Source organism: Streptomyces sp. NRRL S-31 (genome assembly GCF_000718775.1).
Taxonomy (GTDB): domain Bacteria; phylum Actinomycetota; class Actinomycetes; order Streptomycetales; family Streptomycetaceae; genus Streptomyces.
On record NZ_JOCB01000039.1, the window covers coordinates 1 to 56,663 of the forward strand.

General features: G+C 71.5%; 48 protein-coding genes, 1 tRNA gene and 4 pseudogenes (1 of these 53 running past the window's edge). 21 read left to right on the plus strand and 32 right to left on the minus strand.

Translation table 11 applies throughout. The annotated features are described in order from the left end of the window. Positions 1 to 316 precede the first annotated feature (316 nt). From IF37_RS0117170 to IF37_RS0117180, 3 genes are all read left to right on the plus strand, one after another. Positions 317 to 754 carry a hypothetical protein gene (locus IF37_RS0117170; protein ID WP_158727351.1) on the plus strand — a complete coding sequence of 146 codons (438 nt, stop codon included), beginning with the start codon at positions 317 to 319 and terminating at the stop codon, positions 752 to 754. Positions 755 to 1,011: 257 nt separating this feature from the next. Next, the gene (locus IF37_RS0117175) at positions 1,012 to 2,292 is read left to right on the plus strand and encodes an aminotransferase class I/II-fold pyridoxal phosphate-dependent enzyme (protein WP_030743013.1); all 1,281 of its coding nucleotides are present in this window, start codon (positions 1,012 to 1,014) and stop codon (positions 2,290 to 2,292) included. After that, positions 2,289 to 3,347: an MBL fold metallo-hydrolase gene (locus tag IF37_RS0117180; RefSeq protein WP_030743015.1), complete on the plus strand. Its 1,059-nt coding sequence runs from the start codon at positions 2,289 to 2,291 to the stop codon at positions 3,345 to 3,347. Before IF37_RS0117175 ends, IF37_RS0117180 begins: the two co-directional genes overlap by 4 nt. A gap of 60 nt (positions 3,348 to 3,407) precedes the next feature. Here IF37_RS0117180 and IF37_RS0117185 read toward each other — a convergent pair whose 3' ends face one another. Both IF37_RS0117185 and IF37_RS0117190 read right to left on the minus strand, forming a co-directional pair. Next, positions 3,408 to 4,028 (minus strand): DedA family protein, encoded by a 621-nt coding sequence (locus IF37_RS0117185; protein WP_030743017.1) that lies wholly within the window; start codon positions 4,026 to 4,028, stop codon positions 3,408 to 3,410. Beyond that, positions 4,025 to 4,798: an MBL fold metallo-hydrolase gene (locus tag IF37_RS0117190; RefSeq protein WP_030743019.1), complete on the minus strand. Its 774-nt coding sequence runs from the start codon at positions 4,796 to 4,798 to the stop codon at positions 4,025 to 4,027. The genes IF37_RS0117185 and IF37_RS0117190 overlap by 4 nt, the downstream gene beginning before the upstream one ends. An 84-nt stretch (positions 4,799 to 4,882) precedes the next feature. On the opposite strand from IF37_RS0117190, the gene IF37_RS0117195 reads away from it, so the two are divergent. The 3 genes from IF37_RS0117195 to IF37_RS0117205 all read left to right on the plus strand — a co-directional run bounded on the left by IF37_RS0117195 (position 4,883) and on the right by IF37_RS0117205 (position 8,147). Continuing rightward, complete coding sequence (locus IF37_RS0117195) at positions 4,883 to 5,314, plus strand: hypothetical protein (protein WP_052845224.1); 432 nt, start codon at positions 4,883 to 4,885, stop codon at positions 5,312 to 5,314. A gap of 138 nt (positions 5,315 to 5,452) precedes the next feature. Next, positions 5,453 to 7,600: a phage holin family protein gene (locus IF37_RS0117200; protein ID WP_030743031.1), complete on the plus strand. Its 2,148-nt coding sequence runs from the start codon at positions 5,453 to 5,455 to the stop codon at positions 7,598 to 7,600. A 121-nt stretch (positions 7,601 to 7,721) separates the two neighbouring features. After that, the gene (locus tag IF37_RS0117205; protein ID WP_030743033.1) at positions 7,722 to 8,147 is read left to right on the plus strand and encodes an OsmC family protein; all 426 of its coding nucleotides are present in this window, start codon (positions 7,722 to 7,724) and stop codon (positions 8,145 to 8,147) included. Positions 8,148 to 8,210: 63 nt separating this feature from the next. On the opposite strand, the gene narI is transcribed toward IF37_RS0117205, so the two are convergent. The 9 genes and pseudogenes from narI to IF37_RS0117250 all read right to left on the minus strand — a co-directional run bounded on the left by narI (position 8,211) and on the right by IF37_RS0117250 (position 15,175). Continuing rightward, positions 8,211 to 8,933 carry a respiratory nitrate reductase subunit gamma gene (gene narI / locus IF37_RS0117210; RefSeq protein ID WP_030743036.1) on the minus strand — a complete coding sequence of 241 codons (723 nt, stop codon included), beginning with the start codon at positions 8,931 to 8,933 and terminating at the stop codon, positions 8,211 to 8,213. Beyond that, positions 8,930 to 9,415 carry a nitrate reductase molybdenum cofactor assembly chaperone gene (narJ, locus tag IF37_RS0117215; protein ID WP_030743038.1) on the minus strand — a complete coding sequence of 162 codons (486 nt, stop codon included), beginning with the start codon at positions 9,413 to 9,415 and terminating at the stop codon, positions 8,930 to 8,932. Before narJ ends, narI begins: the two co-directional genes overlap by 4 nt. Continuing rightward, positions 9,415 to 9,825 (minus strand): annotated as a pseudogene (gene narY, locus IF37_RS0117220) (nitrate reductase subunit beta); the annotation flags it as partial. The gene narJ and the pseudogene narY, both read right to left, overlap by 1 nt. A 257-nt stretch (positions 9,826 to 10,082) precedes the next feature. Beyond that, positions 10,083 to 10,946, minus strand: a complete 864-nt coding sequence (locus IF37_RS0117225; protein ID WP_030743043.1) for a helix-turn-helix transcriptional regulator — start codon at positions 10,944 to 10,946, stop codon at positions 10,083 to 10,085. Between the two features lie 97 nt (positions 10,947 to 11,043). After that, complete coding sequence (locus tag IF37_RS0117230) at positions 11,044 to 11,862, minus strand: helix-turn-helix domain-containing protein (protein WP_030743045.1); 819 nt, start codon at positions 11,860 to 11,862, stop codon at positions 11,044 to 11,046. 128 nt (positions 11,863 to 11,990) lie between these two features. Next, the gene (locus tag IF37_RS0117235; protein WP_030743046.1) at positions 11,991 to 12,743 is read right to left on the minus strand and encodes an ATP-binding cassette domain-containing protein; all 753 of its coding nucleotides are present in this window, start codon (positions 12,741 to 12,743) and stop codon (positions 11,991 to 11,993) included. Continuing rightward, positions 12,740 to 13,321, minus strand: coding sequence for a hypothetical protein (locus IF37_RS0117240; RefSeq protein ID WP_253915788.1), 582 nt, complete (start codon positions 13,319 to 13,321; stop codon positions 12,740 to 12,742). Before IF37_RS0117240 ends, IF37_RS0117235 begins: the two co-directional genes overlap by 4 nt. After that, a complete protein-coding gene (locus IF37_RS0117245; RefSeq protein WP_216725845.1) occupies positions 13,321 to 14,586 on the minus strand; it encodes a hypothetical protein in 1,266 nt (421 codons plus the stop codon). Before IF37_RS0117245 ends, IF37_RS0117240 begins: the two co-directional genes overlap by 1 nt. A 76-nt stretch (positions 14,587 to 14,662) precedes the next feature. After that, the gene (locus tag IF37_RS0117250; RefSeq protein WP_158727352.1) at positions 14,663 to 15,175 is read right to left on the minus strand and encodes a hypothetical protein; all 513 of its coding nucleotides are present in this window, start codon (positions 15,173 to 15,175) and stop codon (positions 14,663 to 14,665) included. A gap of 397 nt (positions 15,176 to 15,572) precedes the next feature. Here IF37_RS0117250 and IF37_RS0117255 point away from each other — a divergent pair, with 397 nt between their 5' ends. From IF37_RS0117255 to IF37_RS0117265, 3 genes are all read left to right on the plus strand, one after another. Further along, positions 15,573 to 15,878, plus strand: coding sequence for a 4a-hydroxytetrahydrobiopterin dehydratase (locus tag IF37_RS0117255; protein WP_030743050.1), 306 nt, complete (start codon positions 15,573 to 15,575; stop codon positions 15,876 to 15,878). 5 nt (positions 15,879 to 15,883) lie between these two features. Next, positions 15,884 to 16,669, plus strand: a complete 786-nt coding sequence (locus IF37_RS0117260) for a class I SAM-dependent methyltransferase (RefSeq protein ID WP_052845226.1) — start codon at positions 15,884 to 15,886, stop codon at positions 16,667 to 16,669. A gap of 160 nt (positions 16,670 to 16,829) precedes the next feature. Beyond that, on the plus strand, positions 16,830 to 17,519 hold the full coding sequence (locus tag IF37_RS0117265; RefSeq protein ID WP_030743053.1) for a hypothetical protein: 690 nt from the start codon (positions 16,830 to 16,832) through the stop codon (positions 17,517 to 17,519). 103 nt (positions 17,520 to 17,622) lie between these two features. Here the strand turns inward: IF37_RS0117265 and IF37_RS0117270 are convergent, their stop codons facing one another. Further along, on the minus strand, positions 17,623 to 20,535 hold the full coding sequence (locus tag IF37_RS0117270) for a glycoside hydrolase family 48 protein (RefSeq protein WP_030743054.1): 2,913 nt from the start codon (positions 20,533 to 20,535) through the stop codon (positions 17,623 to 17,625). Between the two features lie 260 nt (positions 20,536 to 20,795). Between IF37_RS0117270 and IF37_RS39480 the strand changes: the two are divergent. From IF37_RS39480 to IF37_RS0117285, 3 genes and pseudogenes are all read left to right on the plus strand, one after another. Beyond that, positions 20,796 to 21,937: pseudogene (locus tag IF37_RS39480) on the plus strand (cellulose binding domain-containing protein). A 43-nt stretch (positions 21,938 to 21,980) separates the two neighbouring features. After that, positions 21,981 to 23,717 carry a glycoside hydrolase family 6 protein gene (locus IF37_RS0117280; protein ID WP_030743055.1) on the plus strand — a complete coding sequence of 579 codons (1,737 nt, stop codon included), beginning with the start codon at positions 21,981 to 21,983 and terminating at the stop codon, positions 23,715 to 23,717. Between the two features lie 146 nt (positions 23,718 to 23,863). After that, the gene (locus tag IF37_RS0117285; protein WP_030743058.1) at positions 23,864 to 24,793 is read left to right on the plus strand and encodes a trans-aconitate 2-methyltransferase; all 930 of its coding nucleotides are present in this window, start codon (positions 23,864 to 23,866) and stop codon (positions 24,791 to 24,793) included. Between the two features lie 94 nt (positions 24,794 to 24,887). Here the strand turns inward: IF37_RS0117285 and IF37_RS0117290 are convergent, their stop codons facing one another. Then, positions 24,888 to 25,583: a glycoside hydrolase family 75 protein gene (locus IF37_RS0117290; protein WP_030743062.1), complete on the minus strand. Its 696-nt coding sequence runs from the start codon at positions 25,581 to 25,583 to the stop codon at positions 24,888 to 24,890. Between the two features lie 204 nt (positions 25,584 to 25,787). On the opposite strand from IF37_RS0117290, the gene IF37_RS0117295 reads away from it, so the two are divergent. Beyond that, positions 25,788 to 26,399 carry a hypothetical protein gene (locus tag IF37_RS0117295; protein ID WP_030743064.1) on the plus strand — a complete coding sequence of 204 codons (612 nt, stop codon included), beginning with the start codon at positions 25,788 to 25,790 and terminating at the stop codon, positions 26,397 to 26,399. Between the two features lie 20 nt (positions 26,400 to 26,419). Here the strand turns inward: IF37_RS0117295 and IF37_RS0117300 are convergent, their stop codons facing one another. The 3 genes from IF37_RS0117300 to IF37_RS0117310 all read right to left on the minus strand — a co-directional run bounded on the left by IF37_RS0117300 (position 26,420) and on the right by IF37_RS0117310 (position 30,331). After that, complete coding sequence (locus IF37_RS0117300) at positions 26,420 to 27,256, minus strand: aldo/keto reductase (protein WP_030743065.1); 837 nt, start codon at positions 27,254 to 27,256, stop codon at positions 26,420 to 26,422. Between the two features lie 94 nt (positions 27,257 to 27,350). Further along, the gene (locus IF37_RS0117305; RefSeq protein WP_030743068.1) at positions 27,351 to 29,177 is read right to left on the minus strand and encodes a long-chain fatty acid--CoA ligase; all 1,827 of its coding nucleotides are present in this window, start codon (positions 29,175 to 29,177) and stop codon (positions 27,351 to 27,353) included. Between the two features lie 284 nt (positions 29,178 to 29,461). After that, positions 29,462 to 30,331, minus strand: coding sequence for a LysR substrate-binding domain-containing protein (locus tag IF37_RS0117310; protein WP_030743070.1), 870 nt, complete (start codon positions 30,329 to 30,331; stop codon positions 29,462 to 29,464). Positions 30,332 to 30,471: 140 nt separating this feature from the next. Between IF37_RS0117310 and IF37_RS0117315 the strand changes: the two genes are divergently transcribed. Next, a complete protein-coding gene (locus IF37_RS0117315; RefSeq protein WP_052845229.1) occupies positions 30,472 to 31,572 on the plus strand; it encodes a bile acid:sodium symporter family protein in 1,101 nt (366 codons plus the stop codon). On the opposite strand, the gene IF37_RS0117320 is transcribed toward IF37_RS0117315, so the two are convergent. Then, the gene (locus IF37_RS0117320) at positions 31,522 to 33,396 is read right to left on the minus strand and encodes an exo-alpha-sialidase (protein ID WP_030743074.1); all 1,875 of its coding nucleotides are present in this window, start codon (positions 33,394 to 33,396) and stop codon (positions 31,522 to 31,524) included. The two genes, IF37_RS0117315 and IF37_RS0117320, sit on opposite strands and share 51 nt — an antisense overlap. 386 nt (positions 33,397 to 33,782) lie before the next feature. Between IF37_RS0117320 and IF37_RS0117325 the strand changes: the two genes are divergently transcribed. After that, on the plus strand, positions 33,783 to 34,304 hold the full coding sequence (locus IF37_RS0117325; protein WP_030743076.1) for an isochorismatase family protein: 522 nt from the start codon (positions 33,783 to 33,785) through the stop codon (positions 34,302 to 34,304). 5 nt (positions 34,305 to 34,309) lie between these two features. Here the strand turns inward: IF37_RS0117325 and fdhD are convergent, their stop codons facing one another. After that, a complete protein-coding gene (gene fdhD / locus IF37_RS0117330) occupies positions 34,310 to 35,158 on the minus strand; it encodes a formate dehydrogenase accessory sulfurtransferase FdhD (RefSeq protein WP_030743078.1) in 849 nt (282 codons plus the stop codon). Positions 35,159 to 35,518: 360 nt separating this feature from the next. On the opposite strand from fdhD, the gene IF37_RS0117335 reads away from it, so the two are divergent. The 3 genes from IF37_RS0117335 to IF37_RS0117350 all read left to right on the plus strand — a co-directional run bounded on the left by IF37_RS0117335 (position 35,519) and on the right by IF37_RS0117350 (position 38,669). After that, positions 35,519 to 36,466 (plus strand): beta-ketoacyl-ACP synthase III, encoded by a 948-nt coding sequence (locus tag IF37_RS0117335; RefSeq protein ID WP_030743079.1) that lies wholly within the window; start codon positions 35,519 to 35,521, stop codon positions 36,464 to 36,466. Positions 36,467 to 36,759: 293 nt separating this feature from the next. Beyond that, positions 36,760 to 36,847: transfer RNA gene (locus IF37_RS0117340), tRNA-Leu, on the plus strand. 988 nt (positions 36,848 to 37,835) lie between these two features. After that, the gene (locus tag IF37_RS0117350; protein WP_037856680.1) at positions 37,836 to 38,669 is read left to right on the plus strand and encodes a recombinase family protein; all 834 of its coding nucleotides are present in this window, start codon (positions 37,836 to 37,838) and stop codon (positions 38,667 to 38,669) included. Positions 38,670 to 38,690: 21 nt separating this feature from the next. Here IF37_RS0117350 and IF37_RS0117355 read toward each other — a convergent pair whose 3' ends face one another. The 8 genes from IF37_RS0117355 to IF37_RS42195 all read right to left on the minus strand — a co-directional run bounded on the left by IF37_RS0117355 (position 38,691) and on the right by IF37_RS42195 (position 43,802). After that, positions 38,691 to 39,545 carry a phosphotransferase gene (locus IF37_RS0117355; protein ID WP_030743085.1) on the minus strand — a complete coding sequence of 285 codons (855 nt, stop codon included), beginning with the start codon at positions 39,543 to 39,545 and terminating at the stop codon, positions 38,691 to 38,693. After that, positions 39,526 to 40,431 (minus strand): aldo/keto reductase, encoded by a 906-nt coding sequence (locus IF37_RS0117360; RefSeq protein ID WP_030743087.1) that lies wholly within the window; start codon positions 40,429 to 40,431, stop codon positions 39,526 to 39,528. The genes IF37_RS0117355 and IF37_RS0117360 overlap by 20 nt, the downstream gene beginning before the upstream one ends. After that, the gene (locus tag IF37_RS0117365; RefSeq protein WP_030743089.1) at positions 40,428 to 41,615 is read right to left on the minus strand and encodes a cupin domain-containing protein; all 1,188 of its coding nucleotides are present in this window, start codon (positions 41,613 to 41,615) and stop codon (positions 40,428 to 40,430) included. Before IF37_RS0117365 ends, IF37_RS0117360 begins: the two co-directional genes overlap by 4 nt. A gap of 14 nt (positions 41,616 to 41,629) precedes the next feature. Continuing rightward, entirely contained in the window at positions 41,630 to 41,767 is a 138-nt protein-coding gene (locus tag IF37_RS44940) for a hypothetical protein (protein WP_173456875.1), read from the minus strand. 78 nt (positions 41,768 to 41,845) lie between these two features. After that, positions 41,846 to 41,968, minus strand: a complete 123-nt coding sequence (locus IF37_RS46380) for a hypothetical protein (protein WP_268257584.1) — start codon at positions 41,966 to 41,968, stop codon at positions 41,846 to 41,848. Positions 41,969 to 42,266: 298 nt separating this feature from the next. After that, complete coding sequence (locus tag IF37_RS0117380; protein WP_030743091.1) at positions 42,267 to 43,100, minus strand: helix-turn-helix transcriptional regulator; 834 nt, start codon at positions 43,098 to 43,100, stop codon at positions 42,267 to 42,269. Beyond that, positions 43,097 to 43,609 carry a DUF6879 family protein gene (locus IF37_RS0117385; RefSeq protein ID WP_030743093.1) on the minus strand — a complete coding sequence of 171 codons (513 nt, stop codon included), beginning with the start codon at positions 43,607 to 43,609 and terminating at the stop codon, positions 43,097 to 43,099. Before IF37_RS0117385 ends, IF37_RS0117380 begins: the two co-directional genes overlap by 4 nt. Then, on the minus strand, positions 43,593 to 43,802 hold the full coding sequence (locus IF37_RS42195) for a hypothetical protein (protein ID WP_030743095.1): 210 nt from the start codon (positions 43,800 to 43,802) through the stop codon (positions 43,593 to 43,595). Before IF37_RS42195 ends, IF37_RS0117385 begins: the two co-directional genes overlap by 17 nt. A 705-nt stretch (positions 43,803 to 44,507) precedes the next feature. On the opposite strand from IF37_RS42195, the pseudogene IF37_RS39485 reads away from it, so the two are divergent. Beyond that, positions 44,508 to 44,930 (plus strand): annotated as a pseudogene (locus tag IF37_RS39485) (transposase); the annotation flags it as partial. On the opposite strand, the pseudogene IF37_RS42200 reads toward IF37_RS39485, so the two are convergent. The 5 genes and pseudogenes from IF37_RS42200 to IF37_RS0117415 form a co-directional block, all read right to left on the minus strand. Beyond that, positions 44,908 to 45,156, minus strand: a pseudogene (locus tag IF37_RS42200) (GNAT family N-acetyltransferase); the annotation flags it as partial. The pseudogenes IF37_RS39485 and IF37_RS42200 sit on opposite strands and share 23 nt — an antisense overlap. A gap of 66 nt (positions 45,157 to 45,222) precedes the next feature. Continuing rightward, the gene (locus IF37_RS0117400) at positions 45,223 to 47,787 is read right to left on the minus strand and encodes a DUF262 domain-containing protein (protein WP_253915789.1); all 2,565 of its coding nucleotides are present in this window, start codon (positions 47,785 to 47,787) and stop codon (positions 45,223 to 45,225) included. A 171-nt stretch (positions 47,788 to 47,958) separates the two neighbouring features. Continuing rightward, positions 47,959 to 50,139, minus strand: coding sequence for a UvrD-helicase domain-containing protein (locus IF37_RS0117405; RefSeq protein ID WP_052845227.1), 2,181 nt, complete (start codon positions 50,137 to 50,139; stop codon positions 47,959 to 47,961). A 49-nt stretch (positions 50,140 to 50,188) separates the two neighbouring features. Beyond that, complete coding sequence (locus tag IF37_RS0117410) at positions 50,189 to 51,796, minus strand: serine/threonine-protein kinase (RefSeq protein WP_030743100.1); 1,608 nt, start codon at positions 51,794 to 51,796, stop codon at positions 50,189 to 50,191. A gap of 106 nt (positions 51,797 to 51,902) precedes the next feature. Next, positions 51,903 to 52,367, minus strand: a complete 465-nt coding sequence (locus IF37_RS0117415; protein ID WP_052845228.1) for an ATP-binding protein — start codon at positions 52,365 to 52,367, stop codon at positions 51,903 to 51,905. A 134-nt stretch (positions 52,368 to 52,501) separates the two neighbouring features. Here IF37_RS0117415 and IF37_RS0117420 point away from each other — a divergent pair, with 134 nt between their 5' ends. Both IF37_RS0117420 and IF37_RS42205 read left to right on the plus strand, forming a co-directional pair. Continuing rightward, positions 52,502 to 53,356 carry a helix-turn-helix transcriptional regulator gene (locus IF37_RS0117420; protein ID WP_030743105.1) on the plus strand — a complete coding sequence of 285 codons (855 nt, stop codon included), beginning with the start codon at positions 52,502 to 52,504 and terminating at the stop codon, positions 53,354 to 53,356. Further along, positions 53,353 to 53,559: a DUF397 domain-containing protein gene (locus IF37_RS42205; protein ID WP_079165780.1), complete on the plus strand. Its 207-nt coding sequence runs from the start codon at positions 53,353 to 53,355 to the stop codon at positions 53,557 to 53,559. Before IF37_RS0117420 ends, IF37_RS42205 begins: the two co-directional genes overlap by 4 nt. 58 nt (positions 53,560 to 53,617) lie before the next feature. On the opposite strand, the gene IF37_RS0117425 is transcribed toward IF37_RS42205, so the two are convergent. Continuing rightward, positions 53,618 to 56,663, minus strand: partial view of a type I restriction endonuclease subunit R gene (locus IF37_RS0117425; RefSeq protein ID WP_030743107.1) — the 3' portion only. 137 nt of this gene lie beyond the right edge of the window; 3,046 of the gene's 3,183 nt are visible here — the last part of the coding sequence; its start codon lies off the right edge, out of view; it ends in the stop codon at positions 53,618 to 53,620.

The window sequence follows — 56,663 nt, forward strand, 5'->3', positions numbered from 1 at the left end:
CACCGGACCGGTGCCGCGGGTCCCCGGCGCCGCCTCGCCGGCCCCTCCGGTCACCGGCACCACCGCCCGCACGGCCGGGCCCGCCGGCGCCGGCGCCGCCCGCATGGTCCTCGGCACCCGGGCCGGGGGCGACCTCCGGGGCACGCCGTGCGCCGAGGACGGCCGGTGCCGCGCGGGGCAGCCCTGCGAGCCGCGGGGAGAGGGGGAACGGCAAGGCCAGGGGCAAGGCCAGGGACAGGGTCAAGGTCAGGGACAGGGCCAGAGTCAGGGGCAAGGTCAGGGCCAGGCGGAGCAGGGTGGGCCGAGCGTGTCGGGCGTGCCGAGTGTGCCCGGCGGGCAGGACGAACCGGGCGGTGCCGGACGGGAGGGCGGCGGCTGGGACGGGAGCGGTCCGGGCGGGGGCGGCTGGGACGGGACCGGGCAGGACGGCTGGGACGGGACCGGGCAGGACGGGGACGTGACGGGCGGAGGTGGCCGGGACGGGACCGGGCAGGACGGCGGCGACCGGGAGTGCGCGGGCTCACGCGGCGCGTCCTGTCCGGACGGCCGCGACTGCGCCGGGGCCGGGGACACCGGCGAGTGCGCGCCGGCCGGTCTCCAGCACGGTGTGGACGCGGGGCGGACGGACGACCTCGACGACTCCGTCCCGGCGCTCGCCGCCGGCTCCGCCCTGCTCGCCGCGGCCTGCGCGGGCGCCGGCTACCGGGTGTACGGCCGCGTCCGGCCGGCGGGCGGCCGGACCCCCGAGGTGTGATCCGGACGACTCGCGCGGCCGCCCATGGACGGCCGCCCGGTGGGTACTCACCCTTCCGGGAGCACCGCCGGACCACCACCGGCAGCGTCCGCCGCACCCGCGCACCACCCCACCGCACTACACCTGAACGGCACGGCCCGGGACACCGTCCCGGCCCGGACACGGCTTCGGCCCCTCTCAGGGGGCGGCAGCCCGCGAGGACGGCGCGGCCCGGCCGGGCCGCGGCACGACGGCACCACGGACCCGCGGAGGCGGACATGCGGCGGACGGACCCCGGGGCGCACCGCGGGGAGGGCCACGAGGACCACGGTCCCGTCCGTTACGGCCCCCCGCTCCCCGGCGACGGCCTGCCCGTGCTCCCCGAACTCTCCGCCGTGCTCGCCGCCGCCGCGGACCGCGCCGGCCCGCAGCCCGTCGGCGGCGCCCCCGCCCTGCTGGAGGCCGCCTGCGGCTACTGGACCCGCCGCGGACTGTCCTGCGTCCCCGACCAGGTGGCCGCGGGCCCCGGCGCCCCCGCCCTGCTGCTCGCCCTGACCGCCGCGCTCGCCGGCGACGGCGCCGACGTCCTCGTGCCCCGCCCCTGCGCCGCCTGGTGGGCGCCGTACGCCCGGCTCCTCGGCCGGCCCGTCTACCACGTGCCGACCCCCGCCGAGAGCGGCGGCGTCCCCGACCCGTACGCCCTGCTGGAGACCGTCCGCCGGGTCCGCGCCGAGGGCGGTGACCCACGGCTGCTGGTGTTGTCCGTCGCCGACGACCCCACCGCCACCGTCACCCCGCCCGAACTGCTGCACGAGACCGTCGAGGCGGCCACCGCCGAGGGCCTGCACCTGGTCAGCGACGAGACCTGGCGCGACACCCTGCACGCCCCGCACGAGACCGTGCTGCTCAGCCCCGCCGAGATGCGGCCCGAGGACGTCACCGTCGTCACCGACCTGGCCGGCGCCCTGCTGCCCGCCGGCTGGCCCGCCGCCGTCGCCCGCTTCCCCGGCACCGACACCGGCCGGCGCCTGCACGCCCGCGTGCTCGACATCCTCACCGCCCTCGACGCCCGCGTCGCCGCACCCGTCGCGGCGGCCGCCGGCTACGCCCTCGACGAACCCGCGCCCGTCACCGAACGCCGCGCGGCCACCGTACGACTGCACGCGCGCGTGGCCGCCGCCGCGCACGCCGCGGTGGTCGCCGCCGGCGCGCTCGCCCGGCCCCCGCAGACCGGCCGCCACCTGTACGCCGACCTCGCGCCGCTGCGCGAACCGCTCGCCGCCCGAGGGGTCGGCGACGCGCAGGACCTGGAGGACCTCCTCACCGCCCGGCTCGGCATGCCCGCGCCCGGCGGGCACCGCTTCGGCGACGACCTCGGGGCGCTGCGCGTACGGCTCGCCACCGGACCCCTGCTCGGCGGCACGGACGAGGAGCGCGCCGAGTCCCTCGGGTCCCCGGCGCCGCTCGAACTGCCGCACCTGCGGGACGCGTTGGCCTCCCTGCGGTCGGCCTTCGACGATCTCCGCGACGACGCCCGGCGATGGGAGACCCCTCGATGACGCAGCGGACGCACGAGCCCGGCCCGGCCACGACGACCCGGGCGGCCGGCGGACCCGGGGCACCGGCCCCCCGCGCCGCCCCTTCCCCCCCGCTGGCCGAGCCCCGCCCGCTGGGCGAACACCGGGTCTGGCCCCGCACCTTCCACGACCGGCTCACCGCGCCGCTGCCCGGCCTGGGGGCCCTCGCCCGCTTCGCCCGCGAAGGCGCCGTGCGCCCCGGCCCCGACGGCCTCGCCGACATCCCCCGACTGCCGTACGAACCGGCCCCGCTGCCCCGCGTCGGCACCCGCACCCTCGCCGTCACCTGGGCCGGACACGCCAGCTGGATCGTCCGCATCGGCGGACTCACCGTGCTCACCGACCCCGTCTGGTCCCGCCGCATCCTCGGCACCCCGGCCCGCGTCACCCCCGTGGGCGTGCCCTGGGAGGACCTGCCCCGCGTCGACGCCGTCGTCGTCAGCCACAACCACTACGACCACCTGGACGCCCCCACCCTGCGCCGGCTCCCGCGCGACACCCCGGTGTTCGCGCCCGCGGGTCTCGGCGCCTGGTTCCGCCGGCGGCGGTTCACCCGCGTCACCGAACTGGACTGGTGGGAGGGGGCGGAACTCGTCGGAACGCGCTTCGACTTCGTCCCCGCCCACCACTGGTCCAAGCGCACCCTCACCGACACCTGCCGCAGCCTCTGGGGCGGCTGGGTGCTGACCGCACCCGACGGACAGCGCCTCTACTTCGCCGGGGACACCGGCTACGGCCACTGGTTCTCCCGCATCGGCCGTCGCTACCCCGGCATCGACCTCGCCCTGATGCCGATCGGCGCCTACGAACCCCGCTGGTGGCTCAGCGACGTCCACTGCGACCCGGAGGAAGCGGTCCGGGCCACCCTGGACCTGGGCGCCCGCCGCATGGCCCCCATGCACTGGGGCACGTTCATCCTCTCCGCCGAGCCGGTCCTGGAGCCGCTCACGCGGGTGCGGGCGGCCTGGGAGAAGGCGGGGCGGGAGCCGGAGGAGCTGTGGGACATGCCGATCGGCGCCTCCCGGGTGCTGGAGTGAGCCGCGCCCGGCGGCGGCCACCGCGCACCCGCGCCCCGCGCCGTACCCCGTGCGGGAACCTCATCCGGCGGCCCGGACCCGCCGTATGAGCCCCGGGACCGCGCTGATCACCACGGTCAGCGCGACCGCCACCACCACGCCCTCCCACGGCTCCTCGAACAGCGAACCGCCCACTATGCCGATCACCTGGTAGGTGGCCGCCCAGGCGAGGCACGCCGGCAGGTTCCCCCGCGCGAACCTGCGCAGCGGCCACTCCGCCATCAGACAGGCCAGCATCACCGGTATGCGCCCGGCCGGGACCAGCCGGGACAGCACCAGCACCGCCACCCCGTGCTCGGCCAGCTTCTCCCGCGCCTGGGCCAGCCGCTCCTCCGGCGCCCGCGCCCGGATCGCCTCCAGCCACCGGGACCCGTTCTTCGACCGCATCCCGCGCCGCCCCAGCAAGTACAGCGCCGCGTCCCCCAGGAACGCGGCCAGGGACGCCGTCGCGAACACCAGCGCCAGCGAGACCGGCGCGGTCCGGTGGAACGCCACCACCGCCGCCGAACTGACCAGCGCACCCGTCGGCACCACCGGTACCAGCGCCCCGATCAGCACCAGCAGGAACAACGACGGGTATCCCACCGCCTGCTGGCCCGACCCGGTCGTCACGACTCTCGACGCGTCGACGAGCCACGTCACCGCGCGACCTCCAGCCGCACGCTCTCCCCGTGCCCCAGCTTGTGCACCGCGACCTCCGGCGCGGCCACCGCCGCCAGCCGCACGAACTCGTCCCCCGGCGAGTGGAACTCGTGCGGGCGCACCGCGTCCATGCCGACCGGCCAGTACGTCCCGTAGTGCACCGGCACCGCGGCCCGCGGTGCCAGCCGGGCCAGCGCCCGCGCGGCCCGCCCCGCGTCCAGGTGTCCCTCCCCGAGGAACGGCCCCCAGCCGCCCACCGGCAGCAGCGCCACGTCCACCGGCCCGACCCGTTCGGCCATCTCCTCGTACAGCCCGGTGTCCCCGGCGAAGTAGGTCCGCGCCTCGCCCTCCACGACGTAGCCCAGCGCGGGCGAGCGGTGCGGCCCCACCGGCAGCCGCCGCCCGTCGTGTAGCGCCGGCACCACGCGGACCAGCGCCTCGCCGATCCGCACCTCGTCCCCGGGCGCCACCTCGGCGATCCGCAGCTGCCGGAGCCGGCGCAGACCGGGCACCGCCCGTGGTGCGCCCCGGGGTACGAGCAGGCGCGTGCCCGGGTCCAGGCGGGCGAGCGAGGGGAGGTGCAGGTGGTCGGCGTGCAGGTGGGAGACGAGCGCCAGGTCCGCGCGGCGGGCCTCGGCGGGCGGCACGGCGCCCCGGCGGCGGCGCAGGTGCGCCAGCCGGCGGGCGAACAGGGGATCGGTCAGCACCCGGATGTTCGCGTCCTCCACCGTGCAGGTGGCGTGACCCCACCAGGTGATCTCCACCGGCACCTTCTCCGCCTCCTTCACGCGACTCCCCGAAGCCTACGGGCAGGAGTAGGGTCTGCGGCGAAACCCGGAGGTGAGAGGGACGCCATGGGACAGCTGCGGAGGGTGTTCGGCGTGTCCACGCCCGTGCGGGTCACCGCCATCGCGAGCCTGGCACCCCTGGAGGAGCTGGAGGCCGACCCCTTCCTCGTGGACTCGCGCAGCCAGCACGCCATGTGCGCCCGCTGGGCCGCCGAGCGCGGTTACGTGGTGGCCCGGGAACTCCTCGTCGGAGGGGTGCGTTTCGATCACGGGGCGCTCTGGGACGGGGTGCGTCCGGGGGTGGACGTGTTCGTGGCACCCAGCCTGCGGGTGCTGCGCCGGGCCCTGTCGTCGGTGGAGGAGTTCACCGCCGAGTGCGCGCGCCGGGGGGTGCGCGTGGAGACGGTGGGGCGGGCCGAGCCGTCGTACGACGCGCAGATGAAGGCGCGGGTGCACCGGCGCCTGTCGATGCCGACCGCCGGCTACGACGGCCGCTGACCCGGCCCGCCCGGGCGGCCGTCGCCCCGGGTGACCCCGTGTGACAGGGTGGAGCCGGGCCGGACCGGCCCGGTGCGACGAGTGGGGGTCCCCCCGGGCCGGAGGGCGGGGGAGGGGCCGGGACGTGAGGTGCGGGGCGTGCGAGGCGTGCGGTGGCGGCGGATCGCCAGTCAGATCGGGCGGAGCGCCGCCGTGTGGGCGGTCTCCACCGTCACCATGCTGGTCCTCGCCGCGCTGCTGCCCGACTTCCGGCTCCAGTCCGCCGACGGTGACAGCGCGACCCGCGTCACCGTCACCGCCGCCTTCGGCGCCGGCGCCTTCGGCGTCCTCTCGGCCGTGGTCTGGCCGCTGCTGGTACGCCTGCTGCTGCTCGTCCCCGCTTTCGTCCTCGGCCTGCTGGTCTTCTTCCTCAACGGCTCCCTGCTGCTGCTCGCCCTGCGCGTCAACCCCTCCGGCCACGGCGAGGTCGCGCCCGAGACCGCCGTCATCGTGGCCGCCGTGATGTCCGCCGTCGCCTCCGCCACCGGCGCGGCCCTCGCCGTGCGCGACGACGAGGCCTACCGCCGCCGGCTGCACCGCCTCGCCACCCGCGGCCGACGGGCCCACCCGCCCTGCCCCACCACCCCCGGCCTGGTCTGCGTCCAGCTCGACGGCGTCGGCCATGACGTCCTCACGGCCGCGGTGCGCAGGGGCCTGATGCCGACGGTCGCCCGCTGGCTCTCCGGGGACGACGGCAGGGGAACGGCCGACGGCGGGGTGCGTCCGCTCACCGGCCCCGCGCGGCCCGGCCCCCGGGCCGCCCGCCGGCCCAGCCACCGGCTCACCCCCTGGCGCACCGACTGGTCCAGCCAGACCGGTGCCAGCCAGCTCGGCATCCTGCACGGCAGCACCTTCGACGTGCCGGCCTTCCGCTGGTACGAGAAGGACCGCGGCGAGGTGATGGTCAGCAACCGGCCGACGAGCGCCGCCGAACTCCAGCGCCGCGCCATCCTGCGCACCGGCGACGACGGACTGCTCGCCGTCGACGGCGCCAGCCGCGGCAACCTCTTCAGCGGCGGCGCCGAGGAGCAGGCGCTCGTGCTGTCGATCGCGACCCGCCGCCGCGGCCGGGAGAACCGTTCCCGCGCCGGGTACTTCGCCTACTTCTCCGACCCCGCCAACGCCGTCCGCACCGCGCTGTCCTTCGTCGCCGAGGTGGCCCGCGAGATCGGCCAGTCCACCCGGGCCCGGCTGCGCCGGCAGCGCCCCCGCGTCGGCCGGGGTGGTCTCTACCCGCTGGTCCGGGCCTTCGCCACCGTCGTCGAACGGGACGTCGTCGTCGCCGCGGTCATGGGCGACATGCTCGCCGGCCGTACCGCCGTCTACGCCGACCTCGTCGCCTACGACGAGGTCGCCCACCACTCCGGTCCGCACAGCCGGGACGCCGAGCAGGTCCTGCGCCGCCTCGACCGGTCCCTCGCCCTCCTCCAGCGCGTCGCCGAACACGCCCCGCGCCCCTACCGGATCGTCGTCCTCTCCGACCACGGCCAGAGCCCCGGCGAGACCTTCCGCGCCCGCTACGGCCTCACCCTCGGCGACCTGGTCCGGGCCGGCTCCGGGCTGCCCGTCCCGCGCCGCGCCGAACGCACCCGCAGCGGCGCCGAGGCCCGCGTCGCCGTCCGCGCCGCGCTGCGCCGGCCGGTGGAGGAGAAGGGCGGCCACCTCCACCGCACCGTCCCCCGTCGCGAGCCCATCGTGCTGGCCTCCGGCAACCTCGGTCTCGTCTCCTTCCCGGACGTCCCGCACCGCATGACCAAGGAGGAGATCGACGCCCGCCACCCCGCCCTGCTCACCACCCTCGCCAACCACCCGGGCATCGGCTTCCTGCTGGTGCGCAGCGCGGAGCACGACGGTGTGGTGCTCGGCGCCGGCGGCGCCGAGATACCGCTGGACCGGCTCGACGACGACTTCGGCCCGCTGGCCCCGTTCGGCCCCGGCGCCGCCGACGCCGTCCGCCGCACCCACGCCTTCCCGCACACCGCGGACATCATGGTCAACTCCGCCCACGACCCGGCCGACGGCGAGGTCCTCGCCTTCGAGGAGCAGATCGGCTCCCACGGCGGACTCGGCGGTGCCCAGTCCCGCCCGTTCCTGCTGTCCCCGCTGGAGCTGTCCGCGCCGGTCGCGGACGGCGCGGAACTGACCGGCGCCGAGCGGATCCACCACGTCCTGCGCCGCTGGCTGAGCGAACTGGACGGACCCCAGGTCCCGCTCCCGGCGGACGTGGCCGGGGAGCGGGCCGCCTGACCGGACGTCACCGTCCGTTCACCCGGCATGGGCCGGTCCGCACCGTGCGCGGGGCCCGGATGTGATCGGATAGGGGACACGGGAACCCCCCACCAGTCCGACACTCGCGAAAGGAAGCACCGTGGCCACCACGCGCACCGCGCACACCCAGTGGGAAGGCAGCCTCCTCGACGGCAGCGGCGTCGTCACCTTCGACTCCTCCGGCATCGGCGAGCAGCCGGTCACCTGGGCCTCGCGCGCCCAGGAGGCGAACGGGAAGACCAGCCCCGAGGAACTGATCGCCGCCGCCCACTCCAGCTGCTTCTCCATGGCGCTCTCGCACGCCCTGGCCGGCGCGGGCACCCCGCCCACCCGGCTGGAGACCAAGGCCGAGGTCGGCTTCCAGCCGGGCGAGGGCATCACCGGCATCCACCTCACCGTGCGCGGCGAGGTGCCCGGTCTGGACGCGGAGGGCTTCGCCTCGGCCGCCGAGGACGCCAAGAAGAACTGCCCGGTCAGCCAGGCCCTGACCGGTACGACGATCACCCTCACGGCCGAGCTGGCCTGACGCCCGGACGCCTCCGGCCGCCGCGTCCGCCCCGGGCCGCGGCGGCCGGTGCCTTCGGGCGCCTCAGCCGCCCGGCCGCTCCCAGCCCCGCCGCTCCGCACGCGGGCCGAGCTGCCGGGGGTCTCGGGTCCGGTAGACCACGTACGGCCTGAAGAGGTACTGCACCGGCGCGCTGAACATGTGCACGAGCCGGCTGTACGGCACGAAGGCGATCAGCACCATGCCGACCACCGCGTGCACCTGGTACAGGACCGGCACGCCGGTCATGAGCCGCGTCCGCGGCCGGAGCGTGAACAGGCCGCGCGCCCACGGCCCGATGGTCGACCGGTAGTCGTACCCCTGGCCGACGGGATGCGCCGGCTTGGCGGCCATGCCGAGCACGAGCGCGCCGAGCAGCGGCACGTACATCGCCTTGTCGTTGGCCGTGGTCGCCCGGAAGACGGGCACGCGGGTGCGCCGGCGGTAGACGAGCAGCGCGATCCCGGCGACGGCCGGCACCCCGGCCGCCGTCCCGCCGTACAGCGAGAACAGGTGGTAGGAGCGCTCGGACACGCCGGCCGCGGCCGTCCACGACGCGGGCACGAACAGCCCGATCGGATGCCCCGCCAGCACGAACAGGATGCCGTAGTGGAAGACGGGGGAGGCGACGTTCAGCAGCCGGGACTCGTACACCTGCGACGAGCGGGTGGTCCAGCCGTACTTGTCGTAGCGGTAGCGCCGGACCAGGCCGGCCACCAGCAGGGCGAAGGCGAGGCAGGGCAGCGCGCCCCACAGCAGGACCGTCATCGGCGCGCCCCGGCCGGCAGGGTGACGCACACCGCGTCCAGCACGCCCGCGTACGGCGTGCCGAAGTCGGTCAGTCGCGTGCGCAGCTGTTCCAGGGCGTCGCGGTGTTCGGTCAGCAGGCCGGTGTCACCGGTCCGCGCGGTGAACTCCAGGACCGCCGGCAGGAAGTCCGGCAGTTCCTCGCCGCTGCACTCCAGGCCATGGCGGCGGTAGACCTCCTTGAAGCGGACCAGGGACTCCCCGCGCCGGCGCGTGTCGCCGTCGTGCCACCAGCTCAGGTAGAGGCTGTGCCGGTTCCTGAAGTCGAAGACCCGCACGTAGTGGGCGGCCAGTTCCCCGGGCGGGGTGACGGCCGCGTGGTCGGTGAACGCCCGCAGCTGCGGGGCGGCCTCGCGCACCAGCGGCAGCCGGGCGATGACGTCGTCGTCCGGGTAGGTCAGGCAGAGGGCCGCCGCCTGGTAGAACACCGCGTCCGAGGGCATCAGGCCTCCTTCGCGTCGTCGGACGTCTGCCGTCCGCGCAGCAGGTGGAAGTTCTCCACGCTCACCAGCGGAAGGCTCCTGCGGTCGGAGTCCCGGCCGAACGGACCGTCGCCGCCCATGCCGGGGCCGCCGGCGTGGTCGAGGCTGCGCTCCTCGGGCAGCGCCGACTCCTCCAGCCGCCGGGCGTCACCGACGGCGGCGATGGGAATGACGTACCGCTCCTCGTACTTGGCGATCGCCGGCAGCCGGTACATCGCCTCGATCTCCTCCGGTGCCATGCCGACCCCGGCGGCGATCGCCGCCGGGGGTTCCCCGCCGAGGTTGAGCGCCCGCATGTGGGCGCGCATCGCGGCCGGCTTCTCCAGCGTCGCCCGCACCGGCCCGGTGTCGCCCGCCGTGAACGCGTCCGCCTGCCGCCCGCCGGTCAGCGTCACGCCGTGCAGGTCGGCCGTGGGCGTCCCGGGCCGGAAGAAGCGGCCGGCGGCCAGCAGGGCCGCGCCGGGCTCCCGCGGCGGCTTCTGCGTGTCGGTCACGTGCGCTCCCTGGGTCCGCCCCGTACTCCGAACCTAGGGGCGGCCCCGGGAACCCACCCGTCCGGGAGGCCCGTACGGGTCACGGCGGGCGCGGGCCGCGGCGACGGGACCCCTCGGAGTCCCGGCGGCCGGGGTCAGAGGCTGTCGCGGTGCTCCCGCAGCAGCCTCAGGGTGCGCTGGGCGGACGCGGCCCGGGCCGTCATGTGGTCCAGCACCTCCAGGTGCGCGCCCACCTCCCGGCGCGAGTCCAGGTACAGCGCGCCGGTCAGGTACTCGGTGAACACCATGTCGGGCAGCTCCGGCTCGGCGAACCGGAACAGCGTGAACGGCGCGTACGTCCCCGGGTGCGGGCCCGCCGCGAACTCGGCGACCTGGAGCGTCACCCGGTCCCGGGCGGCGTACTCCAGCAGCCGGTCCAGCTGGTCCCGCAGCACCCCGGGCCGCATGCTCACCGGGCGCCTGAGCACCGTCTCGTCCATGATCACCCACAGGTGCGGCGGGTCCTCCCGCTCCAGCAGCCGCTGCCGTTCCATGCGCAGCGACACATGCCGGTCCACGGTCTCCGGCGACGTGTGCCCGATGGTCCCCGCCTCCATCACCGCCCGCGCGTAGTCCTCCGTCTGGAGCAGACCGGGCACGAAGTGCGGCTCGTAGGAGCGGATGATCCTGGCGGCGCCCTCCAGGCTGACGTACAGGCTGAACCAGTCCGGCAGCACGTCGTGGAACCGCTGCCACCAGCCCGGCTGGTTGGCCTCCTCGGCCAGCCGGACGAAGGCGTCGGCCTCCTCCTCGGCCACCCCGTAGGTGGTCAGCAGCACCTGCACGTAGGGGATCTTCAGCGCGACCTCGGCCATCTCCATCCGCCGCACGGTCGCCGACGCCACCCTGAGAACCCGGGCGGCCTCGTCGCGGCTGAGCCCCGCGGCCTCCCGCAGCTCCTGCAACCGCTTGCCGAGTACGACCTGTCCCACGGTGGGCGCAGCCCGCCGCTCACTCACAGCCACGCCCTCCCCTACGCGCCGAACAGCGGGCAGCAGTCTGTCACGAGTCGCCGTTTCGCACACGTGCCCGAGGTGACGGGGGTGCCGGCGGGGGTCAGCCGGCCCGGGCGCGCAGGTACTCGGCGGTCGCCGGGTCCGCCGGCAGGAACGTCTCGACGGCCAGTTCCGCGACCGTGACGTCCATCGGCGTGTTGAACGTGGAGATGGAGGACACGAACGACAGGGTGCGCCCGCCGTGCTCGACGACCAGCGGCAGCGCGAAGTACGGCACCGGCCCGGCCGGTTCGGCACCGGGCGGCTCCTCGGGCACCGGGTAGGCCGAGACCTCCTCGTGCAGGGCGCGCAGCCGGTCCGAGCGGTGCAGCGCGATCTCCCGCTCCATCTGGGCCAGCAGGTGCCCCCGCCACTCCCGCAGGTTCCGGATGCGCGGCGCCAGCCCCTCCGGGTGCAGCGTCAGCCGCATCGCGTTCGGCGCCTGAGCCGTCAGCCGCTCCGGCACGCCCTCCAGCAGCAGGACGACGCCCCGGTTCGCGGCGACCACGTCGTAGCCCGCGTCGACCACCAGCGCGGGATAGGGCTCGTAGCCCCGGATCAGCCGCTCCAGCCCGTCCCGCACCGCGTCCAGCGCCGGATCGTCCAGCGGGGTCTCCGGATACCGCGGGGCGTAACCGGCGGCCAGCAGCAGCGCGTTGCGCTCGCGCACCGGCACGTCGAGCCGCTCGGCCAGCCGCAGCACCATCTCCTCGCTCGGCCGCGACCGTCCGGTCTCCACGAAGCTGATGTGCCGCGCGGAGGAGTCCGCGCGCAGCGCCAGCTCCAACTGCGAGATCCGCCGCCGCTCCCGCCAGGCCCGCAACAACGGGCCGACACCGTTACCGGTCACGACGGCGGGAGCGGAGGTGGTGGGGGTCATGCCGTCGATCCTAGAGGTCACCCGGCCGGGGCCGGCCGTCGCGTCCGGAAGGGGCCGGAAGGGCTGAAAGGGGCCGGAAGAGGACGGAAGTTGCCCCGGAGTGCCGGGAGGGGTCGGAAGGGGTCCGCTCACCCCTGCTCGTGCCGTGCGAGCAGTTCCGTGTAGGCGCCCTCCGCTCGCCGGCCGGCGGCCGTGCCGTCGGGGGCGAGAGCCAGGAAGGTGTCCGTGGTCCCCGAGTGCAGTATCCGGCCTCCGGCCAGGACCGTGACGTGATCCGCGTCCTCGGCCAGATCGGCGACGTCGTGCGTGGACATGAGCACGCTCACCTCACCGCTGAGGTCCCGCATGAGGTCCCGGAAGACCCGGCGCTGGCGAGGGTCCATCCCGGCGGTCGGTTCGTCGAGCAGGAGGACCCGGGCACCGTGCACGAGGGCGGCCGCCACGCCGACCCGGCGCAACTGGCCTCCGGACAGGGCGGTCGTCCGGACGTCGTTCTGCTCCGTCAGCTCCACACGGGCCAGCACACGGCGTGCCGCCTTCCAGGCGTCGCCGCGACGCATGCCCTTCAGCCAGCCGACGTAAGCGACGTACTCGCGTGCGGTCAGGCCGGAGAGGGGAACGATGTCCTGCGGCATCCGGGCGACGTTCCGCCGGAACGCCTTCGACGTACTGGGAACGCCGTCGCACACGACCCTGCCGCTGTCGGGACGCACCACGGACGCGGCGACTTTCAGCAGGGTGGACTTTCCGGCGCCGTTGGGGCCCAGCAGGATCGTGAGCCCCGGGGGCATCCGGTAGTCGAATTCGCTGAGCACCGTCCTTCTGCGCCGCGTGATGCCGTGGCTGTAGCCGTAGGTGCAGGAGATCAGCTCAAGGGTCATGGGGAGTTCCTCGCGTATCGGATCTGAACGGTGACTCCGGCACCGAACATCAGGAGGGCCGCGGCCGCGGCGTGCGGCGCACCGAGGGGTTCCGGAAGGACGGTCCAGGGATAGGCGTCGTTGCCGGGCCGGAAGCCGCAGAGGCAGACCGTGAGGATCCAGGCCGTGGGCAGCAGCACACCCGGTCGGCCGAACAGCGCACGCGCGATGAGCATCAGCCCGGCCAGGAACAGGGTGTTCCGCCCGACCGCCCCGGTCACCGCGTCCTCCCACGCCGCGCCGGCCACCGCGCTCGCGGCCGTGGCGACGAGGGCGACGGCGACCACCAGCGCGGCGTCCAGGTACCGGACCGGGCGCACGGCCGTGCTTTCGGCGGCCGGCAGGCGTGTGTCCAGGCACAGTGCCAGGCCGGACACCAGAGGCACCGGAACGAACAGCGCGAGGACCACCTGGGTCGCTCCGCCGGTGAGGGAGGGCAGTGCCACCGAACCACCCTGGAACAGCACCAGGAGCAGTACGAAGAGGGCCAGGGAGGCCGAGAGGACGGTGTGGACGCGGTGCGCCTTCACCCACCACATCACGAGTCCCGCCGGCAGCCGGCGAGGAGACTACGGCGGTACCACTCGCCCTGTTCGCGAGGCTCGGCTGCCAGGACCCGGCGCACGGTCCGGCGGATCTCCTCCTCTCCGGCGAAGGTCCGTCCCCTTCTCTTCATGTGGGCGTTGTACGTGGCCTCTTCGCCCGTCACGCTGGCCGCCCACAGCATGACCTCGTTGCCGTGCACCGGATCGACCCGCCGGCACGGGAATCGCACGGCGGCCTGGGTGATCCGGTAGCGCAGTTCGCCCTGCCGCAAGCCGCTGGTGATGCCCACCCGCCAGGTGTCCGCCGTCGACGCGAGCGGATAGCGGCCTTCGCCCATGCGGTCGACTATCAGTTCCGGTGTTCCCGTGAACCCCGCGGCGCGCAGGTCGGCCAGGACCGACGCCGCCTCCTTCCTGACGGCGGCGACGTGAGCCGGACTGGCGCGCGGCACGCAGACCCGCGGCGCGTCTCCGGCGCACTCCATGGGCGCCCGGCCGCTCAGCAGCGGCGGGTTCGCCTCCCATCCCTGTACCGCTCGGACGGCGAGCACCGGGCAGATGACGGCCACCGCGGCGGCCAGCGCCCCGCGCACCACCCAGGGCCGCAGCGGCAGCCACAGCAGGGCGACACCCAGCGCGATCCCCCCGGTGAGCAGCAGATGCGGCAACAGGGACGTGTAAGCGGCGGCTTCACCGAACATCAGGGTCGTGGGGTACTGACCGGAAACGTGCCGCATCCAGAAGGCGTCGGTCGACCACGAGAAGGCGACGAGCACCCAGACGAGTACGGCCATCAACGGGGCGGCTACGACCGGCGGCGCGACGAGCCCGACACCGAACCCGATCGTCGCGTGCGCCACACACAGCAGCAGCGCCATCACCAGGGGGCCGAGAGCGGCCGGAGTGGGAAGAACGCCCGCGCTCCCCAGCGCGAGAGCCACCGGCAGAAGCAGCATGATCCATGCCGTGGCGAGGACGGGGACGATGCCTTCCCACGCCACTCGGTAGCGGGAGCGGACCGGGCCCATGGTCCAGATCCCGGCCCTTTTCAGGTGCGCGCTTTCCCATACCGCGAGGGCGGAAGCGAAGGCGTACGCGGCCGCGTACATGGTGCCCAGGGCGGACGACACCAACGTCGGCGCGTATCCGAACGCCTCCCGTGACACCCCGCTCCCGTAATAGTAGAAAAGCGACAGCAGTAAGGCGATGGGCGCCGCCCATTTCGCGCTGCTGCCCCACAGCATGGTTCGTATTCGCACAGGATTCTCTCTGGGGATGACGAGGGGTGCGTCGACGATTGAAGCACCCCTCATTTCACGTTTGTGCTACCTGCGATTAATCGGCCTGGGTGGTATCGATCGCGACCACTCTTACGTTCAGAAGGCCACCATCGGTGTCCTGTAGACGGAAGTAGTAGCCGTCGAGAGGAAGCCCCGTCCACTCTCCGGCGCTGACGGCGTCGTCACCGTTGAAGCAGTTCGTGAAGGTCTTGGTGCCGTGATTGGTGTCGGGCGAAAGAGCATTGTCCTCCCATAGGGCGACCTTCACCCATTTACCGGTGGCATTCTGCTGCGTGCAGTCCTTGAAGCGGACCTCGCTGTAGCTCTCGTCCTCCCAGCGGCTCGACTCAAAACCGGCGCCAGCACTCGTGATATAGCTCTGCCAGTTCGCAGAAGCGCTGGGTGCCAGTGCGAGAAGAAGCGCGGAAGCTATGCCGGCCGTGGCGGCTATTCGCTGTACGTTGAACACAGGCTCTCCTCCTGGTGCAGTAAAAATCGCGCGCACCGTGGAAGGGGCGCGCGCGGATGTCGGCAGTGATCGAGCGAACAGTATTTGATCGTTGTTCACCCGTCAATTGCAAGGTGTTTACCGTTTGCCGAAGGCGTGGATATCGGACTTTTGAGGATTCTCGGTGTCTATGTTCGCCTGATTAGTCCTCGTATGGGGCAAGGTTTTGCCGTCGCGCCCGTCGTGTCGATCCCGGATCGCTGACTCGTGAGGCAGTTGCGTACGCCCGCGGTGTCCTGAAAGTCATCTCATTTGGCTGATTAGGCCGCCGGTCAGGCACTGGCGGTGATCGCGTGCCCGGATCCTGGCACGGCTGGGGCTGCCCTGGGACACTGTTCCTGCACTTTGGGGTACCGAAGACGAGCGACCGGCGTAGTGCCGTCTTCCACCGACTGGGCCGCGAGAGGGTGTGCGCCTCACCCCGTGACGGGGACGCCTAGCGAAGGGAGTTTCGGGCATGGCTGTCGAAGCGTTGTCGCCGGAGGAGATCGAGGAGCGGCTGGGCGAGTTGCCCGGCTGGGCGGTGGAGGGGGATCGGCTCACCCGTTCCTACCGGCTCGGCTCGCACTTCGCCGCCGCGGCGCTGGTGATGCACATCGCCGGTATCCAGGACCGGCTGGACCACCACTCCGACCTGACCCTCGGCTACGACACCGTCTCGCTCAGCGTGCACACCCACAGCGCGGGCGGCGTCGTCACCGGGAAGGACTTCGCCCTCGCCCGCGAAGTGGAGGACGTCGCCCCGGGCCACGGGGCACACTGAGGCGCGTGCTCGACTACGAGAGGGAAGCCGACGTCTACGACGCCTCCCGCGGCGGCGAGGCCCGCGCCGAAGCCGCCGCGCGGGCCGTCCTCGATCTGGTCCCCGGGAGTACGGGCCGCCTCCTCGACGTCGCCTGCGGCACCGGGACCGTCACCCGGCGGCTCGCCGCCGCGCGCCCGGGGCTCCGGGTGACCGGTGCCGACCTCACCCCCGCCATGGTCCGCCGCGCGTCGGCGCGGCTGCCCGGCGCGGTCGTACGGGCCGACAGCCGCCGACTGCCCTTCCCCGACGGCACGTTCGACGCGGTCACCGCCATCTGGCTGCTGCACCTGCTGGACGACCCCGACGACCTGGACGCGGTCGTCGCCGAGTGCGCCCGGGTGCTGCGACCCGGCGGGGTGTACGTCACCACGGTCGACAAGGCCGCCGCGCACGACGTCGGCAGCGACATAGACGCCGTCCTCGCCGACCGCCCGCGCCGGCCCGCCGCGGACGCCCCGGACGCGGTGGCCGCCCACGCGGCCCGGCACGGCCTGGAGCCCGCCGGCCATGGCTCGTTCGCCGGTACCGGACAGGGCCGCAGCCCCCGCGCCACCGTCGCCGACCTGCGGCGCGGCTGGTTCACCCTGCTGCCGCCCGGCGAGCGGCGCACCGAGGAGTTCGCCGTGCGCCTGGCCCGGCTGCCCGACCAGGACCGCCCGCGCCCCGACCCGCGTTTCCGTCTCCGCGCGTTCCGCCGCGCGGCGCCCGCCGGGGTCCTCGGCAACCCGGCCCGCGGCTGCGGCGACTGACGGGTGATGTCCTGCGGCCTCCGGCCCCGACGCAGGGCGCCGCGGACGTGACCGGCGTAGGGGGCACGATTCCATCACAGGGTGTTCACATTTCGCTGGGTGTATGGATCACTTGAAGATCAACCAGCGAGATCGGCCGGCACGTCCTTGGGGGGCCACCATGAGCAGCGACATCACACCACCACCCATGCCGGGCTACGGACCGGCGGTCCCCCCGCCCGCACCGGCGCGGGGGCCCCGCACCGTACTCGTCGCCGTGGCCGCGGCCGCCGTCGCGGCCGTGGTCTCGGCCCTGGTCACGGCGGGCGTCACCGGCGACGGCGAAGCCGGGCCGGCGCCCACCGTGACCGTCACCAAGACCGCCGCCGCGGACGACGGCGCCGCCCCGGCGGACGACGAGTCCACGCCGGCCACCGAGGAGACCACGGCCGGCGAGGACGGCGCGGAGAACGAGGACGGGGTCTACGCCCTGGACGACACCGTCGTCTACGAACCGGCCACCGAGGTCGGCCTCTTCGGGCTCAAGCGGGCCGTGACCGGCGAGTACGCCGAGCCCGAGAACACGGCGTACCTCCGCTTCACCGTCAAGATCAAGAACGGCGGCAAGAAGGCCCTGGACGTCACCCAGCTCACCGTCGACTGCTCCTACGGACAGGACGGCAAGAGCAGCGAGTCGGTCTTCGACTCCGAAGCGGGCCTGGACGGCGGTCCCGACACCAAGCTGCTCCCCGGCCGCTCCATCAACGTGCCCTGGGGCTGCGAACTGCCCAAGGGCGAGAAGCTCGTCCAGATCGAGGTCACCCCCGACTTCGACTCGGAGGAGGCCATCTTCACGGGGAACGTCAAGTAGCGGACCGGGCGGGGGTGCGGCTCGTGGACGGCACCCCCGCCCGGTCGGTCCGGGCCGGGCGGGGACTGTCCGCCGCCGTACCCGGAGCCTCAGCGGGGACCGGTCATTCGAGCAGCTCCGCGTACGAGCCCATGGCCATGGCGATGTCCGCCTGGGCCCAGAAGCGGTGGTACGTGAAGACCGGCGCGGCGCCGCCCTTGAGATAGGTCTCGATCTTCGACCAGTTCGGGTCGCTCCGGTAGAAGGACCGCAGCGAGGCGAAGGTGGACGAGGCGTTGATCGCGTCGCCGTTCGGCATGGTGCCGGTCCAGCCGCTCGGCACGTACACCTTGTCACCGAAGCGGCCGTAGTCGGTGCGGGTCTCGGGGACGGCGATGCCGAGGCTGTCCTGGTGGTTGTCCCACATGCCGTCCAGCAGCGCCTTCGCCGTGGACTTGGCGGCCGTGTCACCGGACTTGGCGGCGTAGTACGTCAGGGTCCTGGCGTAGGCGGCGGCCACGCCGACATCGTCGGTGTAGTCGGCGACGGTGACGTGCAGCCCGCTGTTGGAGCCGGGGCTCGCGGCGTTCCACGTGTCGGGCTGGCCCGACCACTGGAGGGTGGAGGGGATGCGGTAGGTGCCGTCCGGGTTGACCGTGGTCTTGGACAGGGCCCACTTGACCCACTTGTCGAGGACCGCCTTCGCGTCGGCGTTCCCGGTCTGCTGGTAGTACTCGGCGACCCGCTCCATCGACCACGCCTGGAACCCGAACCACTGGTTGGAGGGCGGGTCGTGGTAGACGGGCTGCCAGTCGTAGTACATGCCGTAGAAGGTGGCGGCGCCGGCCGGCGGGGCGGCGTACCGGCCCTGCCAGCTGTTGGTCGCGCCGCCCGCGATGGCGCCCTCGGACGACTGGAGCCACCGGTAGAACTCCAGCTGCCGCTGGAGTGACTTGCCCCAGTCGGCCGCGCCCGTGGCCGACTTGGGCCTCAGATCGGCGACGGAGCTGAGCGCGTACGCGGCGAGCGGGTTCTGGTAGCCGCCGTGGACATGGCTGGAGCCGATCCGCCAGGCCCAGCCGGCGGAGGTGTCGGTGGCACCGCCCCAGGCGTAGTACCAGGACAGCAGGTAGTGCGAGGCGTCCTTGCCGGTGCCGGCCGGGCAGGACGGGCTCGCGCAGTTGCCGATCTTCTTGAAGTACTTGTCGTACATGGCGTAGCGCAGGTAGTCGCCCATCTTCGCGGCCTTGGCGACCGTCGCGGAGACGTCGCCGCCCTTGCCCTGCGCCCTGGCCCAGACGTCGGCCCAGTACGCGGCCTGCACGGCGCGCGAGTCCGCGTCCGGGGCGTCCGTGTACTTCCACTGCCTGGAGTAGGAGCTGTCGCCGGTGAACAGGTCCAGATAGCCGTTCCTGCCGCCGTACTTGAAGGCGTCGCAGGTCGGCTGCGGGACCGTCTCCCAGACGGACTCCTGCGCACCGCGCTGGAAGGTGTTGATGTACGACGGCCCGGTGGCCGTCGGGCCGGCCTCGCACTTGCCGGGCTCGTCGCCGTAGCCGTAGACGTTGTCCACGTCCTGGATCCAGTGCATGCCGTAGACGTCGTCCGTGCCATAGGCCGACTTCAGCTCACCGGCGATCGGGTCCGGGCCGACCGCCACGGAGGAGTCCAGCTTCGCCGGGTACTCGTCCGGGGTGTCCAGCTCGGGCGCGTACGTGGCCGGTTTGGCGGCGTTGTAGGAGGAGTTCGTCGGCTGGTCGGCGTGGGTCGGGATCATGTACTTCTCCATGACGTCCCACGCGCCGTTGAACTTCGACCAGTCGCCGGTCACCTTGCCGTACATCGCCTGGAGCCACAGCAGATAGCTGTACGCCTCCGAGGTGGTCTCGTGCCCCTGGTCGGGGGCCTCGACGATCAGCGTCTCCACCGAGTGGTACGGGATGCCCTCGGGGGAGAAGTAGCCGTTGGCCGGATTGGTGATCTTCCCGTACAGGTCCAGGAAGCGGGCGTCGTACGCCTTCGCCGCGGGCAGCTCCGTCACCGTCACCGTCGCCTTGGCATGGCCGGTCGCCGTCGCGGTGAAGGTCGCGCTGCCGGTGCCGGCGGAGTCCGCCGTGACGGTCACGGTCCGCGGGGTGTTCCAGTCCGACGGGGTGAAGGTCAGCGAGGCGCCGCCGGTCACGGAGAGGCCGGTGTTGCCGTCCGTGCGGGCCGTGCTCACCGTCACGTCCGCGCTCGGCCGGGTCGACAGCTTCACCGAGAAGGTGCCCGAGCTGCCCTGCCGGACGCCCAGTTGGGCCGGCGAGGCGACCACGGCCGGCCCGGCGGCGACGGTGATGCCCACGGGGGCGGACGTGGCGGACGCCCCCAGGCTGTCGTACGCCTTCGCCACCAGGGAATGACTGCCCACGGTCAAGCCGGAGGCCGGGAGCGAGTACGGCGCGCTCGTGTCCGTGCCCAGCAGCGTGGTGTCGTCGTAGAACTCCACCTTGGCGATGGTGGCGTCGTCGGCCGCCGCGGCGGTCGCCGCGAGGGGCACCGCGTCCCCCTGCGAGTAGACCGCGCCCGCGCTCGGGCTGGTCAGCACGGTCACCGGCGGCTGGTGGGCACCGGTGCAGGTGGTGCCGTTGACGGCGAACGAGGTGGGGGCGGTGTTGGTGCCGCTGTAGGTGAACTGGGCGCCGGTGGAGACGGCGGCGCCCGCGGCGATGGTGCCGTTGTAGGCGGCGTTCCGCACGGTGACCGTCCGGCCGGACTGGGACCAGGTCCCGTTCCATCCGCTGGTCAGCTTCTGGTCGCCGGTGTAGGCGTACGTCAGCGTCCAGCCGTCGACGGCGTCCGTGCCGCGGTTGGTGATCGTGAGTTCGGCGGTGAAGCCGGAACCCCAGTCGTTGGTCTTGTAGTCCACACCGCACCGCACCGTTGCCGCGCGTGCGGTCTGCGCGCCGGTGGCCAGCAGTGACAGGGGCAGGGCGAGCGCGGCGGCCGCCGCGGTCCACGACCGGCGCGCGCCTCTTCGTCTGCGTCCGGGATCCATGGTGCTGGTTCCTCCTTGCGGGCTCGCGGCTCGGGAGAGATCAAGGCTTGAACCAGTGGGAGCGCTCCCATAGTGGGGATCGGGTCAAGGGCGGTCAAGGTGCTTGAAGACCCGAAAAGATTCGACGGGCCGGACTTTCGAAAAGTCGGGCAACTCCCCTGGGCATCGCGGCGACTTGGCGCTACCTTCACTCGCACCAGTGGGAGCGGTTCCGTTCAGTCGACGCGTCCGTCGCGGCGCCGAGCTGCAAGGACTCGCTCATGCGACACCCCCCGCGTTCCGTACTGCTGTCCGTCACCGGTGCCGTCGCGCTCGTCACGAGCGCGGTCGTCCCGGTGGCCTCGGCCCGGGAAGCCACGCCCGCCCGCACGGTGGAGTACACCGTCACCGGCCAGTGGGCGGCCGGCTTCCAGGGCTCGGTGAGGATCACGAACGACCAGGCCGCGCCGAGCACGTGGAAGCGCACCTTCGGCTCGGCCGGCGGCCGGCACGTCACCCAGGGCCGGGGTGCCCGGTGGTCCCGGTCCGGCACCACCGTGACCGCGGCCGACGAGACCTGGAACGGCACGCTCGGCACGGGTGCGAGCGCCGGCGCCGGGTTCCCGGGCTCCTGGCCGGGCGGCGGCGACACCGTACCGTCCGTGTTCAAGCTCGACGGCACCACCTGCGACGTCGGCTCGGAGCCGGCCACTTCGCCGCCGACGACCCCGCCGCCGTCCGGCGGCACGGCGCCCGCGCCGCACGTCGTGGGCGACAAGCTGGTGGCGGCGGGCGGCGCCGCCCGCCGCCTGCTCGGCGTCGACCGCTCCGGCGGTGAGTTCATGTGCGTGCGGGGCCGTGGCATCCGGGACGGCCCGGTCGACGACGCGGCCGTCGAGGCGATCGCCGACCGGAAGGCGAACGCGGTCGGCATTCCGCTGAACGAGGAGTGCCGGCCGGGACTCGCCGGCATCGCACCACGGTACGGCGGCGCCGCCTGCATCACCGCGGTGCGGGACCCGGTGGGCCGCGCCGAGGCGCACGGCATGACCCCGGTGCTCGAACCGCACTGGTCCTACGGCCGGTACACCGGGATCTCGGCCGGCTGCTCCGACGTGCGCGCCACCTGCCGCAAATCGATGCCCGACATGCGCGACGGCCCCACGTTCCGGGCGTCGGCGGCGAGCGCCTTCGAGGACGACCCGGCGACCGTGTTCGACCCGTTCGACGCGAGAACACCTGCTCGCGCGGGTTCGTCGACCAGGTCATGAAGTGCTTCGACGACCGCGACCCGTCCTGCCCGGGTCGGACCTGGAACAGCTGAGACCGCTCCTCGGGTCCGTCCCTGATCTCCGCCTGCGACGGCACACCCACCGCGTACGGCGCCGGGGTGCGCGATCACCTCCGCGCCGTCCATCCGTAACCACGCCAGAAGATCCCTCGGAACAACGAAGGAACCCGCACTCATGAGTCGTACCAGAATGTCACTGCTCGCCGCCCTGGCGCTGGTCGCCGGGGCCTCGGGGACGGCGCTCGCCACACAGCCGGCCACCGCGGCGGCCGCAGCCGTCCCCTGCACCGTCGACTACAAGGTGCAGAACCAGTGGGACACCGGCTTCACCGCCGCCGTCACCGTCACCAACAACGGCCCCGCCAAGTCGAACTGGTCGCTGAAGTGGTCGTACTCCGGCAACCAGAAGATCACCAGCGGCTGGAACGCCAAGCTCAGCCAGAGCGGCACCGCGGTCACCGTCGCCAACGAGAGCTACAACGGCGCCCTGGCCACCGGCGGTTCGGCCGGCTTCGGCTTCCAGGGCACCTACAGCGGCACCAACGCCGTGCCCGCCACGTTCACCCTCGACGGCGTCACCTGCAACGTCGACGACGGCAGCGGCGGCGGTGGCGGCGACAACGGCGGTGGCGGCGGGGGCGACAACGGCGGCGGCGCCGGCCGCGTCGACAACCCCTACTCCGGCGCCAAGGTGTACGTGAACCCGGACTGGTCGGCGCTGGCCGCCGCCGAACCGGGCGGCAGCCGCGTCGCGAACCAGCCCACCTTCGTGTGGCTGGACCGCGTCGCCGCCATCAGCGGCGTGAACGGCGCCCGGGGACTGCGCGCCCACCTGGACGAGGCCCTCAAGCAGAAGGGCTCCGGCGAACTGGTCGTCCAGCTGGTCATCTACGACCTCCCCGGCCGCGACTGCGCCGCCCTCGCCTCCAACGGCGAATTCGGGCCCACCGACATCGACAAGTACAAGTCGCAGTACATCGACCCGATCGCGTCGATCCTGTCCGACAGCAAGTACGCGGGCCTGCGCGTCGCCACCCTCATCGAACCCGACTCGCTGCCCAACCTGGTCACCAACGCCGGCGGCACCAACACCACCACCGACGCCTGCGTCACCATGAAGTCCAACGGCAACTACGAGAAGGGCGTCAGCTACGCCCTGGACAAGCTGGGCGCCATCCCGAACGTCTACAACTACATCGACGCCGGGCACCACGGCTGGCTCGGCTGGGACTCCAACCTCGGCCCCTCCGCCCAGGAGTTCTACAAGGTCGCCACGACCAACGGCGCCAGCGTGAGCGATGTCGCGGGCTTCATCGTCAACACGGCCAACTACAGCCCGACCAAGGAGCCCTGGTTCAAGGTCACCGACAGCGTGAACGGGCAGACCATCCGTCAGTCGAAGTGGGTGGACTGGAACCAGTACGTGGACGAGCAGTCCTTCGCCCAGGGCCTGCGGGACAAGCTCATCGCGTCCGGCTTCAACTCGTCCCTGGGCATGCTGATCGACACCTCGCGCAACGGCTGGGGCGGCTCGGCCCGGCCCACCAAGGCCGGCCCGCTGACCTCCGTCGACGACTACGTCAACGGAGGCCGCGTCGACCGGCGCGTCCACGTCGGCAACTGGTGCAACCAGAGCGGCGCCGGCATCGGTGAACGGCCGACCGCGGCCCCCGCGGCCGGGATCGACGCCTACGTGTGGGCCAAGCCCCCGGGGGAGTCGGACGGAGCCAGCTCCGCCGTCGACAACGACGAGGGCAAGGGCTTCGACCGGATGTGCGACCCCACCTACGGCGGCAACGCCCGCAACGGCAACAACCCCACGGGCGCGCTGCCGAACTCGCCGCTGGCCGGGCACTGGTTCCCCGCCCTGTTCCAGCAGCTGATGCAGAACGCCTACCCGCCGCTGTCCTGACCCACCGATCCCGCCGGGGCCCGTCCGGCACGCGCCGGGCCCCGGCGGACGGTACGGCATCCCGTTTTGCCGTACCGGCAACGGAAGTGGCCCCCGGCCGGTGTGCCGTCGCACCCTGGCGGCACCCGGACGAGAGGCCGACCACCATGGCGCACGACCACCAGCCGCACCGGCACGACGAGCACCCGCACCAGCACGACCGGCACCACACCGGCCACGGCCACCACCACGGCACGGACGTCGACTGGCACGCGATGGGCCCCCTGCTGGAGTCGCAGGCGGAGCTGCTCGGCCCCGTCTACGAGGCGGCCATGGCGTGGCTCGCGGGGCAGGTGACCGACCCGGCGCTGATCGTGGACGCGGGCAGCGGGCCGGGAGTCGTCTCCTGCCTGTTCGCCGAGGCGTTCCCCGGCGCCCGGGTCGTCGCCGTCGACAGCACCGCGCCGCTGCTGGAGCGCGCCCGTGCCCGGGCCGCCCGGCAGGGGGTGGGCGACCGCTTCGACACCGTCGCAGGTGAGCTGCCCGGCGCGCTGGACGCCGTGTCCGGCCCGGCCGGCCTGCTGTGGGCGAGCCGCAGCCTGCACCACCTCGGTGACCAGCGGGCCGCGCTGGCCGCGTTCGCCGGGCACCTCGCCCCCGGCGGCACGCTGGCCCTGCTCGAAGGCGGCCTGCCCGCCCGGTTCCTGCCCCGGGACATCGGCATCGGCCGCCCCGGACTCCAGGCGCGGCTCGATGCGCTGGAGGAGGAGTGGTTCGCGCGGATGCGGGCCGGTCTGCCGGACTCGGTCGCCGAGACCGAGGACTGGCCCGCCCTGCTGAGCGCGGCCGGCCTCCGGCACACCGGTACCCGCAGCTTCCTGCTCGACCTGCCCGCGCCGGCCGACGACCGCGCCCGCGCCTACGTCGCCGGGCACCTGTCCCGGGTGCGCGACGGGATCGGCGAGGCGCTGGACGCCGACGACCGCGCCACCCTGGACCGGCTGCTCGACCCGTCCGACCCGGCGGGTGTGCTCGTGCGGCCGGACGTCTTCGTGCTCGGCGCGTACACCGTGCACACGGCGGTCCGGCCTGCGTAGCGCCCCGGGCGCCGCACGGCGCCCGCCGGCGGGCGCTCGGCCCTGGTGGGCGCCGCGCGTGCCGGACCGCGGGGCGCTCACCGGCCCCGGGGCTTCAGTTGGCGGCGATGAACTGCTTGGCCAGCTGGTCGCCGAGGGTGACCGCGGCGCTGTGGCTCTCGATGGGGGAGACCTTGGAGTTCTTGAACAGGATGTAGGTGACGCCCGAGTCGGCGCCGCCGGTCTCCGGGTCCGGGTCGATGCCGAGCGCGTTGGCGGTGGCGTACGACGCCTCGCCGATGATCTGCGTGGGCCCGGTGTCGCCGACGACGGCGTACTCGACCTTGTTGTTGTAGACGACGGCGACCACGCCGCCGCCCTGGATGCCGGCGCCCGAGTAGTTCCAGATGCTGCTGGAGCTGGGCACCACCACGTACGGCAGGGTCTCCGCCTTCAGCGGCTTGCCGTCGGACTGGTGGAAGGCGGTGTCGTTCTGGTACCAGGGGTCGCGGTCCTCGTTGCAGTTGGTGGTGCGCTGGCCGTCGCAGTCGATGTCCATGTCGGCCTTCCAGAACACCGCGCCGTTCTTGCCGCAGACCGGGACGGTGGCCGACGTCTCCTCGTCGGTCCTGTACTTGCCGTTGGATATCTGCGAACACGACGTGACCTTGGCGAGCAGGTCGGCGGCGCTGACCGTGCCCTCCTGGGCGGACCTGGGGGAGACGGTGGCCGAGGCGTGCGCGGGCAGCAGCCCGGCGGCGAGCAGGGCGGCGCCGGAGGCCGCGGCCAGGGTGAGGGTGCGAAGGCGCATGTGGGGGCCCCTTCTGTTAGGAAAGTTTCCTTACTGGTGCCGTACACGCTGAAGCATCGCCATGCCCTCGTCAACCCTGGTGTCGCGAACGGCTGAAACGGACGCGTATTGCGGTGATTTCGCCCGCTGGAGAGACTGGTTGGGCCGGACGTGTGACGGATGTCCGGCTCGATCCGCGGTCACGGTCCCCCGGAGGCGAGGCTCATGTTCGTACGCGCGGTGTACGCGACCGGTGATCCGGCCCTGCTGGACACGGCGCTCCGGTCGCTGAACAGCGAGGGACGGGACCTGCTGGAGGAACGCCCGGGGTACCGGGGCGCGAGCGTGTTCGTGGACCGGGAGCTCGGCAAACTCCTCGCGGTGAGCTGGTGGGAGACCGAGGAGGCGCGGCGCAACAGCGACGAGGTGATGCGCGAGCGGCGCACCGGGCTCCTGGAACCGTTCGCGGGCACGGTGGCGGTCGCCAACTACGAGGTCGCGGTGTTCCACCAGATCGCGCACCCGCGGCAGGGCGGCGGACTGCGCGCCACCAGGCTGGAGTTCGACCCGCGGGACGCGGACCTGGTCGTGGACGCCTTCCGGGCCACGGTGGTGCCGAGGGCGGAATCGCTCCCGGGGCTGTCCAGGGCGACCCTGGTGCTCGACCGGGAACGGGGGGTCGCCGTGGCCGGTCTGCTGTTCGCCGACCGCGCCGCGCTGGCCGCCTCGCGCGCGGCCATGGCGGCCGTGCGCCACGAGGCGTCGGCCAAGGCGCACGTGGACGTGGTCGGCCTGGAGGAGTTCGAGGTGATCCACGCCGACGTCCGCTTCGACTGAGCCGGGCACCGGCGGGGGCATCAGACCATGTCGAAGGCGGCGGGGTCGGGACCCAGGCGCCGGTCCTCGTTGAGCGCGCTGATCGCCCCGAGGTCCTCGTCGTCCAGGCTGAAGTCGAACACCTCGATGTTCTCCTTGATCCGGGACGGCGTCACGGACTTCGGGATCACGATGTTGCCCAGCTGGATGTGCCAGCGCAGCACGACCTGGGCCGGAGTGCGGCCGTGCTTCTGCGCGATCGCGACGATCGCCGGCACCTCCAGCAGGCCCTTGCCCTGGCCGAGCGGCGACCATGCCTCGGTGGCGATGCCCTGCTCGGCGTGGTACTCCCGCGTCGCACGCTGCTGGAGGTGCGGGTGCAGCTCGATCTGGTTGACCGCCGGGATCACGGAGGTCTCCTCGATCAGCTGCCGCAACTGCTCGGGCAGGAAGTTCGAGACGCCGATGGCACGCGCCCGGCCCTCGGAGTGGAGCTTCTCAAAGGCCTTGTACGTCTCGGTGGCCTTGCCCCGGGACGGCAGCGGCCAGTGGATCAGGTACAGGTCGACGTAGTCGAGCCCCAGCTTCTCCAGCGACGCGTCGAAGGCGCGCAGCGTGGAGTCGTAGCCCTGCTCGCTGTTCCAGAGCTTGGTGGTGACGAAGACGTCCTCGCGGGGCAGGCCGGAAGCCGCGATGGCCTTGCCGGTGCCCTCTTCGTTGCCGTAGATCGCGGCGGTGTCGATGCTTCGGTAGCCGGCTTCCAGCGCCGTGGCGACGGCCCGCTCGGCCTCGTCGTCCGGCACCTGCCACACGCCGTACCCCAGCTGGGGCATTTCGACGCCGTTGTTGAGGATGATCGGGGGGACCTTGCTGCTCACGAGCCTCTTGATCCTTCGGTTGTCCTACGGGTGGTACTCCCATGGTCAACGATCAGAGGCGCGCGCGCATTCCTTCCGCGGGGGAAACGGGGTGTCAGGTCCGGTAGAGGGCGTCGACCTCGTCGGCGTACGCCTTCTCGATCGCCCTCCGCTTCAGCTTCAGCGACGGGGTCAGCAGGCCGTGCTCCTCGGTGAACGGCTGGGCCAGTATGCGGAAGGTGCGGATCGACTCGGCCTGGGAGACGAGCGTGTTGGCGGCGACCACCGCCCGCCGCACCTCGGTCTCCAGCTCCGGGTCGCGCACCAGCTGGGCCGGGGCAGGCCGGGGCTTGTCGCGCATCTGGAGCCAGTGCTCGACCGCCTCCTGGTCCAGGGTGACCAGGGCGGCGATGTAGGGGCGGTCGTTGCCGACCACGATGCACTGGTTGACCAGCGGGTGCTCACGGACCCGCTCCTCCAGCACGCCCGGGGAGACGCTCTTGCCGCCGGAGGTGACCAGGATCTCCTTCTTGCGGCCGGTGATGGTCAGATAGCCGTCCTCGTCCAGCGAGCCCAGGTCGCCGGTGGCGAGCCAGCCGTCGTGGAGGGTCTCGTCGGTGGCTTTCGGGTTGTTCAGGTAGCCCTGGAAGACGTTGGCGCCGTTGAGCCAGATCTCCCCGTCGTCGGCGATGTGCACGGTGACGCCCGGGATGGCCTGGCCCACCGTGCCGTAGCGGGTGCGCCCGGGCGGGTTGGCGGTCGCCGCCGCCGTCGACTCGGTCAGACCGTAGCCCTCGTAGATCTGCACACCGGCGCCCGCGAAGAACAGGCCCAGCCGGCGGTCCATCCCCGAGCCGCCGGACATCGCGTTCCGGATCCGGCCGCCCATCGCGGCGCGGACTTTCGCGTAGACGAGCTTGTCGAACAGCTGGTGCTGCATCCGCAGCCCCGCCGACGGGCCCGGCCCGAGGCCCCAGGCCCGCGCCTCGACCGCCTCCGCGTACCGCACGGCGACGTCGACGGCCTTCTCGAACGGCCCGGCCTTGCCCTCCTTCTCGGCCTTGCGGCGGGAGGCGTTGAACACCTTCTCGAAGATGTAGGGCACGGCGAGCACGAACGTCGGCCTGAAGGCGGCCAGGTCGGGCAGCAGGGCCGCGGCGTGCAACTGCGGCTGGTGCCCGAAGCGGACCCGGCCGCGGATCGCGGCGATCTCCACCATGCGCCCGAAGACGTGCGCCAGCGGCAGGAAGAGCAGGGTGGACGCCTCGTCGCCCTTCTTCGAGTGGAAGACCGGCTCCCACCGCCGGAGCACGGTGTCCGCCTCGAACATGAAGTTGCCGTGCGAGATCACACAGCCCTTGGGGCGGCCGGTGGTGCCGGAGGTGTAGATGACGGTGGCGACCGAGTCCGGGGTGACCGCCTGCCGGTGCCGGTGCACCACCTCGTCGTCCAGGTGCGCCCCGGCGTCGTACAGTTCCCGCACGCAGCCGGCGTCCAGCTGCCACAGCTCGCGCAGCCGGGGCAGCCGGCCGATGACCGTGGCGATGGTCATCGCGTGGTCCTCGTGCTCCACGATCGCCGCGGATACCTCGGCGTCGTACAGCATCCAGAAGCACTGCTCGGCCGAGGAGGTGGGGTAGACGGGCACCACCTGGGCGCCGATGGCCCACAGGGCGAAGTCGAACAGGGTCCACTCGTAGCGGGTGCGGGACATGATCGCGACCCGGTCGCCGAAACGGACGCCACGGGCGAGCAGGCCCTTGGCGAGGGCGACCACCTCGTCCCGGAACTCGGCGGAGGTGACGTCCCGCCACTGTCCGGAGTCGTCCTTGCGGCCGAGCGCGATGTGCAGCGGGTCGGTCAGGGCGTACTCGAAGACGACGTCCGCCAGGCCGCCCACCGGCGGCGGCGACTCCGGCGCAGGGTTGGTGAACTCGCGCAACCTCGCTCCCCGTCTCTCGCGCCACAGTGACGTTGGTCCACGCACCGCACAGCGCGGTGAAAGCTACCCCACGTGCCCCGCGTGCGGGAGGGGTGCGGAAACCGAGCAAACCTCACGTTTCGCCCGGACGGCGACGGGGCAATGCGCGCACATGGGGAAGGGCCGGACACAATACTGACGGGTCAGTAAGTTTTTGGGTACCGTAATCTCCACCGAATCTGTACGCACCGATTACCGGCCCGCACGCCCCCCCCGGGACCCGTCGGACCCGCCGGGGTCAGCGCTCAGCCGCCGCTGCGGCGCAGCCGCTCGCCGCCCGCCAGGACCGCCGCCGCCAGCGCGTTCGCGGCCTCCTCGGCCGGTCCCCGGCGGTGGCCGTGCGCCAGCACGAAGTCGACCCTGCCCAGCTCGGGCAGGCCGGCCCGCTCGGGCAGCCGGAACAGGCCCGGCGGGATCAGCCGCCGCGAGTGGGCCATCACCCCGAGGCCCGCCCGGGCCGCCGCGACCAGCCCGTTGAGGCTGCCGCTCGTGCACACGATCCGCCACGGACGGCCCTGGCGCTCCAGCACCTCAAGGGCGCGGGCCCGGGTGATGCCGGGCGGCGGGTACACGATCAGCGGAACGGGCCGGTCCGCGTCCAGCCGCAGCCGCTCGGCGCCGATCCACACCAGGTCGTCGCGCCAGACCAGCTCGCCGCGCGGGTCCTCCGGGCGCCGCTTGGCCAGCACCAGGTCGAGCTTCCCGGCGGCCAGCCGCTCGTGCAGGGTGCCGGACAGCTCCACCGTCAGCTCCAGGTCGACCTCCGGATGGTCGTAGCGGAACCCCTCCAGGATCTCGGGCAGCCGGGTCAGCACGAAGTCCTCCGAGGCGCCGAACCGCAGCCGGCCCCGCACCCGGGTGCCGGTGAAGAACGCCGTCGCCTGTTCGTGCACCTCCAGGAGCCGGCGCGCGAACCCGAGCATCGCCTCGCCGTCCTCGGTCAGCTCCACCGAATGGGTGTCCCGGGAGAACAGCTGCCGCCCGGCCGCCTCCTCCAGCCGGCGCACGTGCTGGCTGACCGTGGACTGGCGCAGCCCCAGCCGCCGGGCGGCCTGCGTGAAGCTCAGCGTCTGGGCGACCGCCAGGAAGGTGCGCAGCTGCGTCGGCTCGTACACACCGCCGAGCCTACCGGGCCCATCGCGGAACATGATGACAGTCAGAGCGGTGTACGGGTTTCCCGATCAGCGGCGCCGGGAGGACGATGGAGGGGGCCCGTGCGGCCCGGGACCGGACGACACACACCGATCGGAGCACCGTGAGACGCCTGCGCTGGCCGAGCTGGATGCCGATCGACCCCTACATCGTGCTGCTGCTCGGCACGGTGGGGCTCGCCGCGCTCCTCCCGGCCCGGGGCACCGCGGCCGACGTGACCTCCGGCGCCTCCACGGCCGCGATCGCGTTCCTCTTCTTCCTCTACGGGGCCCGGCTGTCCACCCGGGAGGCGCTGGACGGACTGAAGCACTGGCGGCTCCACCTCACCGTCCTGATCTGCACCTTCGTCGTCTTCCCGGCCTTCGGGCTCGCCGCGCGCGCCCTGGTGCCGGAGCTGCTGACCCAGCCCCTCTACCAGGGCCTGCTGTTCCTGACGCTGGTGCCGTCCACGATCCAGTCGTCCATCGCGTTCACCTCCATCGCCCGCGGCAACGTGCCCGCGGCGATCTGCGCCGGATCCTTCTCCTCTCTCGTCGGCATCGTCCTGACCCCGCTGCTCGCGGCGTGGCTGCTCGGCGGCGGCGCGGTCGGGTTCTCCACGGACTCGCTGGTCAAGATCGTGCTCCAGCTGCTGGTGCCGTTCGTCGCCGGCCAGGTGCTGCGCCGCTGGATCGGCGGGTTCGTCAGCCGGCACAAGAAGGTGCTCGGCCTCGTCGACCGCGGCTCCATCCTGCTGGTCGTCTACACCGCGTTCAGCGAAGGCATGAACCAGGGCATCTGGCACCAGGTCAGCCCCGTGCGGCTGGCCGGGCTGCTCGGCGTCGAGGCCGTCCTGCTGGCCGTGATGCTCGCCCTGACCTGGTACGGCGCCAAGGCGCTCGGCTTCGTCCGGGAGGACCGGATCGCCATCCAGTTCGCCGGGTCGAAGAAGTCCCTCGCCTCCGGACTGCCGATGGCGAGCGTCCTGTTCGCCGGGCACGCCTCCCTGGCCGTCCTGCCGCTGATGCTCTTCCACCAGATGCAGCTGATGGTGTGCGCGGTCATCGCCAAGCGCCGGGCCCGCGATCCGGAGGCGGCCCCGGCCCCGGCCCCGGACGCGTCCGCGGAGACCGCGGAGGCGTCCGGGGGGACGGCGGAGGCGTCCGGCGACGGGTCAGCCGCGCACCCGGTCGAGGGGAAGCCACACGACCGTGTCCTGCGGTGACCGCAGCACGTCCGGGTCCGTCAGCTCCTCGTCGCTGAGCGCCCGGTCCCACACGCGGACCTCGTCCAGCGCCCCGGTGAGGAAGGCACGGCCGTCCATCCGCTGACCGACGTGCACACCGAAGGGCGAGTTACGGCTGACCGAGCCCGGTACGTCAGGCGCGGAGGACTCCGTACCGTCCACGGAGAGCGACAGCCGGCCGGCGCCCCGGCGCAGTACGGCGCGGTGCCACCGCCCGTCGTTGTACGCGCCCGCCGTGCGCACGGACGCGGTCCGCGGCGCGCTCGCACCGTCCCGCACCGTGATCAGCGCCTGCACCCGGTTGTTCGCCGGTTCCCCGCGCAGCCACACCTGCGGCTGGCTGGTGCCGATCCCGCCCATCCACAGCCACGGCTGCTCCCCGGCCGTCGCCGTGTACCGGAACCACAGCGACACCGTGAAGTCCTCGGTGCCGAGGGGGAGGCCGGCGCGGTACGGCAGGCGGACGGCGTCGCCGGTGCCGTCGAACTCCAGCGCGCCCCCGGCCACGCCGTCCGTCTCCCGCGGGTCGCCGAGCACCGCCGCCGGGCGGGCGTGCCGGGCGAGATCGGGGGTGACCGGGTCGGGGCCGCGGCGCGGCGCGAGCCAGTCCTCCGTGAAGCGGGCGAAGCGGATCTCGTCGCGGGCGTCGACCGCACCGCCCTCGTACATCAGCCCGATCGTGCCGGGGTCGACGCGCACCAGGTCGGAGTAGCCGGACCAGTCGGTGGTGACGACCGTGCCGCGGTCCGCGCCGTCCCAGGTCCGCCCGCCGTCGTAGGAGGAGCGGATCATCATCGTGCGGCGCCGGTCGGGGTCGCCGGGGCAGGCCAGCAGGAGGCGGTCGCCGACCCGCAGCATCGATCCCTGCACCTGCGGGGCGTACAGGTACGGCAGGTCGCGGAAGGGCGCGGTGAAGCTGGTGCCGCCGTCGCGGCTGACGGCCTGGGTGCGGTGCCCGAGGTCGGTGCCGTCCTGCTCCCGCCCGCTGACCAGGACCGACCCGTCGCCGCGCTCGGCGAGGGTGAGTTCGGAGGGCTTCTGGCGGAAGGTGCCGTCGGCGGCGACGGGCCAGGTGTCGGTGGCGCCGATCCGCCAGTGGCCGCCGTGGTCGTCGCTGACGACCAGCGCCGCGTGGTTGGCGGTGACCCTGCCGTCCCAGCTCTCGGCGTTCACCCCGAAGACCAGGCGCCCCGCGTACCGGCCACGGGCGAGCTGGACGCCGTGCACCGGCCCGGTGGCGTACCAGGAGTTCCAGCCGGCGGGCAGGATCTCGGGACTCAGGTCGCGCGGCCGGGACCAGGTGCGGCCGTCGTCGTCGCTGTACTGGAGGTGGGGGGTGCGGTCGCAGGGCACCGCGCAGCCGGCGCTGTCGGTACGGCCCGTGTTGTAGGTCTCCGCCAGCCAGATCCGGCCCGTGGTCCGGTCCACGACGGGCGCCGGGTTGCCGTGGGTGTCGCCGGCGCCCTCGTCGACCACCTGGAGCGCTCCCCAGGTGCGCCCGCCGTCGGTGGAGCGCTTGACCACGATGTCGATGTCGGCGGCGTCCCCGCAGTTGAGGACCCGCCCCTCGGCGAACGCCAGCAGCGTGCCGCCGGCCGTCCGCACGATCGCCGGGATCCGGAAGCACGCGTACCCGGGGTCCTGAGCCGCTTTGAACAGCACCTGTTGCGAGAACCGGGGTGAGTCGCCGCCCGGTGCGGCGTGCGCGGGCGGGGCGGGGGCCAACGGCACGAGCAGACCGGCCGCGAGGACGGCGGTGGCGGCGGACAGGGATCTGAGACGGGTACGAAGACCTGACAGCACGGTGCGACCTGCCCTTCGTCGGCCGGACATCTGGACATCCGGACATCCCACGTCCAACGTGCGTCCCCTCGACGGTAGTTGGGGGGTGCGCGGCCCACAAGGAGCGTGCACCCACGGGCCCGGCAGACCTTCCCGGGACCGGCGGGCCGTCTCCCGCGCCGGCGACGGCGCCCGTCCTTTCCTGCGCCGTGGAGGATCGCCCGAGAGACCCGATGACCGGTTGCCCGACGCGCCGTCGGCCGGTTGTCCGACGCGCCGTCGGCCGGTTGCCCCCCTCGCCGTCGGCCGGTTGCCCGCCCCGCCGTCGGCCGTCGAACGTGATCAGTTCACGGGCTTGTTGATCCGGATTTCCGGCACGGACGGCTGACGGGAGCTAACGTTCCGTCATGACCGCACGCCCCACGCTCGATCCCCGGCGCACCGCCCTCGTCCTCGTCGACCTGATGGAACGCGTCGTCGCGCTGCCCCTCGAACCCCGCGGGGGCGCCGAAGTGCTGACGGTCGCCGAGGAGTTGGCGACCGCCTTCCGTCGCGCCGGCGCCCTCGTCGTGCTCGTGCGGGTCGAGCGCCCCGCCGTCACCGAACAGCCGCCCGGCAGCGGACTGGTGCCCGGACTGCTCCGGGACGGCGACCTGGAGGTGGTCAAGCGGACCGTCGGCGCCTTCCAGGGCACCGGTCTGGACGAGCGGCTGCGCGCACGCGGCGTCACCACGCTGGTGTTCGGCGGCATCGCCACCAACCTCGGCGTCGAGTCCACCGCCCGCGCCGCCGCCGACCTCGGCTACGACCTCGTCTTCGTCGAGGACGCGCTGGCCGCGCTCACCGCCGCCGAACACGAGGCGTCCGTACGGCTGGACTTCCCCAGGCTGGGCACGGTGACGCGGTCGACGGACCTGGCCCTCGGCTGAACCCGTCAGCTCCGGGTGGCCGTCTCCGGCAGGGCGATCCGGTCCTCGCCCGCGTACACGTTCATCGAGCTGCCGCGCAGGAAGCCCACCAGGGTCAGGCCGGTCTCCGCGGCCAGGTCCACCGCCAGCGACGACGGCGCCGACACGGCCGCGAGCATCGGTATGCCCGCCATGACCGCCTTCTGCGCCAGTTCGAAGGAGGCCCGGCCGGAGACCATCAGGATCGTCCGGGACAGCGGCAGCGCGTCGCTCTGGAGCGCCCGTCCGACCAGCTTGTCGACCGCGTTGTGCCGGCCCACGTCCTCCCGGCTGTCCAGCAGCTCGCCCTCCTCGTCGAACAGGGCCGCCGCGTGCAGCCCACCGGTCCGGTCGAACACCCGCTGGGCCGAGCGCAGCCGGTCGGGGAGGCCGGCCAGCAGCTCGGGGGTGACCCGCAGCGGGGGAGTGTCGGCGATCGGCCAGCGCGTGGTCGTCCGGACGGCGTCCAGACTCGCCTTGCCGCACAGGCCGCACGAGGAGGAGGTGTAGACGTTGCGTTCCAGGGTGAAGTCCGGCAGGGCGACACCGGGCGCGGTCTGCACGTCGACCACGTTGTAGGTGTTGGAGCCGTCCGCCGTGGCCCCCGCGCAGTAGACGATGTTCCGCAGGTCGGACGCCGTGGCCAGCACGCCCTCGCTCACCAGGAAGCCGGCCGCCAGCGCGAAGTCGTCGCCCGGCGTCCGCATGGTGATCGCGAGCGGCTTGCCGTTCAGCCGGATCTCCAGGGGTTCCTCGGCGACCAGCGTGTCCGGCCGGGCGGAGACCGCCCCGTCCCGGATGCGCAGGACCTTGCGTCGTTCCGTGACTCGTCCCATGTTCTGATCAGTCCCGGTTCTGTACGTGCTGCGGAGAGATGACCTTCAGGATCTCATTGTCCTGCACATGGAACGCGGGCGGTGCACGCCTGCCCGGGCGGGGATGCGATGCCGTGGGCGGGGCGCGGTTCCCGCCGGCGCCCGGAGGGGAGGCCGGGTGGTGAGAAAGCCGAACGGCGAGGGGACCGGCTGGTCGGCGAGGGGAACGGATGGTGAGGCGGGGGCCCCGGTACGTCCGGCGGTCTGACCGGAGCCGACAATCCCGGCGCCCGATTCCTGTGGCCTCACCTGCCGTCGTACCCGCGAGTCACTGACCAGACTGTGGATCCCGCTACCCACGGCAACGAGGGGGATCCCCGCATGAACGGCTCGCGCGTCGTCGCCATCGGCCACTACCAGCCCGCCCGGGTGCTCACCAACGAGGACCTGGCCGGCATGGTCGACACCAGCGACGAGTGGATCCGCAGCCGGGTGGGCATCCGGACCCGGCGCATCGCCGGCCCCGACGAGCCCGTCGACGAGCTGGCCGCGCACGCCGCCGCCAAGGCCCTCGCCGCGGCCGGTCTGAGCCCCGGGGACATCGACCTCGTCCTCGTCGCGACCTCCACCGCCATCGACCGCTCCCCGAACACCGCCGCCCGGGTCGCGGCCCGGCTCGGCATCCCGGGACCCGCCGCGATGGACGTCAACGTGGTCTGCGCCGGGTTCACCCACGCGCTCGCCACCGCCGACCACACCGTCCGGGCCGGAGCCGCCACCCGCGCCCTGGTCATCGGCGCCGACAAGATGTCCGAGGTGACGGACTGGACCGACCGCACCACGTGCGTCCTGGTCGGCGACGGGGCCGGGGCGGCCGTCGTGACGGCCTGCCCGCCGGGGGAGGAGCCCGGTATCGCGCCGGTGCTGTGGGGGTCGGTGCCGGAGATGGGACACGCGGTGCGCATCGAGGGCACGCCGCCCCGGTTCGCCCAGGAGGGACAGAGCGTCTACCGCTGGGCCACCACCCAGCTCCCGGCCATCGCCCGCCGGGCCTGCGAGAAGGCGGGCCTGACCCCCGAGGACCTCGCCGGGGTGGTGCTGCACCAGGCCAATCTGCGGATCATCGAGCCGCTGGCGGAGAAGCTGGGCGCGGTCAACGCGGTGATCGCCCGCGACGTCACGGAGTCCGGCAACACCTCGGCCGCCAGCATCCCGCTCGCCTTCTCCAAGCTGCTCGAACAGGGTGCGCTGCGCTCCGGTGACCCGGTGCTGCTGTTCGGCTTCGGCGGCAACCTGTCGTACGCCGGGCAGGTCGTGCGCTGCCCGTGAGACGTCGTGCCGCCGCCCTGCCGGGGCCGTCGAAATCCGGCCGGTAGGAGCCCGGCGGCCCGCCGGTCCCCGGATCACCGCGGCCGGCGCCTGGGAAGGGACGGATCCCACCGCGACACCTCACGCACCGTGCGAGGGGTCTCGCGGACCGTGAGGGGGCGGACGGGCCGGCCCGCCGGAGCGTCCCGGACCGTCGTCCGGCGACGGATACGCAGGTGAAACGCACTCCGAAACCTTGGTATTGTTGTCCATGTCGCCGCGGGGAACGCGCCCCGCAAGGCGGCAGACACCTGGTCCGGGTGGCGGAATGGCAGACGCGCTAGCTTGAGGTGCTAGTGCCCTTTATCGGGCGTGGGGGTTCAAGTCCCCCCTCGGACACCAGCAACCAGCAGAGCCGACAGCGTGAGGCGACTTACGTACTTACGTGCAGCGGCGAAGGGAAGCAGGGCGCGGCAGCGCCCCCCACGGCAAGTGCGACGGCGAAGAGGTAGATAGGAGTGGCGGCCTCCGGCCGCACATCAGGAAGCCCGCTTCGACAGAGCGGCCCCGAAGGGGGCCGACAGGAGTAAGCTCAGGAAGCTGGCCAGGTGGGGCGCTGCCGCGCCCCCACAATGCGAAGCCCCTTCGACCTGCGCCAAGGCGCATGGGCCGCTTACGCGGCCACAGGGCAAGGCGGCTTTCGTCAAGCCTCGTAAGGCTTCATTCTCGTGCAGGCTCCAGGCGCCGGCCGAGCTAGGCGCAGCGCTCCCACCTGCTACTTATCCGCCGTTGCACCAGTCCCGCGGATTCCTGAACGGCCCTGAAACCGTGGCGGAATCAGAGCTGCTAAGACATGCCGGTCCTCGACTTTCCGCTCTAGGGGTCATACCCCACCCCCTTCGCCGTCGCCTCGTACGTCTCGGCTGTCCGTCTCGCCGTCGCCCTGGCAGGTGTGAGCCCTGCCCTTCCCTCCGCCGTTGGCAGGCTTGCCCGTGCCGTATGGCAGGCGAACGGCCGTGCGCTTCTGTGAGCGGCCGACAGGCCGCACGACTCCCGAGGTGACGAGAGCGAAGCGGCGGGCGCTCAGGCAGGCGCACAGCCTCACGACAGGGCAGGCAGTCAGGGCAGAGAGCAAGCGCGAGCCGGGGCGCGGCAGCGCCCCACTGTCCGGGGTCGCGAGCATGAGCACCAGGACCACAAGCACGAGCACCAGGACCACGGGCAACGCGGAGAGTGATCACGCCAGGGTGTCTCAATAACCTTCGATAGTGAGACGATCCGCAGGGCTTCGCAGCGTGTCCGTTTCGCCCTCACTCCAGCGTCTCGAAACCCGTCTCAAAAGATCGTCTCACGACTCGCTTTCGAGACGCGTTTATGAGACGGTCTGGTCATGACCACGAACACCCCGGCCGATCAGGTCGAGCGTCACCCCTGCCCGAAGTGCGAAGCCCCTGCCGGTAGCCCTTGCCGGACGGGAGCGGGCAAGGTGGCAGCGAACTACCACAAGGGTCGCTTCGCCCTCGTGCCGTCTCTCAAGTCGGAACTCGCCGTGAAGACTCCGGCCGACCGCAACCCCGGCAAGGCATGGACGCAAGGCGCACCCGTCGTGCAGGCACCCGAGGCGACACCAGGCGCAGCAAGACGAATCGCTTACGCAAGGTGCAGCACGGTTGGGCAGGAACTCCAGTCGCAGTTGGACATGCTCGCCCGAGCCAACTGCACCCGGATCTTCTCCGAGAAGATCAGCACCCGCGTGAAGGAGCGGCCGAAACTGGAGAAGGCGTTGGCCCTGGCCCGGGAGATCAAGACAGCCGCACCCGATACTCCCGTCATCCTCACCGTGTGCGAGATGAAGCGCCTTGCCCGCAACGCGGCAGAACTCATGACGTTGTCCTCCACCCTGCAAGCGGACGGCATCCAACTGGAACTCCTCTCCGGCCCCTTGCAGGGTGTGTACGACCCGAACGGGGCAGGTGCCATCGTGTTCGCCGTCCTGGCCGTGGCCGCCGAGGTAGAGCGGGAAGGCATCCGGGAGAAGACGTTGGAGGGGCTGGACACTGCGGCCCGCAAGGGCAACCACGGTGGACGCCCCTCCGTCGTGGACGACGACAAGCTAGCCGTAGCCCGTGCCCGGCACGCCAAGGGAGAGAGCGTCACCGCCATCGCCAAGGCGCTGGGGATCTCCCGTGCGACTTTGTACCGGCACATCGGTGAGAGCGCCTGAGACGGGCGTACAGGGGCGCAGTCAGGCGCTCACCTCGGAGCGCACCGGAACGGGTGGGCGAACACCGGTGAGCGCCTCCACACGGGCAACGAGCCGGGGTGCAAGGTCGGGATACCAGCCACGGGCTACGGCTTGCAGCATCTCCGCCAGCGCTGCGAGTTCCCCGATTCGGCCGGCCGGGGTGTCGAGGGTCGGCGCGAACTCCCTGCGGATGCGAGCGGCTACGTCGGGAACGAGCAGGCTGTTGGCGTGGAGGAGCCCCGCGTCATAGCCGAAGGGCACCAAGCCCCACCGCTCCCAGTCCAACAGGCACAGGGGCGCAACGGTGAGGTTGCCCCAGTGCAGGTCACCGTGACCGGTCACCCGCTCCACCTTGGCGGGGGCCGGGATGCCAAGGAACTGGGGGAAGGCCCGTTCGATCCACCCATCCCGGACGGTCGTCTTCACACCCTCCACTTCAGCGAGCAGGGCAAGGGCTTGGCGAAGGTCCGCCCACCACTCGTCAGGCAACCCCGGGTCACGGTCGATGTCGGCCCGGTCGGGAGACACGATCGGCTGCGTCACGTAGTCGAGGACTTCCGCCTCGAAAGCCCACTCCCCGTCAGTCCAGTCGTGCACCTCGTACAGTCGGGGACGAGGGACGCCGTCAGGCACCACCTCAGAGGCGCCGACGATGCCCTCCCCCCGCTTCCTGCCCGCGTTCCTCCTCGCCGTCCGACTCACCCGCAGCCACCGGTCCCCCGCTCGGCGTCCGAGGGTGACACCAAGGAAGCCCCACGCCAGCGGCCCCGTACAGGTGAGACCCAGTGCCTTGGCCGTCCGGCCGTGGGCGGCCTCCATCAGGGCCTGCACCTCCTCATTCACTGGCGAGTTCATCCGTCACCCTCCTGAGTTCCTGGGCCGTCAGAGGCGCAGCCAGAGCCTTCGCCGTATCGTCCCAGTGTTCACGGGTCCTCGCGGAAGTCAGGACGACATCGAGGCCAGGGCACGAGCCAGCGGCCAGCAGGGCAGCGGCTGCGGCCGACAAGCCAGGGCGGATGAGGTTCACCAGTTCGGGCGTCATGGCATCGAGGAGGGCGCCCCTGTGCAGGGGCGCGGAGCCGAACGTGATCAGCCCCGCGTCCTTCGCCTGCACCAGTGGTCCGCCGCCGTTCAGGGCCTGTGTGATCGGGGCATCCATGATCAGGCTGACGGGCATCTGCAAGCCCGTGAAGTGGTGCTCGGCGGAACCTGCCGCCTGCCGCGCGAGCGCGAGCAACTCGGGCACGCTGAACGCCCCGGAGGTCAGACCCGACCAAGTGGCGACGCCGTACCCGCCGATCCTGCCCGTGCGGGCGAACTCCTCCAGCGCCGTAAAGGCTTCCCGCACCCGCCCGTGCAGAGCCGTACGGTCAAGGCCCTGGCCGTCGTGCTCCGGGTTGTGCACGAACACCAGGTCCACGCGCCCGAGCGCGGCCAACGAGCGCTCCGTCTGCCAGCGGACAAAGCCCCGCTCAAGGCTGTGCCTACCGGCCGCCTCTTCCCTGGTGAGCACGCCGTCAGCCATGGCATTGCGGCCCTGTTCCTCCGTGAAGAACCCCGTCTTCGTGGCTACCCGAACGGTCGGGTACTCCCGGAGAAGCGGGCGCAGCTCCTCGTGCGCCCGACCGTGGGCGTAGTTGGGTGCCGTGTCCACCCAGGGGCTACCGGCGGCCAGGGCGGTGCGTGCTGCCTGACTGACGGCACGCACGCGGTATGTCCCCAGGGAGAGCGCGGCGGTCACAGCGCCGTCCCCACGACTGCGACGGCGTGGCCGTCGATGAGGACGGAGACCACTTCGGCTACGTCCTTGACCTCCAGTCCGGCGGAGTCGGCCATCTCGCCGAGCGTGGTCGGCTGGTTGGTCAGCAGCGTGCCCAGTGCGGGAGCAGCGGACTCGGCGAAGTCCCACGCGGTACCGGCCGCCGAGAAGGTGACCGTGCCCTGTTCGCGGTTCGCCGTCAGGCGGCCCCTCGGAGCGGTGAGCTTGACCGTGATCTCGCCCCGTGCAGGGAGCCCGTCCACGTAGGGCAGGGACGGAATCGCGTGGCCCAGGTCGGTCGTGTCGATCGACTCCGCCCACCGCTCCACGAGGCGCGGGTCCGCCATCATGTCGGCCACCTCACGGCGCAGCGCGTCGGTGAAGTCCGCCTGTTCCGTCAGCGAGCCGAAGCGCGGGATGTCCCTGCGGAGCGCGAGGGACGCCCGGAGCTGATCCACGCCCCAGAACATCAGGTCAGCGCCCGTGTGCGTGACCGTGCCGAAGGTGAGGTGAAGGGATTCCGTCCCCTGGTCAGCGGTGACCGCGTGCCACCAGCCGCGCGGCAGGTAGAGCACGTCACCCGGGGACAGAACGAGGTCCGCCACGGGGTCGCCTTCCGGCTCCTCCGGCGACTCCACGTCCCGGAAGGTGGGCGCCTCGCGGGTCATCCCCCACAGGCGCCACCGCTTCGAGCCATGCAGTTGGACCACCACCACGTCGTGGTCGTCCCAGTGCCGGCCGAAGCCCTCCCGCTCGGTCCACGAGGCGTACACGTTGGCCTGCACGGAAGTCCCGAGGAAGCGAGCCAGCCCCTCCGCAGCCGCCCCCACAGCGGGGTGGATCTTCTCCACCGCGTCGAGGACTAGCGACGCCCCGTCTCTGAGCTGGGCGTGGAAGTCGGACGGTTGGATGCGGGACCAGGTGACCGCTCGGCGGTTCGTGGTGGGGATGGCGTAGCGGTGGATCGGGACCATCTCGCCGTCGACCGAGAGGCGCAGCCGGGGCGGCTCCAGCCGCTGTGTGGCGATGATCCGATTCAGGTCGTCCCAGGAGAACAGGCCCGCCGTGTCGGCGGCTCCGGGGATGTGTGCGTAGGAGCGGTGGTACGTCTGGGCGAGGAACTTGTCCCCGCCCAGACGCCCCGCCCACGAGGCTGCATCAAGCAACGTGGGCGCTCCCGTCAGTCGTTGCCGTCGGAACGGCCACCGCTGACGTCCGACTCCTGCTCGGCACGAGTGCGCGCGGCCACGATCTTCCGCTTCGCGATGAGCAGGCCACCCCCCTCGGGGGCCACGGAACCGGTGTTCTCTTCCACCATCGGACTACCTCTCTCTTCTCGGGGACTCCCGCCCGGGATCAGGCGGGAAGCAAAGGGGGACAACGGCGAGCCCGGCGGTTACCGGATCGCCAGGGCTCCGGCGAGAACCACGGCACAGCCGCCGAGGATCATGGCCAGGTACAGCGACCCCGCGTACCGGCCGAAGTGGCGCAGCACCCAGCGGCCCAGGCCGCGACTCACGCCGTCTTCTGCTCCGCCGCGACAGGGCGGAGATCACTCACAGACGGCGAGCTGCGGCCCGTGCACCGAGGGCACCCGCAGGGCGGGTACTTGGTCGGTGAACCCAAGATCACTGCGTTGCGCGGGTCCACCTGCACCTCACGAACCGGGCCGTACGTCCGGCCGCCGTCGTATGACACCCGCAGGGTCATGCGTCCGCCGTCGTTTCTCGTTTCGTCTCGCTCGGTCGCCGCCATGGGGGAAATCATTGACCTGGAAAGCGGGGGCTGTGTAGTTCTTTCCCGTCATGGACTAAAGATCATGAACGGCAAGCGGCAGACCACTCCGCCAACAACGCTCGCGCTTCCTCCCCGAACAACGCGTACCCCTCCAGCGTGGAGAACAGTTCGAGATGCATTTCGATGTCTCTCGGATCTCTCAGGATCACGACACCGGTCGTGTTCTCCACAGTGGCCAGCGTGTTGTCATAGATGGTGAAGGTGTCCATAGGCGCCATGGGTTTGTATCCCGCGATTGGGATAACGCCGAGCTTCACGTTCGTAAGGTGGGTAAGCGAGGCCAGTCGGTCAATCTGCATTGCCATCGCAGCCGGGGGCAGGAGCGGCCACCTCACAGCCTGCTCGGTCAGGATGAAGGTAAACCGCTTCTTCGTGTCGTAAAGAACCTCCTGCCGCTCCAGCTTCCTCGCGATCGTCTTAGTGACATCGGCCGGGGAATGGGCAAGGCTGGCCCGGATGTACTCAGGGGTGGACAGCAGTCCTGTAATCATCGAGAGCAGGAAGAAGCGGAAGTCCGTAGATGAGGATTCGAGGGCTGCAAGTTCAGTCTGCTTCTTCTCCAGGCCCCTACGGCGCAGCGAGCGCAAGTCTTGCCATTCCGTGTTGGCCAGCCGCGCGAGGGCGACGACCTCCTCGATGACCTCGGGTGGAGCCACGACGGCTCGTAGGATTCTTTCCAGGTCCAGCAGGCTCGGCTGAGCTTTCCCGTTCTCAATCCGGCTGATCTTCGATTGGGACATGTTGCAACGCCGAGCGAGCCGGTCCCCAGTGAGGCCGGCTCGCTTGCGTAGTTCTTTCAGCAGGGCCGCCAGTTCCTGTTTCGGCTGGCCCATCTGCTCAGGGTCGAACGTCACCCGCTCACGTACTCCAGGAATGGAACCGACTCGGCAACGGCAATTCGCTTCCACTGCCGGTACGGTTCGGGATCACCCTCGTAGAGCTCCCGGTTTATCTGCGTCCCGTCCGCCCGGTAGTTCATCAGGACCACCTTGGACTCATCGAACATCCAGAAGTCCTGATCCGGAAGTCCCGGGTTCTCCCGGTCGGTGAGGTCGAGGATGCGGATATCCTCGCCCACCTTCACGTGGTGCCGGTAGTAATACTCGAACTCGAACCGAAGGTAGTCCGAGAGCGGGCGGGTCACGACGTGCACCCTGCCGACGCTCTTTCCTTCCGAGGTCCATTGCCGAACCTCGTCCATCCAGGCCGACGTGTAATCGTCGGGGGATTTCTCCCCGGCGAGAAAGCGCTTCAGCTTCTCCGCTTCCTGGGGCATGGTGTAGACGGGCAGCGTTTCCAGTCGCCACGCCTCACGCTCCATGGAATCGAAGCAGTCATTCCACGCGTCACCATCCAAGTGCACGGAACGCCTCCCTGAGAACTGCCTCCGGGATTTCCACGAGCCCTTCCCCGGAGGGCGGGGTGAAGGCGTCGGACACGTCGCCCTGCACCACGAACGACCCGGTAGCCGTGCGGTACACGTTCGGGCAGTCCTTCTCTCCGCACTCCCCGTCGCCGTTGCCCGTGAGCCGGGTGAGTGCCGAACGTTCGGACATGCCAAACCCCCTTGCCTGGCCCCGTTTGGGCCGCCTGCCCAACGACACTAGAGGGGGCGGTGTCACGCGTCTATGCGCGAACGCGACTATGCGTGTCCTTGCATAAACAGGGCGTCGACCACCCCGGCGCCACCCCGGTACGTGGTCGCGCACGTGCCCGTGCAGACTGGGCGTAGCCCCGTGGCGCCGCCCGGGAAGCCTGACCAGGGACGGACGCCTCGGAGGAGGGTTGGTCACGTGACCAACGCATGACCAACAGGGGCCCGAGAGGGCCTGAAACAGCAGGAAAGAACAGGAGAAACGCCCGCCGAAATCAAGCCTGTCAGTGGGCGTTTCCCCAGGTCAGAGTGGTTGTGGGCTGGTGCCCGAGAGGAGAGTTCAAGTCCCCCCTCGGACACCAGCAGGGACGTTCACGAGATCGTCCCGAAGCGTTCACGAATTACCGGTCGAGTCATGTTACTCGCCGGTATTTCGTCGTTTCCGGGGCCTTGAGCCTCGTGAACGGCCCGATGAGGGGGTGAGGCGGTGGCGGTCGAGGTACTGCGCCTCTCACCTGCGAAAACAGGACATGCCTGTGCGACGGCTGGTGGCCGTGGCGCAGGCATGTGGGGTTTTCAGGGGGCGGAGCGCGGCGGAGGTGTGTCACTCGCGTGGCGGAGGCTCGACCTGCTCGGTCGGAAGCGCCCGCGCGGCAGGCGGAGCTGGGGATTCACCACCAAGCTCCACCTGGCCGTCGAGCAAGGCCTGAAGCCCATGTCGATCGTGGTGACGGCAGGGCAGTGTGGAGACTCGCCGCAGTTCTAGCCCGTGCTGGCAAAGGTTCGCGTGCCCCGCATCGGGCCGGGCCGGCCACGAGTCCGCCCCGATCGAGTGCGTGCTGACAAGGCGTACGCCTCCCGCAAGAACCGCTCCTACCTGCGCCGCCGCGGCATCCGCTGCACCATCCCCGACAAGGCCGACCATGCCCGCAACCGCCAGAAGCGCGGCTCCCGCGGCGGCCGACCACCGCACTTCGGCCCAGACGACTACCGCGAGCGCCACGCGGTCGAGTATGGGATCAACCGCCTCAAGAGACACCGCGCTGTCGCCACGCGCTACGACAAGCGTCGGGGACCGAAAGACCGGTGAACCCGGCCAGTTCGCCAGTCGAGCGGATCTCCACGGCGAAGAGGCCGGAGCCCTGCGTGTCCCACTCGCGCTCCATTGCCTCGATGCCGTGGCGAGTCTGCTGTTCGTCACGGACACCGCCGTCACCGATCCACCGCATCACCTCGGGATCCGCATTGACAGCAGCCATGGGCACAACGTCATCCGCGCGCCAACGACGCAGGACCAATCGGGGAGTCTCAAGCATGACTATCCGAGCATGCTGGCTTACAGCGGCATCCCGCCTTCCTGCCTGGGACTTCCGGTACACGACCTAGCGCGGGCTACGCTCGTCCCACTGCTGCCGGAACCAGGTCAGCGTCTCGTGCAGCAGCCTCTGATTGCCGCTGACGGTGAGGAGCGACAGCCGGAAGCCCGGTCGTAGCTCCAGCTTCCCTTCCGGGATGTCGACGCCGTCCAGGGCGTTCAACCGGGCCAGGAATTCGGCCCGCCGCGCCCGCTCGGTGAACGGTTCCCGTGTGGCCAAGTGCTGGAAGACCACCTCGGCCGTTCCTCCGCGGCCCGTTCCCGGGTAGAGGGTCAGCGGCCAGATGCCCTGCCCCGGCAACCCTGCCTTCCCCAGCATGAGGAAAGCGCTGGTGGTCACCTGGCCGGCGCCGTGGCCGACCCAGCCGCCCTCGTCCTGCCAGTGCGCCAGCAGAGTGCGGACGGCTTCCACCGTCTCCACGCTGTCGTCCGCCGACAGCTGACGGAAGAACCGCTCGGAGCGGGTCTCCTCACCGGATCCACTGTTGAGGAGGAGCGGGGCGGTTGCCGCCTCCTGCTGCCTGCTGCTGGAGTCGGCTTCCGCTTCGGACGGCGGCGTGGACGTGTCTTCGCCGTCGGTACCGGACACCAGCAGGGCGAGGTCGTCGCTGGTCAGGCGCTGCGCCGGATCGGCTGCTCCGGTGGCCGTGAAATGAACGCCGTCGGCGCGCAGCCGGGCGCGGACGTCCGTGCCTTCCTCGTCGGGCGAGACCCAGCGGAAGCCGCCGGAGACCTTGCCTTCCGATGTCAGGACGCGGTGGGCGTTCACGATGCCGGCGGTGCCCGCCAGGTGGTTGCCCACCGCCTGGGCGCCGGATCCGATGAACGCGGCCAGGTCCCCGTACGAGGTCCACGTGCCGTGCGGGAGGGCCGCGAGTACCTGGTGGGCCATGTTCCAGTCCCGGCTGCGTTCCGCCCGCCCGGCGCCCGTCAGCGGGGCGGGCCAGAGGCGTACCGCGAGATCCGCGATCTCGTCCGCCCGGGCGAGGATCTCCCGTGCTCCCCAGCGTTCGGTGGCGGCGATGCGGCGGTTCATCTCCAGGTGGCTGCCGCGCAGCAGGTCCTGCTTCCGCTCGAAGGGATGATTGGACAGCTCGGAGTTGACCGCGGTCAGGGTCAGGTTGCCGAGCGTGTGCTGGAGCCGGGAGTGCAGTTCGTCTCCCGTCTCGCCGGGTTCCGCGTCCTCCTCCAGCATCCGCAGCCACTCCTCCCCGGGCGACTGCGGCATGACGTGCTCGATGGTGAGCTGCGCGGCGGCGAAGTCGACCGGCTCGGGATGGCCGTAGCTCTCCTCCAGGCGCTGGAGCACGAGTTTTCGCTGGTGCCAGCGGCCGTACTGGTAGAAGGGCGCCGAGCGGATCTTCTCGCGCAGTTCCCTGTCGTCGGGCCAGAAGCGGTTCTCGGCGGAGAGGAGCTGGTGAAGTCCCTCGGCGACGGGCACACCCCTCGGGAGCTGGGCGGGCACGGCCTGGAAGATCCTGTTGAGGTTGTTCGTCGGTACGCGGCAGATCATGCGGCGGACCAGGAAGCTCTCGATGTACGCCAGCGCGCGGGCCATGTCCGCGGCGTTCAGTTCACCGCGCTCCCGCCGGTCGAAGAGCAGCATCACGGCAGGGTGGGTGACCGCCGCCTGCCAGGCGTCGAGGCGCCGCAGACAGGCCCGGACCTCGGCGTCGGACTCCAGCTCGGGGTTGAGGATCCGGCGGAAGTGAGCGCAACTGCGGTGGAGTTCCTTGATGTACGCCTCGATGCCGTCCTCGTCGGCGTCGGCCCTCTCGAAGCGGTGCTGCTGTGCCGCGTAGAGGTCCTGGCGGCGTACCCGGTCGTCGCCGTCCAGAACGAGCCGCAGCCACATGAGCTGTTCCAGCTCGTCGTTGGTGAGGCTGTCCTGCAAGGGGAGCCAGTACGTCTCGTAGACGAGCTCGCCTCGGTCGGGAAGCCGCATGAAGAGGTAGTTGCGCAGGAGATCGGCCTGGCTGAGCTTGAGGCCGGTGTTGTTGAGCGACTCGAAGATGCGGTGCACGTTGTCTCCGCGCTCGGCGGTGACGGCGACGAGCGTGAGCCTGGAGGTGATGGCCTGCTCGATGCGGAAGACGTCCTCGGGACTGGCCGGATCATTGGCCTCGACCAGCTTGCGTCTGAAGAAGCGGTAGGCGGCGGCCACTCTGTCCCCGGCGGCCTGGTCCGCAGGGGTGGCCAGGATGTGCGCGGCGTACTGCGGACGGTCGGCCTGCGTCGGCAGCAGGCGGAAGCGGTCGGCACCCTTGCGGCGCTTGTTGATCAGGTATTCCTCGTCGACGCGCTCGGCCTCGTCCGGTTCGGAGTCGGCGACGTGGTCGCGGATCGCGGCCAGCGCCAGGGAGAGCGTCGTGAGGCGCTGCTGCCCGTCCACCACCAGCCAGCGCGGGAACGTCGGCTCGTTCAGCGGCGAGGGCGCGAGGACGACCGAACCGAGGAAGTGGGTGCTCCGCTTGTCCCCGGACTCCACCAGCTCCGCCTGCTCCAGGATGTCATCCCACAACTGCGCGAGTTGTTTCTCCGTCCAGGAGTAGGTCCTTTGGTACAGAGGCACTTGGAACTGCTGTGCCCGCCCCTGTACGAGATCGGCGAACAACGTCTCCTTCGCCTGCAACTTCGCGCCCCCTGTTACCGATGACCTGCGTCGTACGTCGTACGTCCTGCGTCTTGCGTCGGGCGGAAACTCTATGACGTCACGCCCGACGCGGCACGGTGATGCCGACAGTCACCCCGCCGGACTCCTGAGAGGTGCACCGGCCCCCACCCCCGCCTCCACCAGGAACGGACTCGGCTCACCCGACCACGACACGTACAGGCTGTCGCGCGCTCTCGTGCAGGCGACGAACAGCAGGCAGCGTTCCGACATCATGTCCGTCTCGTACTGCTTGGCGTCCAGCTCGGCCGGCGTCACCGCCTTCGCGAACGGCACGGCACCGTCGTTGGCGCCGATCACCGCGACGCAGCGGAATTCGAGTCCCTTGAACGAGTGCATGGTCCCGACCCGTACGGCGTCCGCCGCGCTCGCGGTGTCGGCGGACCGCAACGATACGGCGGGGATGCCTGCGGCCTTGAGGTGGGTCACCGCCTTGGCGCACGTCTTGTTGAACCGGGTGCTCACCCCTATCTCCTCGGCGCCGACTCCCGCATCCAGCCACGCCCGCACCCGGGTGACCAGAGCCGCGAGTTCGGCGTCCTCGTCCGCCGCCGCCTGCACGGCCGGCCCGTCGCCGTGCAGGGCGGAGCGGTAGCCGAGCAGCGTGTCGTCGCGGCCCTCGTCCTCGAGCCGGGCGATGGGGCGGCCGATGAGCAGGGCGGTGGACCAGCGCAGGATCTCCTGGGTGCTGCGGTAGTTCTTGCGCAGCTTCACCGACCGCCCGGTGACCTTGATGCCCAGCGACTTCAGGGACACCTTCGAGTCGTAGATGCGCTGGTGCGGGTCGCCCGCGATGAACAGATCGTCCGGGCGGGCGGGCACGGCCGCGCGCAGCAGACGCCACTGCGCCGGATGCAGGTCCTGTGCCTCGTCCACCACCACGTGCCGGTACTGCGGCCCCTTCTCCGCCAGCAGCCGCGCCGCCTCCGCGCAGGTCTGCAGCCAGGTCCGGGCCCCGTCCGCGGCCAGGTCGGCCGTGAACCGCTCCACCGTCTCCCACACCAGCGGCCGCTCGGCCGCGGTCAGCCGGCTCCCGCGCCCACGCCGGTCCGCCGACTCGTACTCGGCGAGGCTCCGGATGTCCTGGGCGAGTATCACGTGCCGGTACTCCTGGGCGAGGAACTGCGCGCTGCCGGGGAACCCGGTCGCCTTGGCGGCCTTGCCCCAGCGGCTCTCCTCCTCATTGTTCATCAGCGGCCGCAGCGCCACCGCGCCCGGCGCCTCGGCGACGAGCCGGCTGGCGAATCCGTCCACCGTCGAGACGTCCACCTTCTCGCGCAGCTCCGGGTCCTCCACCAGCGATTCGAGGCCGGAGCGGAGCGCGTTGACGAGCGCGTTGGTGTACGTGGTGAGCAGGATGCGGTCACCGTCGCGCAGGTGCCCCAGCAGGTACTTGACGCGGTGCAGGGCTACGACGGTCTTGCCGGTGCCGGGCCCGCCGGTGACCTGGGCGGGCCCCGAGTACGACGCCCGGTAGGCCACCTTGCGCTGCGAGGGGTGCAGGAACACCCGCCAGGCCGCGAACGGCTTCTCCAGGATGTCCCGCAGCTCCTCCGGTGCCGTGACCAGCGCGATGCGTGCCCTGGTGTGCTGGATCGCCGTCTCGTAGTCCTGCGTGTCCACCGGCTGCGTCGACGCCTGGAGGGCGGGCGCGACGATGTCCTGCCACACCTCCTCGATCGGGATCCCTTCGGCGAGGTACTGCAGCACCTCCCGCTGGTCCTGCGGCAGCAGCGGCGCGAACACCTCCAACTGCTCCTTGTCGATGAGCGACCGCGCCTGCCGCAGCGTCTCGTCGTCGATGCCGAGCGCCTTCAGGTCCCCGTCGGAGAACTCCGCGAACAGCCGCTTCTTCGGCGAGCCCTCCGCGACGCGCTCGTATGCCGGCGTGAGCTCGTCCAGGGTCGCCGCGTCCCGGATCTCGACGGCCCGCGTCACCTCGTTGATGCTGGCCTTCTGCTTCTTCGCCCAGGCGATCGCCTTGTCGTGCTGCATGACCCGCAGCAGGATGAACGTGTCCCCGGTCGGCGGAGCGAGGACCACACCGCGCCAGAACTGGTCGATACGGATCGTCCGTATCTGCTTGTCCTTGGCGTTCGTCAGGCTCTCCAGCTTCAGTCCCTGATCCCTGAAGAGCTGATCGAGGGTGAGCTGGTTGAACTTCTCCCACGCCTCCAGCACGCCCTTCCGGACCGGCGGCTGGAGCTTGGGGAGTTCGGCGAAGAAACCGATGTCGAAGGCGAGCTGCGGCATGAGGGGATCCTAAGGGCCGGGCGGGGTGCCGTGCGGGTGGAGTACCAGGTCAGGAGGAGGAGCCGGGGCTGCCACCGTCGAGATCGAGACGGATCACGGCCAGCGTCTCGGCGACCTCGGCGGTGAGTTCGTCGCCCGGGCCGAACACCATGCACAAGTCCGCGTGCAGCGGCTCCAGGACGGCGAAGGCGTCCGCGGCCCGCCCCTGCGCGAGCAGCAGCATGCCGATGTCGCGCCGCAGTTCCACGGCCGTCTCGCTCATGTCGCCGTCCACGGACCGGACGACATCGAGGACGTCGTGCAGCCCCGCCAGCGCCTCGGTCACCCGGCCGAGTTCGCCCCGGCAGCGCGCCGCCTGCGCCCGGCTGTCCAGCGCCTCCTCACTGCCCGGCCCGCTCACCCGCCCGTAGGCGTCGGCGAGCGCTTCGAACTCGGGCAGGGCGGCACGGTGGTCGCCCGCCAACTGGTGGCTGACCGCCCGCCATGTGCGCAGGCGCAGGACCGCCTTGTTTTCCGAACCGAGGGCCCGCGCGGCCGGCTCGATCATCTCGTCGACCACCTCGGCGGCCTGCGCGTACCGCTCCTCCTCCATCAGCGCCACGTAGTGCGCCTGCACCTCGCGGATCCGCTCCCGCAGAGCCTCCCGCTCAGCCGCTGGCACGGCGGGCGGCACACCGGGTCCGGCTGCGGACGCGGCGGGCCGTGCGCCCGCGGTGCCGGCGCGCGAGCGGGGTGCGTACGGGCGGCGGAAGATCCCGGTCGGGTCGGGCGTCCCGGCGGGCCCCGCCTCCTCGGGCGTCGACTCCTCGCCGGGCCCGGGCAGGAAGGGCCGCAGCCGCTCGTACACCTCCTGCACGTCCGCCGGGCGCGCCTCGGGCGCCTTGCGGAGCAGATGCAGGACCAGGGCCTCCAGCTCCGCCGGCACCTCGGCCCGCAGTTGCCGCAGCGGTGTCGGGTTGGCGTTGACGTGCTGCATCATCAGTTGCCACTCGCTGTCCCCGGTGAACAGCCGCTGCCCGCAGAGCAGTTCGTGAAGCACGCACCCCAGCGCGTACAGGTCGGCGCGCGGCGTGACCCGCCCGCCGCGCACCTGTTCCGGCGCCATGTACTGGTGCGTCCCGATGGGGCTGCCGGTCGCGGTCAGCTTGGTGACGTCCGTCCGAAGGATCGCCGCGATCCCGAAGTCGAGCACCTTCACCGTGCCGTCCCGGGCAACGAGGATGTTGCCCGGCTTCAGGTCACGGTGCACGACGGGCACGTCGTGCGCGTACGACAGCACGGTCGCCACCTGCGCCGCCACGGCCACCGCCCAGCTCACCGGGAGCGGCCTCTCCGGGTGCACGTACCCGGTCAGCGGCACGCCGTCGACCAGCTCCATCACCAGGAACAGTTGCTCGTACGACTCGTCGAGCACCGCGTCGTACACCTGTGGCACGCCCGGGTGCTGGATCCGTGCGGTGATCCGCGCCTCGCGCCGGAACCGCTTCTCGAACTCCTCCGCCAGGTGCGGCGACGCCACGGCCTGCGGGCGGATCAGCTTCACGGCGACCGGCCGGTCCAGGACGGTGTCGTAACCCCGCCACACGTCCCCCATGCCGCCGTGGCCGAACTGCTCCAGCAGCTCGTACCGTCCCGCGATCCGCCGTGACTCCGGCACCTGCTCCCCGCCCCCGCCCCCGTCGAGTTACCGAAGTGGTCTTCGATGCGCTGGGAAGCAGTTTCGCGGGTGCGGGTTCCGCGCGTCCAACCGGGTCGCGGGCGACCTACGTGATCAGGTCACGCGGGGTGGCGCAGTCGGCGGCGCACTCCGCCCAGACGGTCTTGCCGGGCCCGCCCGTGGCGCGCGGGGAGCAGCCCCACCGGTCGGCCAGCGCCTCGACGAGCAGTAGGCCGCGGCCGCCGTCGCCGTCCTGTGCCGTGGTGGCGGGAATGCGGGGGAGGCGTTCACCGCGGGTGTCGCTGACCTCGATCCGTACGGTGCCGGTCGTCGGGTCGGCGGTGAGCAGGACGTGGAAGTCCCGGCCGGGGACGTGGCCGTGCCGGACGGCGTTGGCGCACAGTTCCGCCACAACGAGTGTGACGACATCGTGCGCGTCGCTGCCGTACGGGATGCCCCAGGCGTCGAGCCGGGTCCCGCACAGCCGCCTGGCCAGGCGGGCGCCGCGCAGGGTCGAGCTGAAGCACATCGCGAACTTGTGCACCGTGAGGGGTGATTGTGCTGCGGTCATGCACTCACGGTGGCGTCTCGTGGCATAGCGTCACCAGGGGTGACGCGCTGACGTTGGCTCTTCGTACGGGATCGACGGGCGCTCTGTACGCGGTGATACGCGGGGGAGAGGCGGGTGGCAGGACGGTGACTTCGATGAGAGACGTGCGGGACGAGGAGCCGGGGCAGCGGCAGCAGCGGCCGGAGGACGATCCGGGGACGGGCGTGGTGACCGCGTTCGGGCGGCAGTTGAAGCTGCTGCGGGTCCGGGCGGGGCTGGACCGGGTGGAGTTCGGCAGGCGGGTCGGATACTCGGCGGACACGGTGGCATCGATCGAGCAGGGGCGCCGCATTCCGCAGGCCCGTTTCATCGAGCGGGCGGACGAGGTGCTGGGTGCGGGAGGGCTGCTTGTGGCGCTGAAGGAGGAGGTGGCCAAGGCCCAGTACCCGGCCTTCTTTCGCGACATGGCGCGACTTGAAGCCAGGGCCACCGCGCTGAACCTCTACGCGATGTATGCGGTGCCCGGGCTGCTGCAGACCGAGGAGTACGCGCGTGCCGTCTTCCATATGCAACGGCCGCTGCTGACAGACGAAGTGATCGAGCAGCGACTCGAAGCGCGCATGGTGCGTCAGGAGATCTTCTGCCGACGCCCCGCTCCCCTGATGAGCTTCGTCATCGAGGAGGCGGTGCTGCGCAGGCCGATCGGTGGCGCAAAGGTCATGCGCGAGACGCTGGGACAGATCCTCGTCACCAGCCAGTCTAGAAACGTAGAGGTGCAGGTCATGCCGATCCAACGTGAGGACAACGCTGCATTGGGCGGCCCCTTTTCGTTGATCGACACTGACAAGGGGCAGCGCCTCGCGTACGCGGAAGTACAGGATCACAGCCGCATCTACACCGACGCTGCGTACGTGCGCACGCTTGAAGCCCGCTATGGCATCCTCCGATCACAGGCACTGACACCGAGCGAGTCACTTGCCTTTATCGAGCAACTGATGGGAGACACATGAGCGTGCAGCGCAGCAAGGCGGCTGTGCCCGAAGCCGCTTGGATAAAGAGCAGCTACAGCACGGGTAACGGCGGCGAATGCGTCGAGGTCGCCGCGATCCCTGGAACCGTTCTCGTCAGGGACTCGAAGCGACCGGCAGTTGCCAGGCTCGTGATCGGCTCCGAAGCGTGGGACGGCTTTGTTCGGATGGCCGCCGGTCGCTGACCGGTGGACGTACGACGAGCGGGACCCGGTACGCGCGTCGCACCGGGCCCCGCCCGCCTCAGATCTCGTCCAGCCCCTCCTCCCGGCGGATCATCCGCCAGGCCGCGCGGCGGGCGCTGCGGTCGAGGTTGGACTTGAAGTCCCGGTCCGTGCCGAAGTACCGCTTGCCGAGGGTGTCGATGGTGGAGACGTGATCCATCATGTTCTCCTCGAACTTCTTGTCGAAGACGATGCCGAAGTTCTCCTCGTCGTTGACGAGGGCGGCGGCCCGGACCTTCGGGTCCTTCTTGGTGGCGTTGAAGGCCGGGAGGACGTCCTCCTCGGTGAACTCCGTGCCGAACTTGGCGTTGAACTTCTCGATCAGCTCGGACAGCAGTGACTTCTCGGAGTCCTTCGCGCCGCCAGCCCCGTCCCCGAAGCCCTTGAGCTCGGCGGGACCCTCCGGGTTGAGGGACACGTCGTACTCGCCGGTCTTCTCGACGCGCAGGTGGCTGAGGTCCACCTCGCCTATGTCGACTCCGCCGTCCGCGAGGCGGGGGAGCCGGTTGAGCAGGTAGCGTCCGTAGAGGTACAGACGCTCCAACTCGGCGTCCTGGTACGGCACGATCTGGGCGAGGAAGCCGTACTTGCGGACGTAGTCGTTGAGGTTGGCCCGGAAGTCCTCGGCGGCCTCGACGTCGTCCTCCTCCTCGCTCTCCAGGAGGTGGGTGAAGCGGGTGACGGCGGGGGAGAGGAGCCGGTACAGCTCGGCGTGCAGCTTCTCCCACTTGGGCTGGGAGCCGCCCGCCTTCTCCTGCGCCTCGAAGTACGCGGCGACGAACTCGTCCATGTCCTGCTCCGAGATGATCGGCGCGGACATGACGCGGCTCTGGGCCGAGTAGAGGAGGTTCGGGTCGGAGGGCAGGGTCTGCGCCTCCTCGAAGTACGGGCGGAACGCTTCCCTGATGTCCTCGGCGTCGTTGACGAAGTCCAGGACGGCGAGGTCGGCCTGGGACTTGCGTTCGGCGGTGCGGTTGAGGCGCGAGAGCGTCTGCACGGCGGCGATGCCGGTGAGCGTCTTGTTGACGTACATCGTCGTGAGGAGCGGCTGGTCGAAACCGGTCTGGTACTTCTCGGCGACGACGAGGATCCGGTACTCCTGCTGCCCCTTGCCGCCGGCCTTCGCCGCCTTGTCGTCGGCGCGGGTGTAGCCGAACGCCTTCGGCAGCGCGCTTTCCGACAGTCCGCCGTTCTCCTTGCTCTCGGTGGTCTCCTCGCCGTCGATGGTGAGGGATCCGGAGAAGGCGACCAGGACACCCAGGTCGGGGTACTTGGTGTCGTACTCGCGGTCGGCGATGTAACTGCGGATGGCGCGTGCCATCTCCACGGCGGAGAGGCGGGAGGCCGTGACCACCATGGCCTTCGAACGTCCTCCGAGCCGGCCGCGGGTGTGGGCGACGAAGTGCTCGACGATCACCTGGGCGTGCTGGGAGACCGTGTGCTCGTGCATGAGCGCGAACCGGGCGAGCAGGCTGTTGGCCTTGGAGGGGTCGACCTCCTTCTCGTCGCGGTTGAGGTTCGCGAGCTTCCAGTAGGTGTTGTAGGTGACGTAGTTGCGCAGCGGGTCGAGGATGAAGCCTTCCTCGATGGCCTGGCGCATGGAGTAGGTGTGGAAGGGGCGGTAGACGGTCTTGCCGTTCTCCACGTCTTCCGTGCCGAAGAGTTCGAGCGTCTTGGACTTGGGCGTGGCGGTGAAGGCGAAGTAGGAGAGGTTGCCGGCCCGGGAGCGTGCCACCGCCTTCGCCTTGAGCTGGTCGTCCAGGGTGACCGTGGTCGCGCCCTCGTCGTCCGAGTCGGCGTCCAGGCCGAGGTCGCGCAGGGCGGACTTCACGGCGGTGGCGGCGTCACCGGACTGGGAGGAGTGCGCCTCGTCGACGATGATCGCGAAACGGCTGCCCTTGATCTCGGTCGGGTTGCGCTTGATGTAGTCGAGCAGCGCCGGGAACGAGTGCAGGGTGACCGTGACGATCTTCCCGGTGTCCCGGGAGAGCGCGCGGGCGAGCTGCTCGCTCTTCGCCCCGTGCTTCTCGTCGACCTTTACGACCAGGCCGTCCGTCTGCGAGAAGCTGCCGACGGTCGCCGAGAGCTGGGCGTCCAGCGCGCGGCGGTCCGTGATGACGATGACCTTGTCGAAGACCGGCTCGCCGGGCTTGATACGGCCGTCGGCGAGGGCCTCGGGCCTGAGGGAGTGCGGATCTGTGCGGGCGTGCAGGTCGCTGAGGCGGTGGGCCAGCCAGCCGATGGTGTTCGACTTGCCGGAGCCGGCGGAGGCCATGACCAGGTAGTTCTGGCCGGCGCCGTGGACGGACGCGTGCGCGGTGAGCTTCCGGACCACGTCCCACTGGTGGAAGCGGGGGAAGATCGTCGACTTGGTGGTGCCGCCGCCGGGCGTCTTGTGTTTCTGCTGGTGCACGAAACGCTGGAGCAGGTCGAGCCAGTTGTCCCGCTCCCAGACCTGTTCCCAGAGGTAGGACGTGGCGTACGTGCCGTGGGCCGTGGGCGCCGGGTTTCCGGCCCCGCCGGGCTGGCCGGGGCCGTTCGAGCCGGTGTTGAAGGGCAGGAACTGCGTGCCCTTGCCGCGTAGTTGCGTGGCGACGAAGACCAGGTCCGGGTCGACGGCGAAGTTCGCGATGACGCGCCGGGTGAAGATCAGCTCGGTGGGGTCCCGGTCGGTCCGGTACTGCTCCTTGGCCTGCTCGACACCCTGCCCGGTCAGCGGGTTCTTCAACTCGGCCGTAGCAACGGGGATGCCGTTGAGGAAGAGGGTCAGGTCGAGCCGGTGACCCCAGTCGGCCTGCTTGGTGGCGTAGGGGAGTTCCCGGACGACGGTGAGACGGTTGGCCCGGTAGCCGTCGAGGACGGACTCGGCGGAGATGAGGTTGGGCTTGAAGTAGGCGACGCGGAGCCGCACACCGCGGTCCTTGACGCCGTTGCGGAGTACGTGCAGCAGCCCGTCATCGGCGATGGCCCGGTCGAGCCGCTGAGCGAAACCGCGCTGCGCCTCGTTGGGGTTGCCGCCGTAGACGGTGAGCAGTTCGTCCCACTCGTCGGGCTGGGTCGCGCCG

What these genes read in the sequence shown, in the direction of transcription:
- IF37_RS0117175 (WP_030743013.1), top strand. Translation starts at nt 1,012, where the DNA reads ATGCGGCGGACGGACCCCGGGGCGCACCGCGGGGAGGGCCACGAGGAC.
- IF37_RS0117180 (WP_030743015.1), top strand. Translation starts at nt 2,289, where the DNA reads ATGACGCAGCGGACGCACGAGCCCGGCCCGGCCACGACGACCCGGGCG.
- IF37_RS0117195 (WP_052845224.1), top strand. Translation starts at nt 4,883, where the DNA reads ATGGGACAGCTGCGGAGGGTGTTCGGCGTGTCCACGCCCGTGCGGGTC.
- narI (WP_030743036.1), bottom strand. Translation starts at nt 8,933, where the DNA reads ATGACGGTCCTGCTGTGGGGCGCGCTGCCCTGCCTCGCCTTCGCCCTG.
- narJ (WP_030743038.1), bottom strand. Translation starts at nt 9,415, where the DNA reads ATGCCCTCGGACGCGGTGTTCTACCAGGCGGCGGCCCTCTGCCTGACC.
- IF37_RS0117230 (WP_030743045.1), bottom strand. Translation starts at nt 11,862, where the DNA reads ATGACCCCCACCACCTCCGCTCCCGCCGTCGTGACCGGTAACGGTGTC.
- IF37_RS0117235 (WP_030743046.1), bottom strand. Translation starts at nt 12,743, where the DNA reads ATGACCCTTGAGCTGATCTCCTGCACCTACGGCTACAGCCACGGCATC.
- IF37_RS0117240 (WP_253915788.1), bottom strand. Translation starts at nt 13,321, where the DNA reads ATGTGGTGGGTGAAGGCGCACCGCGTCCACACCGTCCTCTCGGCCTCC.
- IF37_RS0117255 (WP_030743050.1), top strand. Translation starts at nt 15,573, where the DNA reads ATGGCTGTCGAAGCGTTGTCGCCGGAGGAGATCGAGGAGCGGCTGGGC.
- IF37_RS0117265 (WP_030743053.1), top strand. Translation starts at nt 16,830, where the DNA reads ATGAGCAGCGACATCACACCACCACCCATGCCGGGCTACGGACCGGCG.
- IF37_RS0117270 (WP_030743054.1), bottom strand. Translation starts at nt 20,535, where the DNA reads ATGGATCCCGGACGCAGACGAAGAGGCGCGCGCCGGTCGTGGACCGCG.
- IF37_RS0117280 (WP_030743055.1), top strand. Translation starts at nt 21,981, where the DNA reads ATGAGTCGTACCAGAATGTCACTGCTCGCCGCCCTGGCGCTGGTCGCC.
- IF37_RS0117285 (WP_030743058.1), top strand. Translation starts at nt 23,864, where the DNA reads ATGGCGCACGACCACCAGCCGCACCGGCACGACGAGCACCCGCACCAG.
- IF37_RS0117290 (WP_030743062.1), bottom strand. Translation starts at nt 25,583, where the DNA reads ATGCGCCTTCGCACCCTCACCCTGGCCGCGGCCTCCGGCGCCGCCCTG.
- IF37_RS0117295 (WP_030743064.1), top strand. Translation starts at nt 25,788, where the DNA reads ATGTTCGTACGCGCGGTGTACGCGACCGGTGATCCGGCCCTGCTGGAC.
- IF37_RS0117325 (WP_030743076.1), top strand. Translation starts at nt 33,783, where the DNA reads ATGACCGCACGCCCCACGCTCGATCCCCGGCGCACCGCCCTCGTCCTC.
- fdhD (WP_030743078.1), bottom strand. Translation starts at nt 35,158, where the DNA reads ATGGGACGAGTCACGGAACGACGCAAGGTCCTGCGCATCCGGGACGGG.
- IF37_RS0117335 (WP_030743079.1), top strand. Translation starts at nt 35,519, where the DNA reads ATGAACGGCTCGCGCGTCGTCGCCATCGGCCACTACCAGCCCGCCCGG.
- IF37_RS0117350 (WP_037856680.1), top strand. Translation starts at nt 37,836, where the DNA reads ATGACCACGAACACCCCGGCCGATCAGGTCGAGCGTCACCCCTGCCCG.
- IF37_RS0117355 (WP_030743085.1), bottom strand. Translation starts at nt 39,545, where the DNA reads ATGAACTCGCCAGTGAATGAGGAGGTGCAGGCCCTGATGGAGGCCGCC.
- IF37_RS44940 (WP_173456875.1), bottom strand. Translation starts at nt 41,767, where the DNA reads ATGGTGGAAGAGAACACCGGTTCCGTGGCCCCCGAGGGGGGTGGCCTG.
- IF37_RS42195 (WP_030743095.1), bottom strand. Translation starts at nt 43,802, where the DNA reads ATGTCCGAACGTTCGGCACTCACCCGGCTCACGGGCAACGGCGACGGG.
- IF37_RS0117405 (WP_052845227.1), bottom strand. Translation starts at nt 50,139, where the DNA reads ATGCCGCAGCTCGCCTTCGACATCGGTTTCTTCGCCGAACTCCCCAAG.
- IF37_RS0117415 (WP_052845228.1), bottom strand. Translation starts at nt 52,367, where the DNA reads ATGACCGCAGCACAATCACCCCTCACGGTGCACAAGTTCGCGATGTGC.
- IF37_RS0117420 (WP_030743105.1), top strand. Translation starts at nt 52,502, where the DNA reads ATGAGAGACGTGCGGGACGAGGAGCCGGGGCAGCGGCAGCAGCGGCCG.
- IF37_RS42205 (WP_079165780.1), top strand. Translation starts at nt 53,353, where the DNA reads ATGAGCGTGCAGCGCAGCAAGGCGGCTGTGCCCGAAGCCGCTTGGATA.